The organism is Rhizobium sp. BK176, from assembly GCF_024808055.1.
Genome location: NZ_JANUBV010000031.1, coordinates 1 through 50,388 on the forward strand (window position 1 = coordinate 1; position 50,388 = coordinate 50,388).

Here is a 50,388-nt window from a genome sequence, read left to right on the forward strand (position 1 = left end):
CTCGGATCAATCTGCAACCTCTTCAATAGCCAAGAATGTCGAAACTATTTTACAGCCGCAGGCTATGGGTTCGATTAAACGTACGGCGCTCTAGCGCTAGTTGAGCGGTCAGCCTCGACAAGCACGAGGCTCAAGGCGTCGGGCTGCACCAAGGGCGAGCGGTGCAAGGGGAAAGGTCGCAGTGGCCACCAGCTAGCAGCCAGCTCCCAAGGCGGCAGTTTGCAATGAATCGTAGAAGACCAAGTAGCCGATGTCTTCTTCCAGTGCCTTGCAGGTCTCATCGTATTCGGCGAACCGGCCAGCCTCGTCTTATCGCGAAAGGTACGGCCTCGCTGTACACTTCACACAGGTCTTGAACCCAATGTTGTTTTCCTTCGAACGCTCGAAGCCGAGGACATTTCATGGCCCAGCCTGCGTAAAGGTGGCTGAACTTGCGAGCTGCATCGTCGGACTGTTCAATCTTTTATGATCATCACAATGGATCTGTAGCACGCGATGTTGCTGCCAGGAAGGTCTCAGGGCGTTGTCTGTCAGGCTGCCTTCCATATCCTTTCGAATGGACGGAAGCAGGTTTTAGAACCACCAATCGGCTGCCAGGAAGAAGCTGGATAACCTTGTTGTGCGCCAGCTTGATCAACCCGCCCATGATTTCAGCTTCGGAAAAGCCAAGACCTTTCATTCGGTCTCCTATCCTATAAAGAGGAACGGTTTGATGCCATTTTGGTAGTAGGGACAGGAGCGCCAACTGGATATCAGAGCTTCTACTCAAAGAATGCTGCCTCCATATCAAAATGATCCCGCCGTGTAACGATTGGAACGTTTCTTTGTTCCTGGCTTCCTTTGATATGCCGGGGCGTGACAATGGCTCGTGTGTGGTGCGCTCGGACAGAAGCGGCCGGTTCACTAGCAACGACGGCTGATTGCGAACCGGCCCGACGCTGGCGTCTGGAGGGCAGGGCCAGCGCTCGACAAATATTAGCACGGAACTCCGCGATATCCGATTCAACAATGGCGGATGTAAAGTCGTGGTTCTGGAAGAGGCTGGCCCACTGAAGCGCCGAGCTCAGCAGCCGCCTCAACGCGTCAATCCCTTGCGGCTTGTGATGTATTGGCGTTGAGAAGGTCAACCATATCGTCGGCCTCCTCCAGACGGCAATGCGTGAGCGTCTCCCGGTTCACCTCTTCGTGTGGGTGCAGCCGACGCTGATGGCCGATCGAATACCGCGCATTGACGCACGATGGAAAACTGCGCCATGCCTCTTACAAGGACCCGCGGGAGGTGCAGCACAACGCTGCAGTCTGTGAAATCTCATGATCGCGGAAGACGGTGTTTGCTACGAGAAGAAGCCCAGACACTGGTTTCTGCAGATGCAGCCGTTTGAGGGAGCGTGTCCGACGCTTCTTCTCTATCCGTCTAACTTCAGCGTGGTCCGAATGTTCCAGCGTGATTGAAGGTTGGGCTCATGCGGCTCACGATAATTCGGGCGAAGGAACGCAACCCTAAGCCAAGGATCTCTCGACCCTGCGTCGCGGTTAACAAAACCCGTTCTCGACGCCCAGCCACGATGACGTCTGCGGGTCAGAAATGATATCCGTAAAATGTCGCATTTTTCGCGGCAATGAAGCCTTATCCTCCGAACATCCAAGGCGAGGTCAACCAAAAGCCTCTCCCAACGAAAGCTATCGCGGTGAGGACAAGGAGCAGGGCCAAGATGATGCCCGGAATGTCGAAGCAGTTCATTCGTGTTCCTCGCTGGTGCTCGCTCATTCTCTCAAGGGCCGACAACGAGCAGGTCCCGGGGCTGAGAGGGGTCCATCCGCGGTATCCGGCCTTCACTATGTCCTCGGTTACGAGGACGTTTGGAAGGCTACACCTTGGATGGTTCGTCGCCGCCTTTCGAAAGTCGAACGATTTAACGGACTTAGGTCCAAGCGGAAGGTGTCTGTCATCGGACAAGGCGAACGCAGCGAGGAGCCGGTGTTGCCAGCTCGACCCGCCACGCGCACCACCGTCGCCGAGAAGAGGTGCGGCGCCAGGTGATGGCGATTTATTGGCTGAGCGGCCGGCTCGCCTCGCGCGACAGGATCGCTCTAGGGAGCCGACCTGCGTCGGTCGTCGGGAACGGCTCCGGCGCTGAACGTCATGTAGCGACCAAAGCCTCTGGTTTCACGCGGCATTTCGACCGGTCCTAATAGTACTTTCCACCAAACAAGTGCTGGTTTTCCTCATTTGGATAGGCTGGAGGCCGGCTCGAGGATCGAGCTAAGCCGGACCTGGGAAACGCCGCGCATTCGCAATGCGCTAAGGCCCTGGAAGTGTCTCTCGCTCGCAATCGCCGATTGTGAAAATGCTCCGCGTCTATTTGTTCTTAAGTAGCCAAACCTTCCCGGCCATCGTAATGCCGTAGACGTCTTTCGACCTGTCATCGTCGAGATGCCGCCGCTCCAGAAAGCCAAGTCCATTTAGCTCATCCAAAGCTTTGGCTGTCACGGACTTCACTTTCTGGGGCCGTTCCTTCCAGCGGTCGGACTTCGCGTAGGTCACCGTTGCGTTCTGGTGCGTCCATTTATTCGACGGCTGCGGATATAGATCTCCGTCTTTGGCCAGTTTCAATGCTGCAATTAGCGATGGGGAAAGCTCAATCATGTTTAGGACGCCTGTATCGTTGAAGACGCGTTCCTAACACAATCCACAGACTTTGCACGTTCAGCTTTCCTGACGAGTAATCAGGTGTGGCACAGCATGATCAGGTGGAAGGAAGGCTCGGGGGGCAAGGGGTCGAGCCTTCCTCCTCATGCCGTGCGCTTGTGTGCAAGCGTTGCGGAGCTTACCCCCGGACGGAGTCTGGTTAGATAGACGAAATGCGTAGGGTATTATTTCAGCACAACGCCCCTACTTGCACTGTGCACAATCCCCCTGTAGCAATCTGCCCAAAGCAACTCGGGAGATGGCATGCGAGACCTCGTCTGCTTCTTCTGATGTGCGGTGTAATCTATCTGTTCACGCTAGTCTCTTCCGGTTTCTTTTCATGACAAGACTTGCGGCTCTAAGGGGCGCTATTTCAGCTAGGCTGACCGCCTTTTGCATTTTTCTTTGCCTCTTCCCGCTAATCGCTATGCTGCTCACTTGTCTTGTCCTGATAGCTGGCTTCGAGCTTAGACGGCGGATCATTTCTTCGGCGTCTCCAGCCCCCGACGATCCGGAGCTCTTCCCCCCACTCCCAAACCGATCGTCTGATACAGCGTGGAAATCCTAAAGACGACGCGGCTGCGTCAACTTGTGTCGGTGGAACAAGTCTTCAGCATGAATCAAATCCGCCATCTCAAGTGCGTCGTCCAGCGTCATGCCTTCGAGCGGGTGAGCTTCATCTTTCGCGGGCCACCCGGAGAAGACATCACAATCAACCACAAGCCTTCGAACGTGAGGCTCGACCGCAGGAGGCAGCGTCTATGGCCACATCCTTCTCATTTCCCAAGTGTAGGCTAAAGGGCGGGAACTGGAACCGTGGTACCCGTTCAGGGAATGGGGCAGGTCCTGAAGCCTAGTGACGTGCGAACCAGGTGGAATCAATACCATTGGAGTTTGGTGACGCAAGGATAATAGGCCGTCGATGCGACGGGAAGGTAGTGGTTGTTTATGCCATGCCGGCATCTGTCTGCTACCGTACGCAAAGGCTAGTAATATACAAGGCATTTACCTTTCGCTTCCATTTTGCTCCTCATGGACGGCAGAAGAGATCATCGAAAACGGACGTTTATTGGCGCCAAGATCCTGCTTAATGGCGGCGCCTGCGTGCTGGATTGCGTTGTCAAGGATTTATCTGAGGGTGGGGGCACGCGTGAGCGTTAATGGAGCATTTGCTGTGCCTGCGCAGTTCGATTTGAAGTTATCAGATAGCCGATCTTTTCACTGCCGTTCGAAATGGCGTCGGTTGGAGTCCCTCGGGGCGAGTTTTCAAGTCCTATGATTGAAGGTAGCGCCAAAGCAAGGGTTTCCATCGATCTCTATCGGCACGGATGGACATCACTCAAACTTCGGTGCCCAAGCCTTCGCGTCTGGGAGGGCCAACAAGGTCAGGTTCGAGAATTGTGCGAAATCTACAGTGAAGTAACCATGCTGCACGACCTGACGTCCAAGGCCGGAGATGAAGAGGCGGTGACCAAGTACGAGGAGCTCCGTCTTGCACTGGAAGATGATGTCCATCATTACCTGGCCTTCTACAACGATATGGAAGGTGATCTTCCCCTAGCTACCATTCGGGCTTGGGTCTCTATCCATGAATGACAGTGCCTCATCGTATGGCCAAGGACTGATTTAACGCAGCCCTTGGCCAAGGATCTCTCAACCCTACAGCCCTACAGCAGCGAAAGGGCAATCCGCGATTTCAGCGGATCGGTCAATAAGCCTCGATGACTGACGGTGAAAAGCGCTTGCCATCCGGTCGCATGTTGTTTCGAGCCGCAAGGCCAGCCTCTAGACATGCCGCAAGAAAGAGTTCCTTGCAGACCGCGGGTGGCGTCTGGTGGTTCAGGGCCTTTCGACAGCTAATGACAGCTGCATCGTGATAGGCTCCGCGTGGGGAGGGCCATTCATTCTCGAGGAAGTCCAAGGTGTCGTGGACACTCTGAAAAGACACCTCGGTGCCATTCTGTAGTCGAACGTTAACAGGGACATTCCAGAGGACATCTGACGTCGTCATTTTTTCCTCCTTTTCTCTCAACGACAACGTAACGAGAATCTAATATTAGGTGCCCTGCAGCTCAAGAGGCGGCACGCGAAAAGTTAACGGTCGCCACCGGCGACAACCGCGACAAAGACCCCACCATTAGACAAAACGTGCCCCGCCTGGGCAGACCCAAGCGGGGCTGTCGTACAGGAAAGCGGAGAAGGTCGTTCATTTCCTTCTCTGCCGCTCAAACACAAAGATTTCGATTTTGTTCCGAGGGCGTCGATAACTGGTCTCGAATTGAGCAAGACATAGGAAAGCAATGATCAGTGAGCGGCGGCATGCGCATCGAGCGCGTCGATGACCGATTCCCACAGGGCGCCAATCTCGGCTGTCGCATCAAGTGGCGCAACACCGCCGCGAGGCGCCTTCGACACCGCCTCTGCCATCGTGCCCACGCCTGCATCCGTTGCCACCAGCCGCACCGCTCCGCGCTCAATCAGCTTGCGAAACAGACTGTGGTGAGCAAGCGCATTGCGTTGTCGCGGCGCATTGACGACGATCGGCTTTCCCGCGAAGCTTGCGGCCAGCACGCTTGCCCGGCGAGCCGTCAACCCTTCCGAGAACAGGTAGCAAAACACGTCAACATGGTTGAGGATCCCGTAAATATCTTCGGCATCCGCAACATAGCCTGTTACCGTCACACGGTCGGCAATGCCTAGCCTGTCGGCAAGAGCATAGAAATCGCGCTCCACATTGTCGAGGCCGCGGATGAATGAGCCAACGAAGACGACGCCGACGTCATGGCCATGCGCCAAAAGGTGCGCGGCAACCTCAAGGACTGCGGTCGACTGTTTCCTCGGGTAGATTGAACCGAATTGTCCGAGGATAAGGCGACCGGCTTTGCGCTGTTCCTTGAGGGCCTGGGCAACCGAACCTGATCTGAGCGATAACGGCAGGGCGAGGTTCGGCGGAATGGGGACGACATCCCGCTTGCGGGTTGCAAGGGCCGACAGGGGACTTATCGAAAATTCATCGGCCACTTCGGGCGCCGAAAACAGGATATGGGTTGCAAGGAGCACGACAGGGACAAGGACAAGCCTGCGCTTCCAGTCCAGCGCATCCCACTCGTGCAGCACGACGACGAGATCCTTCCGCCGAAGGCGGGTTGTCAACGCGACGGAAACAGGTTCCGCAAGTTTCCGTTTCCAGGCCACCACAGGGAAATTGAGGATCGCCGCATCGGCGTCGTCAAGGGCTGAGACGAGCGTGCGGATCTTGCCGTCGAGAAGGTGCGTACGGCCCCTAATTCCCAGTCTTGACGCTGTCTGGCGGGCAAACTCCTCGACGCCGCACGTCTGAACAGCGTCAGAGACAAGTGCAAGATAGCGACGCTTGGACATTTCGGACTTTCTGCGCGGTGGTCGACGGGGAAACACGTTGATACCGCTTTTTCGTAAAGGCCAACTTACGATTTTGGCTTCGAAAACATGAGTGTGTACGCCAGTCCCGTCACCAGTAACGGCGGTTAACTATAGCGCGAGGTTTTGCTGCGGTTGCTCGGTAAAAGCGCTAATTGAGAGGCTTGTTCTTGACCGTTGCCGGTTTTCGAAGGTGCTTGAATGGCTAGGCATGGCGGTGCGTCGGCGCCTCTCAGTTACTCGATGGTGGATTGGCCGACAAATCGGCTCGGAGCCCTTCCGATCGTGCGGGCAGGGATGGACGACTCCGCGGACGCGTTCATCAGGCTGGCTCTGGAACGGCGAGGTATTGGCGGGCGTCCTTTTTATTCGACATCCGCCAATGGTCAGGTGATCGCCCTTTGCGAGCAGGATGCCGATTTTCGCTCGTTGACCCGCCAGGCCGACCAGATCCACGCCGACGGGATGTCGGTTGTGCTGTTTTCAAAGCTGTCCTCGACTGAGCCGCTGCCGGAGCGCGTCGCGACCACCGATCTCATCCATGCGGTAGCGGCACGCGCCGCCAAGACGGATGTCAGTTTCTATTTTCTGGGCGCCACCGAAGAGGTGAATGCGCGGGCGGTCGAAAATCTGACGAGGGCCTATCCGGGACTTCGGTTTGCCGGACGGCGCAATGGCTACTTTGATCGCGCCGAGGAAGACGCCGTCATCGAAGCGATCAACGCAGCCGCGCCCGACATTCTTTGGATAGGCTTTGGCGTTCCACTTGAGCAGCAGTTCGTCGTCCGCAACATCGAGCGGCTGCACAATGTCGGACTGATCAAGACGGCAGGCGGTCTTTTCGACTTTCTGGCCGGGAGCAAGAGCCGTGCGCCGCATTGGATGCAGGCGCTCGGCCTCGAATGGCTCTATCGCATGATCCTTGAACCCCGGCGCCTCGCGGTGCGCTACCTCACCAGCAATCCGGTTGCCATCTATGCCATGCTGCGAGCCGTTGCCAGGCGCAGCCATTGACGGAAGATCCGATCATGAAACCCTCGATATCGCTCATCACGCCGAGCCATCGTGGCGATCGCGACAGATGCCGGCTGCTGTGTGACTCGATCGACCGCTATGTCACCGGTTACGACACCCACTACATCGTAGTGGGGGACGAGGATGCCGACGCGTTCGCCGGGTTCGAAGGCGAAAAGCGCCACGTTGTTGTTTCGTCCAGCCTGTTGCCGCCTCTGTGGTCCCTTCCGAAATGGCGTGGCCGGCACTACTGGTGGGCCCCATACATGCGCCTTCCGGTTTATGGCTGGCATTTGCAACAGTTGCGCAAGATCGCCATGACCCTCGCGCAGCGAAGCGATCGGGTCATGTGCATCGATTCCGACAACTGTTTCTGCAAACCCTTCGACGTTGGGGCCTTGGCGCAGCAGCCGAAAGTCGCTCATTTCGTGGCGTCCGGTGACGTCAATTCATCACGACCAAGGCATGTCCGCTGGTGGCACAATGCCCATCGGCTGCTCGGCCTGACGCCACCCGCCCTGCCAGGCGACGATTTCATCAGCCAGATGGTGCTCTGGGAGCGGCGAACCGTCGATATCATGACGAAACGCGTCGAAGCGGCGAGCGGCCTTCCCTGGTGGCAGGCGCTCGCTCGCGTCAGGCATTTTTCGGAGTACCTGCTCTATGGTGTTGCCGTCGCAAACGACGAAGAGCTGGCCAACCGGCACATGCGTGTTTCGCAGAGCCCGTGTCTGACCTACTGGGAAGGACCGGCGCTCGACCAGGCGGGCCTCTCCGCGCTCATCCGGCAAATGACGCCCGAACAGACGACGATTGCCGTCCAATCGCATACGCGAACACCGATCGACGTGATCCGCCAAATTGCGCTTGGCACGGCGGCCTAATTGCTGGCGCGATAGGGCGTCGGAAGGAAGCCGAGAGTGGCGAGCGTTCGACCGATCGACACCAAAAGCGGATGGCTTGCCGGTAGCAGCCGTCGGGTCCTGACGAGCAGCGCCAGCGAGCGCATCGCACCTGCTCCGAGACTGAGCGCATTCTTTGCGATCACTCTTCCGGCTGATCCGCTATGCATCCGATCGATGACGTAGTTGATGCTACCCGTTCGCAAGGATCGGGTCATCAGGAAGCGGGCCGAAACCCGTTCCTCGGGAACGAATTCCCGGATCACCGCCTCCGCGCACCACCAGCTCTTGTAGCCTGCCCGTCGGCACCTCGTGAAAAACTCCATGTCTCCGCCGCCGAGAAAGTTGAAGCGCACGTCAAACAGCGGCGAGGGGAGACCTTCGAATACATGCCGGCGGATGAGGCAGTTTCCTGAGCCGTGGATCTGGTCGATCTGGCGCGTCGTGCCCTCGATCGAACCGAAAAGAAGATGCCGTTTGACGGCGTCGGTCACGGGCACCTCGAACTGCCGCACCACCGGTCCGCCAACGATATCGGCCTTCTCGCGCCTTGCCGTGCCGACGATCGCCGCAAGCCAGCCTTCGAGGGCGATCTCGTCGTCGTCGATCATCAGCAGGAACTCGGCGCCGGGAAATGCGTCCATGGCTTCGCCGAACGCGCGGTTGATGGCATGACAGTTGCCTTGCCGCTCCTCCGTCAGCACCAGGGATGGTTGGCACTGGCTGGCGAGGAATTCGCGTGCGTAGCGGGCACCCACCGGGTTCGCCGCGTCATTGTCAACGACCACGACGGCAAATGGAAAATCGGTTTCCTGGGCACAGACAGATTGCAGCGTCCGAGCGAGCCAGGCGGGTCGTCGAAATGTTGGGATGCAGACCACGGCCTCTACGGACATCTTGCTTTCCTACATGTTCCAAATCCCCGTCGTATTAAGGACCGTCCAGTCGGCCAGTTCGGGGGAGGTTTCACCTCGCGACGGCGAAGCTTTAGCCGGCTGCGGGATAATCTACAATCAGGGCCTGATCATGAGGTTAACAGGCTCTGTCGAAGCCGCTCTGCCGCCGGCGCCGCGGGAATTGCCGGCAGCGTCGGTATGGGCGCCGCCGTGCTCACGAGACCGGCATTTGCCTGCAGGCGCAGCCCGAAGACGGCAACAAGCATCGTAAACCAGATCGGTCCGCTATTGCCGAAGAACGGGCTTTCGAGGCAGGCGAGAAACAGGGAAAACAACCAGATCCGCAGGAAAAGCCGGGTCAATGCCCGGTCGTTTCTTCCCTTCAAGGCGCGTGTGGCGTGTCCGATCGGCAGGATGACAAGCCAGACAAACACCATCGCCAGTGCCGGTATTCCGCCATTGATCAGCTGTTCGACATAGCCGTTATGAGAATTGGCCGCGGTCACGGCCCATGTCGCCATCGCCTGGCCGCTGTTGAACAAGGCTTCGGTCTGCCAGAACGACTGGAAACCATAGCCGATGATGGGCCGCGCGGCGATTGCCGACAACGCCAGGCGCCAGATCGAACCACGATCCGTAAACGTCGGATCGATCCCGGCAGAGGCGAGCAAAGTGCTGAACGACGTCGATACGGCTGCCGTCAACAGCATGAGGTTCAGGCCAATGAGGCCAGCAAGCAGCATGGCGGCGCCGGCCTTCGGCCAACGTTCGAATGTCCAGGCAAGAACAAGGATTGCCGGCAGCATTGCTGCAGAGGTCTTTCCGCCGGCGTGGAGCACGAAGAACGCCGCCGAAAGGGTCATCAGCAGACCAAGCCTGATGTGCCCGGCCTTTCTCGCATAGAGACCGAAGAAAACGGCATAGACCATGGCGGCAGCAGCAACGTTCTTGTGGCCGAAGTGACCGCGCCAGTCGCCCGCAAGCGATTGCTCGAGGGCGTCGGTGGCCTGGTGGATCGCAAGGTGCGGCAGGGCGATGACGCCGAGATAGGAAAGAGCGATCGCGAAACCCAGGCCGATCGACATCAGTCCTGCGAACTGCTGGCCATCGCGCGGAATGAGAAGCATGGCATTGGCGCACAGGCAGACCAGTATCGCAAAGATAATGCGGCGGTAGGCTGCGGCCGGATCACCGGCAAACAGGCCCGTAAACAGCATCCAGACAAGCAGACAGGCCAGCAGGCCATGTGGGCGCAACAACAGTTGGCGGGCCGGGTTTCGCAGGACCGTAACCAGTACCACACCCGACATGGCGACGACGATCAACTGGTTGAAGACGTTCGAACTCGCGCCATAGGGCGTGGAGAGGCTGGTGGCATTCGGGTCGGGAAAGGGGTTCAGGCCGATCCAGAAGTAGCCGAGGATCAGGAGAAACAGGAAGGCGGTGAAGCCGCGGCCGTCTCGGCTCGACACGGCCCCGACGACCTTAGTCATGGGTCTTGGCCTCGCTGTCAATCAGCCGTCGATAGTCGCGCCAAAAACCGGAGAGAAGGGCTGCGAAAATCCCAAGTCCGAGGCCGAGGATGCCGCCCGCACCTGACAGCACGTAGCCACGCGGCGGAAAGCTTCGCGCTGTCGGCACAACGGCGGGGGAGACGATCCGGACGTTGGTCGTGTCGATCTGCTGGCGCTCGGCGGCTTCGCCGGCCCTTGCCATGAAAGCCTCGTAGACCGTTGCCTTGGCGCGTGCCTCGCGTTCGAGTTCGCGCAGATGAATTTGCGCTGCCGTATCCTGGAAGACGGATGTCTTCATCTGGTTGGCTTCCGAATTGAGTGCGTCAAGGGCCGACTTCGCCTGATCAAGCTCTGCCTTCGCCGATTGCACGATCCGTGCGGTCTCCGCATCGATCTGGCCCTCCAGCGCGCGAAGCTGCGGCTGAAGCGTGACGATCATCGGATGCTTTGGTCCAAGGATCGCCGATTGCGACGTCGCCCGTTGGCGCAACGTCGAATATTGGGTTCGCAGCATCGTCATCGTTTCCGATTGCAGGGCAGATGCGTTCAGGCGGTTCTTCGGATTGGTCGATACGAGCTCGTTGTAGCGTGATTGCGCCTGGATGAGACGCGCCTTGGCATCGATGAGCTGGGTGTTCGTCTGGTTCGACATGAGGGTGCTGACCAGTTCGCCGGAGCTCGACTGCAAGCCCTGTTCCCGCTTGAACACCTCGACGGCAGCCTCTGCCTTGGCAACCTCCGCCTTCAGGTCGCCGAGGCGCGCAAACAGCGAACTGGCTGCCCGTCCAGCGCCTTCCGACTCCGCCCTGGCAAGTTCTTCCTGGAACGCCGACGCGATCGCGTTGGTGATTGTGACCGACTTGGCAGCATCCTGCGTCCACACGGCGACGTTAACGATGAAGGATCGTTCGTCGCGGCGGGCCGTGACGCGCTTGGCGAGCGTGCGAAGCGCGTCGGAGCCCGGATCCTTCGATGTCTGAGACGCGAATTCCGGATCCGAGGTGAGCTTCAGGTCACCAACCACGCGGTTCAACACGTTGCCAGAGGTCAGGACGCGCAATTTGCTCTCGACATCCAGGAGCTGGGTGTCCCTCTGGATGCTCTCGGAAAAGATGTCGTCGGCAACGACGCGAAGGTTCGACGGGTCGACCAGGAGGTCGATGCCGGCGGTATAGCGCGGCTTGACGACGAAGACGACGGCATACCCTGCAACCGCCCCGAGGAGCGCACAAGAGATGATGAGAATGACGCCTTTCCTGAGCCAGGTTAGGATACGCGTCAGATCGAACTGAAGGAGTTCCTGGACCACGGCCAGACGGCCCTGCAGCGGCGCCGGTTCGACCAGGGTCAGGCCTGGACGGGCTTGTCCGACACGCCCCTCCTGGCGTGTCGTCCAGCCGCGCGTGCTGATGACCGGAGTCTGATGTCTGGTAGCGGCTTCGTACATGGCGGCGAGATCTGAGTGACACGGCGCGAAATAACGCGAAATATACGGTCAAAAGACCTGATTTTCCTTAACTATCCATTAATGGCGATTTCATTTGTTGCGTGCGCGCGACACAGGCGTTCGATAAAAGCCGGACTCTCAAGGCTTGGCTGGCGCGCCCGGCCGAACCCTGTCTCATTTGAAGACAAATCGAAGGATGTTGATCAATGCGCAGGCGGGATTTCGTTCTCGGTGCCCTGGGTGCTGGCCTGGCGTCAACGGGCGCCTTCGATAGCCTCGTTCGAAACGACATCACCGCGCAGGCGGCATTCGCCAGAGGCGGCATTCCCTACGGCGCGGCGGTGCGCACGGACCTCCTCGACACGGAGTTCGACTACAAGGAAGCCATTATCGATCACTGTCAGATCGTGGTCGGTGAAGGCGGCCTCAAATGGATCGATCTGCGTCCGAGCCAGGAGCAGTTCGTTTTCGAGCAGCCCGATCGCCTGATCGACTTCGCCAACCGCAACGGGATGCAGATGCGGGGGCATACGCTTGCTTGGTATGGCGCCATGCCGGACTGGACGAAAACCATTGCCAGTGCGGCAGAAGCCGAACGCGAGCTCGTCCATCACATCACGACCGTCGTCGGACGCTATCGGGGACGGATCCCCAGCTGGGACGTCGTAAACGAGGCGATTGCCGAAACGCCGATGCGCGGCTCTGTCATACGCAATTCAATCTGGCAGGAACGTCTTGGCCCACGCTATATCGAGATTGCCCTTCGGACCGCGGCCGCGGTCGACCCCTCGGCCCAGCTCGTCATCAACGACTACAACGTCGAAAACCCGACACCCCAGTGCCGCGACCGGCGCAAGGCCTTGCTCGATCTCCTGCGCAGCCTGAAGGATCGTGATGTTCCGTTCCATGCTGTCGGAATACAGGGGCACCTGCCCGGAGACCTGGAGATCGACAGGGAAGGACTGTCGAGGTTCGTGGAAGACGTGAAGGGAATGCAGCTCGATGTTCTCGTCACCGAGCTCGACGTCATCGACGACAAGCTGCCCCCCAACGAGTACGACCGCGACCGGATCGTGGCCAGGCGTGCGGGTGATTTCCTCGCTGCAATCGACGAGGCTGCGCGTCCGAGCGCCGTCCTCACCTGGGGGATTACGGATCGCTATACCTGGGTGCCGATGTGGTTCAAGCGATCGGACGGCAAGCCGAACCGGCCGCTGCCGCTTGATGCCTCGTGCCGACCGAAGGCGTTGATGAAAGTGATCGACGAGTTCACGCGCGCGGCTGAATGATGTTTCGCCAGATTTCGACCTATATGATCGCGAATGCCGTATCCGCAGCCTTCGGCTTCGTTTCGGTCGTGCTGTTCACGCGTATGCTCAGCCCGCATGAATATGGGATCTATGTCGTCGGAACGGGCGTCGCCGGTGTAATCTCGACGCTGCTCTTCGGCTGGATAAAATTCTCGGTACTGCGTTTCGAATCCGAAGGCGGAAGGAAGGATGTCCGCACAACCGCGCTCTATGCCTATGGCGGGCTCATGCTGGTCAGCCCGCTGGTCGTTGCCGTGACGTGGCTGATCGCCGAGAATTCATCGACCTATGTCGTGCCCGCCGTGTTCGTCGCGTTCATGGTGGGGCTTTTCGAATTCGTCCAGGAGATCTTCAGATCACGCCAGCAGACGGGAGCCTACATGTGGTCCGTCATTCTGCGCGCGGTGCTGACCGTCATATTCTCGGCTGGTCTTGTGATGCTGTTTGGCATGGGAGGGCAGGGCCTGCTCGTCAGCGTCGCCTGCTCCTACCTCGCAACACTCCTCGTCTACGCGCCGGGCGTCTGGCGTCGGCCTCGCCATCCCTTCGATGTCGATCTGCTGAAGGATATGCTGCGCTTCGGGATTCCGATGACGGCGTCGTCCTTCGTCTTCGTCCTCCACACCGTCCTCGACCGCATGATCATCGTGACCTACATGGGCGAGACGGCCGCCGGTGTCTATGGCGCTGCTGCCGATCTGGTGCGTCAGATCATCCTGTTTCCAGGCGTCGCGATCGGATCTGCCACGATCCCTGTGGCGATCCGGCTGTTGACGCAGGACGGCCGCGAGGCCACCAACCGGCATCTGACGGAAACAGCCGAGATGCTTCTGGCCGTGCTGATGCCGATGGTCGTCGGGCTGGCGCTGGTGGCGCCAGGGTTCGCCTCCTTGATCCTTGGGCCAGAGTTTCGGGACGCTGCCGCGATGCTGATGCCAATCCTGGTCTTTGCCTGGCTGTTCCGATCGATCTCCTATCAGTTCGTTCACGTCAGTTTCCAGCTGGCAAAGAAGCCGGGGCTGATGGGTGTCCAGGGCTTGATCATCCTGGCGATCAACGTTGCCGCCATGTTTGTCCTTGTCCCGCGGTTCCAATTGGTCGGGGCGGCTTACGCGCTGTTGATTGCCGAGATAGGCGGCGCGATCGCGGGCTATTTCCTGTCCTATCGGGCTCACCGCTTGCCATTCGAGCTCAGACCGATCCTCAAGGTCAGCCTCGCGACCGCAACGATGGCCGTGCCGACCGTCATCGTCGGGCGGCACCCGACCGGTAATGTGGTGCTTGACCTCGCAGCGCCAATCATCACCGGCGTCGTCGTCTATACGCTTGCCGGCATTGCACTCAATCTCGCCGGCGTCCGCGTCGCATTGACGAAGCGGCTGCGACTTGCCTGAGGACGAACACGTTTGCGTGATTGGCGGCAATGCAAGGGAAGAGGCGCACTCCGTACAGATTCCGCTAATCCTTACCACCTAAGGAAGAAGCCAGGGAAGGACGCACGGCGGGGGCCGGGTTGGGGCATGGGATGACAACAACGATAGAGAATGGCGCGAATTCGGTCACAGGCGCGTGCTGCGCCTCGCGGCCGGTCGCTTTCGGATCAAGCACCGGCCTGTATGCCGAAGCGGATCAGGGCACGCGGCCAAGCGGCGTGGCCGTGCTTTTTCTCAATCCCTGGGGGATGGAGGAGATGTGCACGCGCAGGTTCTACCGGATTCTGGCCGAGCGCCTCTCGGGCATCGGCGTGGCCAGCCTTCGGTTCGATTTTTCGGGCACGGTGAATTCGCTCGACGAAACCGCCGGCGAACGCGGTCTCTCGGTCTGGCAGCAGCAGGTTGCAACGGCCGCGGAAACCCTCCGGGAGCTTTCTGGAGCGCGCAGTCTCGTTTTCCTCGGACAGGGGATCGGTGCGAGCCTCGCCCTTCTATCTGCCGATAAGCGGCCCTCGCCGGACGCCCTTGCCCTCCTGGCGCCTGTGCTGAAGGGGCGGGCCTATCTCCGCGAGCTGTCGCTCTATTCCAGGCTCATCGACGACGGGCTCGGTATCAAGCCCGAGTTGCGGGACAACGCGGCCGGATCGATTGCCGGGATACGCATGCCGCGGGCCGTTGCTGATGACCTCCGGCGCCTGGACCTCACGAAGGTGGAGATCGATGCACCCCCTGATCTGTTCCTTGCCGTTCGCCCCGGTCTCGAAAGTGACGTCACCCTCTGTCATCAGCTGGAAGCGGCTGGATGCCGGCTGCGTGCGACTGATTTTGCCGGTTATGATGCGTTTGTGTCCAATCCCCTCAATCAGGAAATTCCTGACGCCGTGGCCCGGGATCTGATCGATTGGGTCCAGTCTCTTCCCGGCTACCAAAGCGGGCGCCTTTCGGCGAGGACAATGCCGATGCCCGTCGCATCGGTTCGATCAAGGTGCATTCGCGAAACCGCGGTTCGGTTCGGTCCGGACGAGCGGCTCCATGGCATCCTGTGCGAGCCGACAGATTCGTTCGCCGGTGTAACGGCTGTCATTCTGACGACGGCTTATGATCATGCGGCGGGCTGGGGACGGTTCTCGGTCGAGCTTGCGCGCGCGCTCGCAACCGCCGGGGTGGCATCGTTCAGATTTGACAGCGCCGGCGTCGGGGATAGTCCGCCGGTGCCGGGTCGGCGCAGGCAGGTTCTCTATGACGAGGCGCAGGTGGACGATGTCATAATCGCGCGAGACTTTCTCGAGCAGCATGGCCCAGGTGGCAGCACGATCCTGATCGGGCGATGCAGTGGTGCCTACGTCGCGTTTCGTAGCGTCCTTGCCGATCCTCGCTGGGACGCCTGCATCCTCGTCAACCCGGTTGCGTTCCGGTGGCGGTTCAGAGGGCTTCCAAAGACCCTGAAGTCTTACCTCAAGAATGCGCTCGATCGGGAAAGCCTGCTTCGTCTGTGGGCGGGCGATCTCGACCTTCGCGCGGTGACCAGGAACATTTCCGTGCGTCTTGTTGACCGAATGGCGAGCCGGCTGTCGTCGGTTTTTGCGCCAGCCAAGCCACTGACGCAACTGACCCGGCAGGTGCACCGTGATTTCCAGGTTCTTGCCGATCGCAGCATGCCGCTCGCAATCGTCTACACCGAAGGGGACGAGGGCCAGGATATGTTCAGGGTCAATTTTGGCGATGCGGGCGAAAGATTGTCGGCCTATCCCAACGTGGCACTGCACCTCTTTCCCGATGCCGACCATAATCTGACACCGATGCCAGCCCGCGAAAGACTGATCGAGCTGGCCAAGGTTGAGGCGCTCGCGATTAGTGCCGCTTCCCTGAAAAAAAGTATGGCACGAGGCTGAAGGCCTTGGGTATCGATTTGGGATGAGCCGCGCAAGACATCCTGTCCGCGGGAAGCGTTACCTCAGGTTTCAAATATCAGCAGGAAATAGGCCACGAAAAGGACAAGGTGCACGGCCCCCTGCATCAGATGCGTGCGCCCGCTTGCGAAGGTGATGATGCTGAGTGCGAGCGTCAGGATGAGCATGACGGAATCCGTACGGTCCAGACCAAGCACGACAGGGTGCCCGGTCACGTGGCTGATCACCAGCATTGCCGGGACGGTCAATCCTATCGTCGAGAGCACGGACCCCAGGAAAATGTTGACGGATCGCTGCAGGTGATTGGCGACCGATGCCCTGACCGCGCTGATTGCCTCGGGTGTAGCGACGAGGATTGCCATGATCACCCCGCCCAATGCTGCGGGGGCATGCAGCGTCTCGATGAAGTAATCGATCGGCGCGGCAAGTTCCTCGACTAGGAAGACGACGAGTGCCATGTAGGCCACCAGCAGGATGACGGGAAGAAGCAGGCCTCGTTCTTCCGTTTCGACGCGCTCGGGGCGGGCTTCGCCGGTATCGTCGACAAAGAATTCTCTATGGCGTCCGGTCTGCAAGCTCAAAAACACGCTGTAGAGACCGACCGAAATAAAGGCGAGGACTGTCTGCTGGACGAAGGAGTAGGGCGGTCCGCTCGCCGAATGGGTGAAATTCGGCATGATCATGCTGAGCGTGGCCAGTGGCACGATGACACCGAGATAGGCATTGGCGCCCTGGAGGTTGTGATGCTGGTCATGGCGCCGCCAGCCGCCAACCAGCAGTGACAGTCCGACCATGCCGTTGAGGATGATCATCACGACGGCAAAAAGCGTGTCGCGCACCAGGGTCGGGTTGTTTTCGCCATGTTGCATCACCGCCGTGATCGCCATGACTTCGATGGATGTGATCGCAAGCGTCAGGATGAGGGTCCCGTAGGGCTCACCCAGGCGTTCTGCGAGATCGTCGGCATGGCGAACGACCGACAATGCGCAGCCGAGGACGACTGAAAACAGCCATGCAAAAATGATGAACAGCCACACGGGATTGGAAAGCAGAGCGAAGATCGATTGACCTGAAATCAGGAACACGACGCTCGTCAGAAGACCGAACGCAAGGAGCCGTTCACGGCGTATCGACGCCAGCCCTCTGCGTTGCTGCATGGCTGCTTCCCGATTCATCCTTCCGCCCTCGTTATGCCGGCAAGTATACGCCACAAGCCGACGGCTCCGTCCACTCCCATCGTTAGTGGAAATGGCGTAGCCGTGACCTTAAAGCCATGCGATCTCTCGACCGTCATCGTGGCTCGCGAGCGATTTTGCCAACGGGGAGGCTCAGTCGCTATCCCGTCTGGACAAATTTTTGCACTGCACTATGATCCGCGGACCAGCTGCAAACGCTTAGAGGTCCGGAATGGATGCCGCCAATGCGCTTGATGCCAGGACGCCCAATATTTCCGACAACCATTTACAGACGCTCTTCGCGGCGATGGAACGCGACGGTTTTTGCTGCATTCCAGATTTCGTGGACGCAGCAAGCCTCTCGACCATGCAGGCTTTTGTGGCTTCGTCAGTAACCGGGTCAAAGCACGAATATGTCGCATTTCAAGGAAGCGAAGCAGTCAGGGGATCGGGACTGGATGAACTGGCACAGTCAGGCCGGTTTCAGTCGATCTTCAGACGTCTTTACGAGGCGAGCCGAGGAAGGCCGGCCCCTCCGGTCGAATTCCATCAGGTGTTGCGGTGCCTCACGGGAAAAGGCATGGCCGAGCACTCCCTCAATTTCCACTATGATTCCTATCTGATAACGGCGTTGATCCCGATCGTAATACCGACGGCAGGCAGGCCCGGCGATCTTTACATGGTCCCGAACAGGCGGCCCGCTCGCGCCAGCTATGTCGGCAACCTCCTCGACAAGATCCTGGTGGACAAGGTCCGCCAGAAGTCCCTGAGAGACCGTGCCGAGAAGGATCCGACGTCCTTCACGCGGATAAGGATGGTCCCCGGATCCCTTTATTTCTTCTGGGGCTATCGCAGCATCCATGCGAACGAGCCTTGCGATCCCGGAACAGTCAGGGCAACCGCGCTCTACCATTATTTCGATCCACATGCCGAAAGCGCGTTGAAGGCACGGCTCAGACATTGACCGCAATGATCAGCGCGTGGCGACCGCCGACAGTGACAGCGCTGTCACCGTACCCCGAGAGCTTGCGAGCCACGCCCCACGACGGTTCGACCAACACCGGCGGTGACCGGCGAGCGTTGTTTTTCGCTTCCGCCAGGGGCCGCATTGTGACGTCAAAATCGCTTGCCGGCGATCTTGTGAGCTTGTTGCGCTCGGCTGGCCTCCTATGTGCTTGATGAGAAGAGACATGTAGAGGTCACCGGGTTGCGCGGGCGGCCCTGGCCGAAACGGGAGGAACCATGCAGGAGCAGACAGTCGTTCACCGCGAGGCCCACATCCCGGCGCCGCCATCTGCCGTTTTTGCCTTGCTGACCGATCCTGAAAAAATCCTGCGATGGATGGGAACTGAGGCCAAGGTCGAACCACAACCGGGCGGGCTTTACCTCGTCAACGTCACCGGCTCTCGTTTCGCCAGGGGATCGTTTCGGGAGGTGATACCTGTACACCGGCTCGCCTACAGTTTCGGCTGGGATGGAAGCGAGATCGTGCCACCCGGCTCAAGTCTGGTGGAGATCGATCTGATCGAAAAGCCGGACGGGACGCTTTTGAAGTTGACCCATTCAGGGCTGCCCAACGCAGAGCAATGCGCCGGCCATTCGGAAGGCTGGGAGCACTATCTGGGACGGCTTGCAGAATGTGCAGCTGGGCGCACACTGGATCCGGATCCCTGGAGAGGCCGGGTTTGATGGCCGCAAACAGGAGGGCCGTCTACGCTAAATGTGGACCTTACCTCGGAGCGAACGATGGTCTCGCCATGACGGCATGAAGATATGGAGCTTTCACCCTCCCTCACATGGCTTCTCGATGAGGCTGGCTCTGCGCCAAGTCCCGAGTGGTTCCTCGCGGAACTGGGTCGCAGGCTTCTTCTCGATGGCATGCCGATTGCGGGTGGCGCACTGACCCTTGCTGCGCCACACCCGATCATCACGCGTCGCACCTGGCTCTGGCGTGCCGAAACGGGAGAGGTCATCGAGGCTCTCAGCTTTTCCAACACCTTGTTGGGGGAGGCCGACGGTCAGTGGCTTTTGGGACTGGGACCAGTTGAGGAAAGCATTGTCGGCAAACCTCCAGGCAACGCTACCCTTGGATGGGCGGGAGCCCGGCCGTTTGCCGACAGCGAGGGCCTCTGCCTGAAGGACGTGGCCCGGTTCGCCGCACCGTCCGTCGCTGCGTTGTCAGCGAGGGCAGGGCTGACGGCCCTTCTCGAAGCTTATCTTGGCCGCAGAAGTGCTGCGCGCGTACAGGCCGGAGCGATGACCCGTGGCGTCGGCGAAACGATACAGGCTGCCTTGCTGTGTGCGGATCTGCGCGACTTCACCGCTCTTTCCGAGGCAACAGAGCCTGCCGTGATGATCGCGATGCTCGACGCGTGGTTCGACCGGATTGCCGGTGCGGTGCATGCGTTTGGCGGCGAGGTGCTGAAATTCATGGGCGATGGTGTGCTCGCAATCTTTCCCGTTACCAGCACGCCGCGATCCGCGTGCGAAGCGGCACTGCGCGCTGTCTCCTCGGCCCGCGCCGGCATGGCTCACCTCGATTCCTTGCGTCAGGATAAGGGGGCACCAGCGCTTCCATTCGGAATTGCCGTGCATTTCGGGGAGATCCTTTGGGGCAATGTCGGCGCTGCGGATAGGCTCGATTTTACGGCGATCGGGCCAGCAGTGAACCTTGTCAGTCGACTTGAAGGACTATGCAAACCCTTGGGACACAGTGTCCTGGTTTCAGGAGCTGTGGCCGCCGAGGTGGTGATGCCCCTCGTCGCTGCCGGAGAGCACCAGCTACGGGGGATAGCCAAGCCCTGTGCGGTCTTCACGCTGGTCTAGGAATGAAGGGTCGGTGCGGGGCAAGGCACGACCGCGCCACGGGCTCAAGCGCAGAGCGGCCTTGGTCCTTCGCACGACCGGAAATCAGAACCAGACGTCGGCGACGGTACGGGCGTCCGGTGGGAGATCCTCGAAGCTGTGGAGCCCGTCGAACCTTTGCAGCCGGATTCCGGCAACATCATCGGGCTCGGCCAGGCGAAGGTTGACAGCGATCCTGGTGCGTCCATCGCCACCAGGCTGCAGCGCGCGCCAGCTCACGAGATTTCCGCAGCGACTGCAGAAGTTGAATGAGAGCGAGCGTGAACCGCAGGTATAGGCCGTCAGCGCTCCGGAAGTGTCTGCGACTGTAATTCCCTCACCGTCATAGTCGTATGCCCAAAGCACGCCATAGCGACGGCAGAGCGTGCAGTTGCAAATCGTGGCGTCAGGAATTGCACCACGGAATTCCCAGTGGACCGCTCCGCAGTGACACGACCCGCGGGTAGTCGGGCCCGATGCGAGGTTATCGGTGGGCGTTGCCATAGACGTTCTCCCGAGGGCTTGCCTCGAGATCTAACGCAGGTCGTTCAAAAAAATAGGGGCGCAAGCCTCGCTTGCACGTCGTCGGCTGCCTGTCGCTACGGCATCAACGCCTTCACTTGACGGCAGCGTCACCAGTTCCCCGGCCGAGAAGCGTGCCGACAACAAGAACGATGTCCTGCCAGAACCCGGCCTTCCTGATATAGCGGGCGTCGGCCTGCGCGAGTGCCTCTGGCGTCGACATGTCTATCCCTTGGAGCTGGGCGAGGCCGGTTATGCCGGGGCGCACGGAAAAGACGCGGTATTTGCGGCGCGCAGCAATGACCTCACCTTGGGTCGGCAGGCAAGGCCTCGGACCGACGAGGCTCATTTCGCCCTTGAGCACATTGATGAGCTGCGGCAATTCGTCAAGCTTGTAGGCCCTCAACCTTCTGCCGAGCGGCGTGATCCACGAAACCGGCGCGTCGTGGGAGCCGACATTAGGCGTCCCCGCCGCCATGGTCCGGAACTTGATGCATATAAATGGCATCTCATAGCGCCCCACGCGCTCCTGGCGAAAAAGCGCCCCGCCCGGAGATGATCGGCGCACAAGGATTACAAGAACCAGGAAGACCGGTGACAGGAGGATCAGTCCGAACGATGCCGCGCAAATATCGAACAGCCGCTTCAAGAGTCGGTTAAAGCCGTGGAGCATGAAAAATTGCATTCCCGTCAAAGTTGCTGACCCGAAACGCTTAGAAACAGCGCTTCAGCGCTTGCCCCATATCAAAAGGGGGCGTCCAATCCAAGAGCGTGCGCGTCGGCGTAATGTCAACTTCCAGCCAGTCGGTCAGGCGCGACAAGAGTTCCGTCTTGCCGGCAATCGCTGCCAGGCTCCGCAAGGCGAGCGTAGGACAAGGCAGCAGGCGTGCCGGGCATCCCGTTGCGGCAGCAAGGCGCCTGACAAGTTCCGGCGTCGAGACTGCCTCGTCGTCACCCGCCAGCAGGGTCTGTCCTGCGGCGGCCGGATGCAGCGCCGCTGTCAGGATGAGGTCGGACAGGTTTTCCACATAGACCATCGATCGGCGATTGCGGATCGACCCAAGGGGCAGGGGTATCCCGCTTTTGACGAGCTTGGTCAGGGCGCGAAAACTGCCACCAACGTCGCGGCCATAGACCAAAGGCGCACGGATGATGACGATCTCCATGCCCGACGAACCGGACAGCTCGATCAGGCTTCTTTCGGCCTCGAGCTTGGAGACCGCGTAGCCGCTCACCGGGTTCGGTACGTCATCCTGCCTGAAGGGATGGCCTTCAGCGGTTCGTTCGCCGTGGACCTTGATCGTGCTCAGAAAGACGAAGCGCCTGACGCCGGACGCGGCAGCCTGTCGGGCAAAATTGACGGTTCCCTCGACATTGACGGTCCGAAGGAGCGCGCGATCCTCCCCGGATCCGGCCACGACATTCTGGTTGGTGGAGGCAAGATGAATGACGATCTCGATGCCTGAGAGCGCTGCGCTCCAGTCGGTGGCGCCGTTGATATCGCCGACGGGGCTGTACCCATGCCGATTGGAACGGCTTGCCGCCCTGAAGGCAGTGCCGCGCGTGCACAATTCCTGTTGCAGATCCTGACCGACGAAACCGGTCGCACCGGTGACGAGCAGCATCGTCAGCTCCTGGCCGGGGGTCGGGTGGCGCCGAGATCGGCGCAGGATAGCGTCATGATGCCAATCCCTGGCGGAGCGACACCAGGTCGACGACGACATCGAACGGACGGTAGTCCTGGACGAGTTCGCTTAAGACCCGCCGCAAGCCGTCGGCATCTCCCTCCTCGGCGACCGAGCTCAATTGCTCCAGCTTCGGTGTCAGCGTCTTCCATGCGATGAAGCGCTCCCGCGCCCGCATGATCTTGGCGTGTGCCGTCGGCTGGGGATCGTCACCGATCAGCAGTTCCTCGTAGAGCTTTTCGCCCGGGCGCAGGCCGGTCGTCACAATGCTGATGTCGCCTGACGGATTCCGCTCATCCTGGAGGGTCAGGCCTGACAGTTCGACCATGCGCCTTGCGAGATCGATGATTTTGACCGGCTCGCCCATGTCGAGGACGAAGACATCGCCTCCCTTGGCCATTGTACCGGCCTGGATCACGAGTTCGGTCGCTTCCGGAATAGTCATGAAGAAGCGCGTGATCTCGGGATGCGTCAGGGTAATCGGCCCGCCTTGCCTGATCTGCTGGCGAAACAGCGGAACGACCGAACCGGATGATCCGAGCACATTGCCAAAGCGGACCATCGTCAGGATGGTCGACGCGCCCTCGGCTGCCAGTCCCTGGAGAGCCATCTCCGCAAGCCGTTTGGTGGCGCCCATGATGTTTGTCGGCCTGACAGCCTTGTCCGTGCTGATCAGGATAAATCGTTCGACACCTGCGTCGATCGCTGCCCTGGCAACCGTGACCGTGCCGAACACATTCGTCTTCACGCCCTCGACCGGGTTCTTCTCGACCAGCGGCACATGCTTGTAGGCTGCGGCGTGATAGACGATATCGGGCTTCCAGGTCGCCATGATCCTGCGAATGCGCTGTTCATCGGACACGCTGGCAAGAAGAGGCACGATCTGGACAGCGCCATCCGGATTCTCGTCCAGCAACTCGTTTTCGAGGGCGTAGAGACCATATTCGTTCTGGTCGAGAACGAGGAGCGTGGCTGGCTTCAGCCTAGCGAGACCCCGGCACAGCTCGCTGCCGATCGAACCTGCCGCACCCGTCACCAGAACCACCCGGCCGCGAATGTTTCGCTCCAGGAGAGCCGCATCCGGCTTGACCGGTGTTCGGCCGAGCAGATCCTCGATATCCAGTTCCTGCAGGTCGGTGAATTCCGCTTGGCCGCCCGCAAGCGCGTTCAGATCCGGAACTGTGCGCACGGCAACGCGGGCTCCGCGAAGTTTCTCGAGAATTTCATTGCGGCGTGAGCGATCGATCTTCGGAAGAGCAAGCAGGATCGTGCGGACGTTCAGCCGCGAGCTGAGCTCCACGATCTTCTCGGGATCATAGACCATCGCACCGCCGATCAGGCTGCCGTGCAGGCTCCTGTCGTCGTCGAGATAGCCGACGACCTTGAAATCGGCGCTGCCGCTGAGCGCGCCGGCAACTTGCCTGCCGCCGGATCCGGCACCATAGATCAGCATGTTCGTCTGCTTGTTCTGCCGCAGGATCCGCTTGTAGGCCTCGCTGAAGAAATAGCGTGCCATGAACCGGGTCAGGCCAATAGCCAGCAACAGCAGCAGTGGCTGCATGATCCCGATCGTGCGCGGTATCCCGGGAAAGCTGATGGCCGTGAACACGGCCATGAAGGCCAGGCCATAAATCGTGATCGCCTTGATGACAGTAATAAAGGCCGACCAGCCGAGAAAACGGAAGATCGCCCGGTAGAGACCCATTGTAATGAAGATCGGCAGGGCGATCACAAGCGATACGGGGATCGTCAGCAGTTGCAGGCCAGTAAGGGTCACCCAGTCGTTGAGACGAAAGCAGAAGGCAAGCCAGATCGTCAGGATGCACAGGCAGCAATCGACCAACACCGCCAATGCGCGCTTTGTTGGCCTGGGTAAGTCGAGAATGCTCTGGACGTATTTGTCGGAAACCGCCCGCATCCGATCTAGCCCCCGACCGGCTGCGGCATCGACGAGCCGCCAGAAAGCGAGGCCCCGTTACGTCGATCGGCAATGGAGGCCGAACGAAGCTTCATCGAGCAGGCAAAACATATGGCCCCGAAAAGCAGCGCGTAGGATTCTCCGATCGCAAGTCGGTTGTTGGAATTGCTGAGAATCGTGGTGGCAAAGTAGATCGCGAACGTCAGATGGCAGGCAAACGCGCTCCTGCTGACGATGCCGGCCGCGCAAGCCCGATAGACACGGTAAAGGCCTGAAAGGACGATCACCGCCAGAATGGCAAGACCAACGAAACCATAGCGGATGAGGATCTCGAGATATCCATTGTGCATTAGCGTGTAGGTGACACCGCGGTACGGCGTGGTCTGCCAGATCGCCAGCCAACCATTGCCGCTGCCGAAGACCGGTGCGACAGATATGACGTCGATCGCGTTGGCCCAGAGCTGCAGTCGCTCATCCAGGGATGGCGGCGTATCCGGGGAAGCGATCGCGTCCTGCATGACGTGTTCGACGGAAACGCCGCTTTCTACCCGACTGGCGATACCCATGACGGACTCGAACGTGGCGGCTCCGAAATGCGCGACATTGCCACGAACCTCATAGGCGCCCCATGATAATACCAGGAGCCCGGCGATCGCGGCCAGCAAGACGGTCTTGCGCCTGAGGTAGAACAATGTTGTACCAAGCATAAGCCCAAGGGCTGGAAGCAGGGCAACCCACACTCCCTTGGACTTGGCGCCATAGACGTTGAGGATCGCAAGTCCGATCACGGCCACGGCAATCGCCAAGACGATCGACTTGGTCCGCGCCGAGCTTCCGATTTCCCATTGGTGCAGGGCCCAGTAGAAGGCTCCGATGAAGAGAAAGCCACATCCGACCGCGCCGTGGATCGAATTATGGTGGAAGGCGGGTGAGATCCGCTCTCCGGAAAGCAGCATGGAGAAGGGTGTCGATATGATCAGCACGACCAGTACGGTGCAGAAGAATGCTAGGAGGATCGGCCTGACCAAGTGCCAGCTTGCATTGAGCGCCATGCCCATCGCGGGAAAGAAGATCGCGAAGGCGTAGAGCCACTCGGACGCGCCCTTTTCATGGTCAACGATCAACCCGAAGAGAAACCTTACCAACGCGAAAGCGCCCCAGGCGACGCAGAGGATCGCCAGCCAGTCGCCTGAATTGGCGCGGATGGGCGCCCTGCGATAGGCGAGGGTCAAGCCCAGGAGGAGAAGGGCAGCGTAGCGATAGAAATCACTTTCTATCACGGTCACCGACATCATTCCGAGCCAGAGAATGGCGAGAACGACGTCAAGGCCTGTCGACTTCACCTGGGTGACGGATATGGGCATTGTCATGATAGTGCATACCGTATTCGGCGCGCATACTCGAGCATACGAAGCAAATGCGTTCCGATCTTGCGGACGCCTCGCAACTTGACGGCACGGTATTCAGCCCTGTTGGCGATCTGGCTCACGGTGGAGCGCTCGGAGAGTTCAACGATATTGCGCCGGACGGTGTAGATGCTGACGCCTGTCTTCCATCCGCGCTCGAGGGTCATGTCGTAGGGAAATTCGATGTCGTTGGCGCTTCGGAGCAGCTTTCGGGCGCCTTCGCGCGTGACAAGATAGCAGGCGGCGGAGCCCTGCGGGCCGTGCAGGCAACGCCCGATTTCGTCTCCGTACTCGGAGACAGCGACGGTGCGGCACCATTTTGACCTGTGATTGAGCAACTTGACCACCTCGGCGGACGGAACAGCCTGCAGGATCGCCGCCGCCCTCTGTGTGAAATCCTGCCGCAGTTCCACGTCATCTTCCATGATGATGGCGTTTTCGTAGTCACTCGAAAGAAAAGCCTGCAGTGCCCTCATGTGGGCACGATAACAGCCATATTCGCCGGGAAGCATCTGCCGCCCGTTCCGGCGCAGGAACTTCTTCTCGTTGAAGCCGGATCTCTCCACGACAGGAATGGAGCGTCCATCGACGCCGGGGACGCGATCGATCTGAATGCCGGCCAAGGTTGCCTGCGACGACACTTCCGCCCACCGATCGGAGGAGCCGTCCATGTTAATCACGTACGCACCGATCGACCGTTGCAAACGCCTCTGTCCTGTTGCCGTAGTCAGTTCCAGCATCTATTCCGCGTCTTTTTTGGCATGATGCACGATTGACGTATTCCGCGTTTCCGGGAAACCGAGACTCATCATCGTGTCGTCTGCCGTTGATGGCGCCGATCCATAGTATTTCCGACCATTCTTATCTACAACACCTTCTGCGTGTGTGTCCACAATTGTGACGGATCGTGCTCTGGCCGGCGTGGCAGGGATCGAGGATACGTCGGCACCCGCGGCTGCAAGGCGCGCCGCAGTCTCTATCCTCGGATTGGCATGCCATTGCAAGCCCCGATACCATCGCCCTGTAAAGTTTTAGGGCCGCGCGATTAAACTGGCTTTTGTCCACATTGTCGGACCAGACATTTGCTGCTGTCTGTTTATCATCATCTGTCTTGCGCGCGTCTTCGCCTCTGCTAAGCATTCCATGTGAACCGAAAACGGAAACGAAAGAGACCGCACGCATGTTCCTGAGCGATCGACAAACGGAAATAGTCGGGATGGCAAGGTCGGATGGACGCGTGTTCGTGGAGGAGCTCGCGGCACATTTCTCGGTAACCCCGCAAACGATTCGAAAGGATCTCAACGATCTCTGTGACGCACAGATCCTAACCCGTGTCCACGGCGGCGCGACGTTTCCGAGTGGCACCGAGAACGTGAAGTACGAAGCGAGGCGCCAGATTGCAGCGTCGGAAAAACAAGCCATCGGTATTGCCGCGGCCGGGCTCATTCCCAACAACGCCTCGCTTTTCATCAACATCGGGACGACAACAGAGGCGGTTGGCGAAGCGCTGACCAACCACCAGGAACTGATGGTGATCACCAACAACATCAATGTTGCCAATCGGCTGCGACTGTTTCCGACCATCGAGGTCGTGATCGCTGGCGGTGTGGTGCGAGGGTCGGATGGCGGTATCGTTGGAGAGGCGGCGGTCGATTTCATCCGGCAATTCAAGGTTGACTATGCAGTCATCGGGACCTCGGCGATCGATGAGGACGGTGCCCTGCTTGACTACGACTTTCGCGAAGTGAAGGTCGCGCAGGCAATCATCGCCAATGCCCGCCACGTCATTCTTGTGGCTGATTCGACGAAATTCGAGCGCACGGCGCCGGTTCGAATCGCTCAGCTACCGCAGGTGCATACCTTCATCACCGATCGTTGCGTCACCCCCTCTATTCGGCGTCTCTGTCAGGAAAATAGCGTGAAATTGATCGAGACATCGGCAGCTGGTGCATAGAGACTGTCAAATCGGGGTTCATTTGCCGCAGATCCTGGGCTAGCCTCCCGTCATGAGTCTAGAAACCGTCCGCGCGTTTTTCAGCGCCCACGCTCCCGATATAGAAATCATCGAAACGGCCGAGAGTTCATCAACCGTGGCGCTGGCGGCCGAGGCGCATGGGGTCGATCCGGCGCAGATTGCCAAGACGATCTGCCTGCGGGTGGGTGAAGAGACGATGCTCGTTGTGGCCGGCGGCCTGTCGAGGCTTGACAACAGAAAGGTCAAGGACCGGTTCGGCGCCAAGGGCCGGATGCTCGGCCCGGATGAAGTCATGGATGTGACGAGCCATCCGGTCGGTGGGGTCTGCCCGTTCGGGCTCCCGACGAGATTGCCGGTCTACTGCGACATTTCACTCAGGCGATTTGACGTGGTCGTGCCGGCTGCAGGCTCAACCAATTCGGCCGTTCGAATTTCCACCGAACGCCTGGCAGACCTCACCGGCGCGACATGGGTGGATGTCTGCCAATAGACATTGAACCGGCCAAAAGCTTCAAACCGGCCGAGCAATCCCTATATATCCCCCTGACATCAGTTGGTCGTCACGACAGGAGAAGATTTGATGCCCGGTGCCGTTTCGCGTTTTGCCAAGTTCGCGGCGATTGCCGTCCTGACAGGCACTACCGTTTTTGCCTCAATCGGGGATGCTGATGCGCGTCGCGCCGGCGGCTCCGGCTTTGGCAGCCGTGGCACCAGGACGTTCCAGGCGCCGCCGGTGACGAGGACTGCGCCGGCCCCGGCTGCTCCGATCGAGCGGTCGATGACGCCGCGCCCCCAGAACACTGCTCCCTATGCAGGCCAATCGGCCGTCAATACGCAGCGCCCTGGCCTGTTTAACGGCTTCGGCCGGTCGATGATCGGTGGCCTTGTCGCCGGCGGCCTTCTCGGCATGCTGCTCGGCCATGGCTTTGGCGGCGGCTTCGGCTTCCTCGGCATGTTGCTGCAGATCGTGCTGATCGGGATCGCGATTTCCTTTGCCATGCGCTTCTTTGCCAACCGGCGCCAGCCTGCCTATGGCCCGGCCGCGGGTCCGGCCCCTCATAGCCCCATCGCGGCTGGTGGCAACACCTCTTCGTTCCGCATTCCTTCGATCGGCACAGGCGCGGGCGACGGTGGCGGACAGACGAATTCGAAGTCTGGCGACGAGGTCGGTCTTGGGCAGGGCGACCTTGATCGCTTCGAACAATTGCTGACGGAAATTCAGACGGCCTATGGGGCTGAAGACTATGCCACGTTGCGTCGACTGACGACGCCCGAGGCGATGTCCTACCTTGCCGAGGAGCTTGGCGAGAACGCCACGAATGGCGTGCGCAACAAGGTCTCGAGTGTCAAGCTGCTGCAGGGTGATGTCGCCGAAGCCTGGCGCGAGGATGGCGCCGATTACGCAACGCTTGCGATGCGCTACTCCTCGATTGATTCGCTCGTCGAGCGGGGCAGCGGCAAGCTCGTCAGCGGCGATGACAGCCGCCCGACGGAGACGACCGAAATCTGGACATTCCTTCGCAAGGGCGCGGGAGAGTGGAAGCTCGCCGCGATCCAGGGCACGGAGCAGCGTGCCGCCTGAGGGACGAAGCCTCCCTGATCTTGTCTTGTTGGCCAGGGCGGCCCGCCCTGGTCTGGCCCTCAACCCTCCTGGGCTGCGGAGGGTACGACCCAGAGCGGCCGGTCCTCACGTTTGCGAATGGCTGGCGGTGACTGGTCCTCGACGGCAAGGCCATCCTCGAGCTCCTGGACGTCCACTTCGTAGCTGTAGTCGTAGATCATTTCGCAGGCGCGTTCATTGGCCTTGATCTTGGCGTCCGTTTCGCTGATCGCGATCGCTATGGTTTTGATGCGGGCCCGGAGCATCGAGCCCAAAATGTCCGTTGACGGCCGCTTTTCCAACCGCTCAAGATGATGCTCGATGCGTTGGGAGTGACGTTCGAGTTCGCGCTTGCTGAAGCGCGCCTTGCGCATTTCCTCGGAAAGATCCGTGCGCATGCGTGTGAGCGGATCGAATGTCCCCGGCTCGCGCTCGTCGAGGGTCAGCTGGTTGACGAGTTTCTCGATGACCATCAGGGCCTGGAGGTCTACCGGGTCCGCAAGTTCCACGTCATAGCCGGTGTCGTCGAAGACCTTCCTGCGCACCGGGTCCTGCAGAAGCTCGTAGGCCTTCCGTACGCGGCTGAAAGCATCCGGGTCGCCGCCCGAGTCCGGATGGGTCGCTTTGGCGCGCCGGCGGTACGCAGCCTTCACCTGGTCGTCGGTCGCGTCGCGCCGTACACCAAGAATCTCATAAGGATTGGTCACTATCCCTCCGTTGTTGCTCGGACATTGCCGTGACATCCATGAAGGGCATTCATCCCTTGAGGCCTTCTTCTATCATCAGTGGGGCGGAGTTTGGACAAAAAGAATAAACAAAATCGCTTATCCCGATAAAGCAGGCCCGACCGACGCGCATCTGGTGAATAGCCCCCAGGCCGATGGCCGCCTCGCGAAAACATAGGCAGCGGGACCATTTGCGGTCGGACGGCGAATTAAAGCATGCTCGAGCCCGGTGTTAATCGTTATAATGGCGCGGTCCGCGTTGACGCTGTCTGTCAAATCGAGTTTTATCCGCCACCGTTTGCCGGACCGCTCTCGCGACAGGCAAATCTGGAGGAGGTTACATGCGCACTATCCGCACGATCGCAGAGCTGCGGCAATTCCTGCACGGGCATCGACGTGAGGGGCGTTCGATCGGTCTTGTTCCCACGATGGGCTACCTCCATGTCGGGCACATGGAACTGGTCGCGCGTGCGCGCGGTGACAATGCGGTGAGCGTCGTTTCGATATTCGTGAACCCCTTGCAGTTTGGCGCGAACGAGGACCTTGCCAAGTATCCCCGCGATCTGGCGCGTGATTCCAACATGCTCGAAAAAGCCGGTGTCGACGTCCTTTTCGCCCCGGAGGTCAGCGACATGTATCCGCGGGAGATGCTTGCCGTCGTCGATGTTCCGCGGCTTGGAAGCGTGTTGGAGGGAGAGGTCAGGCCGGGACACTTTGCCGGTGTGGCGACTGTCGTGACCAAGCTTCTCAACATCGTACAGCCCGATCGAGCCTATTTCGGGGAGAAGGATTACCAGCAGGTGGCGCTGATCAGGCGCATGGTCGAGGATCTTGCCCAGCCGGTTGAGGTCGTTGCCGTTCCGACCGTGCGGGAAGCCGATGGTCTCGCCTGCTCGTCGCGCAATGTCTATCTCGACGAGAAGCAACGGGCCGCGGCCGTGATCGTGCCGAGGGCGCTTCAGGAAGCCGAAAGGCTTTACGCGGGCGGCTGTGACAGTGCCGACGAGATGGAGAGGCTTTTGAAAGCATTCATCGCCGCCGAACCGCTTGCTACGCCGGAGGTGGTCGCCGTTCGCCACCCCGAGACGCTCGAACCATTGCCGTCTTTGCAGTCTGCGCCTGCGCTCGTCGCACTCTTCGTGCGCGTTGGAACGACGCGTCTGCTTGATAACCGCGTCATCGGGGTTAGCCCGACCCAGCATTCGAGGGCAGCATAGTGAGCGCTCACGGCAAAGAGAAGCGCCAGACGACGGCATCCATCCGAGCAATGAAGGGCAAGGACCGCGTCGTCTGCCTGACGGCATACACGACACCGATTGCACGGCTGCTTGATCCCCATTGCGACCTTCTGCTGGTCGGGGATTCCCTCGGCATGGTCCTTTATGGCATGGAGACGACCGTTGGCGTGACCCTCGACATGATGGCCGCGCATGGCCGCGCGGTCATGCGTGGCGTCTCGCATGCCTGCGTCATTGTCGACCTGCCGTTCGGCAGCTACCAGGAATCGAAGGAGCAGGCCTTTCGCAGCGCCGTCAGGCTGATGCAGGAGACCGGCTGCGATGGCGTCAAGCTCGAGGGCGGCGAGGAGATGGCCGAAACGGTTGCCTTCCTCACGGCGAGGGGCGTGCCGGTCTTCGGTCATGTCGGGCTCATGCCGCAACTGGTCAATACAGCCGGCGGATTCCGCTCGCTCGGTCATTCGGACGAAGAGGCTGCAAAGATCCACCGCGATGCCGAGGCGGTCGCGAAGGCCGGCGCCTTCGCTGTTGTCGTGGAGGGCACCGTCGAGCCCGTTGCCCGGCAGATTACCGCCAGCCTGATGGTACCGACCATCGGTATTGGTGCGTCGCCAGCCTGCGACGGCCAGGTTCTGGTGTCGGATGACATGCTGGGGCTGTTCAATGATTTCAAGCCACGGTTCGTCAAGCGCTTCGCCGATCTGAGCCCGCTTGTCTCACAGGCCGTCCGGGATTATGCCGAGGAGGTCCGTAACGGGCAGTTCCCCGCCAAGGAACATACATTCCAGCCCAGGCAGCGCTAGCATCGGCGCTCTCCGGTTGCGGTTGACAGGCCGCAGTTGAGGGCGCTTTGGACCGTCCGAGTGCCCGAGGGCAAAGCCGGCCGTCCCATGCGTTACGGTGCGTCCGGACGCTGTGATCGGGCGAGCCAGTCGGTGATGCCGCGCGCTGCGGCGCGGCCGGTGGCAAAACAGGCTGTCAGCAGGTAACCACCTGTCGGCGCCTCCCAGTCGATCATTTCTCCTGCCACAAAGAGCCCGGGAATGGCCCGCAGCATGTAGTTCGGGTCGATGCCGGCCCAGTCGATGCCACCTGCCGATGAGATCGCCTCGGCTATGGGACGCGGCCTCAAAACGGGAATGGGCAAGGCCTTGATCAGTCTTGCCAGTCGATCCGGATCGTTGAGTTCTCCGCTGAGGGCAAGCTCACGAACCAGGGCGGCCTTCACTCCGTCGATACCCGCGCCTTTGCGCAGGCGATTGGAAAGGCTCGCCTTGGCATCCTGCTTTCTGAGGTCCCGTGCAATCCGGTCGCCGGAACGGCCCGGCACCAGATCGATGACGAGCGAAGCCGGTTCGCCGCGTGACAACCTGTCCCGCAATGCTGCTGCATGGGCGTAAACGAGGCTCCCCTCGATGCCACGCTGGCTGATGACGAATTCGCCGGGTAGGGTGCCTGCCTGCGAGGTTGCCGTGACGGATTTGACGGGCGCGCCGGAAAAGCGTTGGCGCAAGATGTCGCTCCAGTCGACGTCGAAGCCGCAGTTGGCAGGACGGAAGCCATTGACGGTGATGCCTTGCTCGCGCAGCCACGGAGCCCATGTTCCGTCCGACCCGAGCCGCGGCCAGCTCATGCCGCCGAGTGCGAGCAGCGCGGCATCGGGACGAACGACCCTGGTGTCGTCAGGCGATGCGATCAGATAGCCACCGTCGGAAAAACCCATCCAGCGATGCCGCGTCCGGATACGAACGCCTGCTGCCTCAAGCTGCCGCAGCCAGGCCCGCAGGAGCGGTGAGGCCTTCATGACGACAGGGAAGACACGTCCGGAGGATCCGATAAAGGTTTCGGTCCCAAGCGCCGCCGCCCAGGCCCTCACGTCGGATGGCATGAAGGCGTCAAGCGCGTCCCGCAACCGGAAATTCGACGGGCCGAAGCGCCGGGTAAAATCAGTATAGTCTTCGGAATGCGTGATGTTTAGCCCGGATTTCCCGGCGAGCAGGAATTTCCTCGCTACCGTCGGCATGGCTTCATAAACCGTAACGGCGTGACCGTTTGCCGCCAGGCTTTCCGCGGCCATCAGTCCTGCCGGGCCGCCGCCAAGTATTGCAATGTCCTTTTTGACCATGAAACGGTGCTTAGGCTTTCGAGCGAAAGTCCTCAATACCGGGCTGAATGGAAACTGCAAGGTTTCCTGTGTTGGGCAGGGGGGAAGCGGTCGGGGTCATGCGCAATAGCGTGCCGATCGCCCGTGTGCGACAGCCGACGGGCGATTGGCCGTCGTCTCTAGTATCAGTCCACGATGCGCGGTTTGGATTTCGGTGGGCATGGCTTTTCAGCTTCCTTCATTGCCTCGTCGTGGTACCAGCAGCTGTCATAGACGGAAGGCTCTATCTGGCTCTCAAGATCAATAGACTTGCGCGGCTCCGCCGTGAAACGCTTTCCCGGGAAGGCGTAGATCGTCGCTGTCTCGTGATGCACACCAATGGCCATTTCCTGCCTCCTTGCTCATCCACTTCCGTCGTCTCAAGATCGATATAGCATAGATGCACAGGAAATGCGCGATATGATTGAAAATAAGGCAATATTTGTTGGAATAATGTGCATTGAGATCTGCTGGTCTTTGTATCAGTTTTTCGTCGAGTAAATTAAATGGGCAATTGCCTAATTGTTGTGCGGTGCCGGTGTGTTGCCAAATATCCGCCCTGACGAAGGATTTTCCAACGACGCCACCGATCGACAGGGGTAGGGATGTCTTTCTCCCACTAACTGATTGAGTCCGCTATCAGTTCCGTGGGGATCTACCGCCAAGACGAAAAATTGGGCGCCGATCCCCGCGGGACGAACTCAAACTGGCACGCTACGTGCATGATAGGTGGCATCCCTTCGCGGGCGGCCTTTCTGCGGCCGTTTGCTTGAGGATTTGCTCACGGTTCATGTTTGAGAGACTCGCAAATGACAAAGTATAAGCTCGAGTACATCTGGCTCGATGGGTACACCCCGGTACCAAACCTGCGCGGCAAGACGCAGATCAAGGAATTCGACGCTTTCCCGACGCTCGAGCAGCTTCCGCTCTGGGGCTTTGACGGTTCCTCCACGATGCAGGCCGAAGGCCGCAGCTCTGACTGCGTGTTGAAGCCTGTCGCGCTGTATCCGGATCCGGCCCGTGCGAACGGTGTGCTCGTCATGTGCGAAGTCATGATGCCCGATGGCCTTACGCCACATCCGTCCAACAGCCGCGCAACCATTCTTGACGACGAAGACGCCTGGTTCGGCTTCGAGCAGGAATACTTCTTCTACGAGAGTGGCCGTCCGCTCGGCTTCCCGGAAACCGGATATCCGGCTCCGCAGGGTCCGTACTACACGGGTGTTGGCTACAAAAACGTCGGCTCGATCGCCCGCGAAATCGTTGAAGAACATCTCGACCTCTGCCTCGCCGCAGGCATCAACCACGAAGGCATCAACGCCGAGGTGGCAAAGGGCCAGTGGGAGTTCCAGATTTTTGGCAAGGGTTCGAAGAAAGCCGCCGACCAGATCTGGATGGCGCGCTATCTGCTTCTGCGCCTCTGCGAAAAGTATGGCATCGACATCGAGTTCCATTGCAAGCCGCTCGGCGATACCGACTGGAACGGCTCGGGCATGCACTGCAACTTCTCGACCAAGTTCATGCGCGAAGTTGGCGGCAAGGCCTATTTCGAAGCACTCATGGCTCAGTTCGATAAGAACCTCCAGGATCACATTGATGTCTACGGTCCGGACAACCACCTGCGCCTGACCGGCAAGCACGAGACTGCCCCGTGGAACAAGTTCTCCTACGGCGTTGCTGATCGTGGCGCGTCAATCCGTGTTCCGCACTCCTTTGTCAAGAACGACTACCGCGGTTACCTCGAAGATCGTCGCCCCAACTCCCAGGGCTGCCCTTACCAGATCGCCTCGCAGGTTCTGAAGACGATCTCGGAAGTTCCGACCACCGGTTACGCGGCCGCGGCTGCCTGATCGGGCCGTCATTATTCGATATCAGTGGCGCCGATCTCGACTGGCGCCACGTTCTTCTGGAGCGTACGTTCGACAACGGATTCGTTCTCTGGAAGGCGGCTTTTTGACGTGGTCGCTTGCTTGCATCATCCACCGGTTGAAATATTCAACCTGACACGCATAATCCTTTGCGTTGGCAGTGATTACCCTTATAGTTGAGGTAGATCCCCCAATCGCGAGTTGCCCGTGACAGGCAAAAAGAGCCGATTTCTCCGTCTACTTGGTACGCCCGCGTTATTCGCAGATGGCAATGAGATCGTCTTGCCTGAAAAGGCCTATGCGCTTCTCGTCTTTCTCGTGACTGCTCCCCAGTTTGCGATGGATCGTGAGGTTCTGCGCTCCATTCTCTGGCAGTCGGACCAGTCGAAGCAGCGCGCCGGCAGCTTGCGCCAGCTTCTTGCCCGCATTGATCGCGGGGTTCCTGAGGAAGTGCCGCGGCTTTTGAAGGCGACCAACACCCATGTGTTCTTCAATCACGAGGATTGGGCAGCCGACGTCCTGATGCTCAGCAACATGGCCGCGCCCTTGCCTCGGCCTGCGTGGGACCTGTTTCGCGGTGACTTGCTTGAAGGATTCAAGGCGCCGACGATGGAGGCCGAAGAGAGGGTTGTCGTCGAGCGACAACGCGTGGAGCAGCGCCGTGAAGCCCATATCGTCGCCCTTCTCGACGCGCCGGAAAAACTGACGTCCGACGATATCCTTCTGCTCGCCGGTCTGCTCATCGATGCTGATCCCGCAAACGAGATCGCTTGCCGGGCGTTGATGCAAATGCATTCGCAGGCCGGAGACGTGGCCGCCGCGCGCCAGGCTTACTCGCGTTGCCGCAGTGAACTCAAAAGCGAATACGGTGCAGAGCCGGATGCCGCGACCCAGGTCCTGGCTCATGAACTCGGGATCATCGTTCCGGCCGGGCTTGCCGGGCAGGCCGCCCCGACTGCGGCAAGTATCACTTTGGATCCCCTTGGTCAGCCGCGAGTCCTGATATTGCCGCCGGATACGATCCTGTCAGATCCGGTGCTGCAGCGTGTCGGTCGCGCGCTTCTTGAAGAGGTGACGATCGGATTGAGCCAGCAGCGTGGCTTCAAGGTGATCGCTGCCCATACCAGTCTCGAAATCGTCAACCGCAGCGTGACCGGAGCGCTGTCAGCTCCGACGCCACCCGAACTCAGGTTCGACTACACGGTCTACGTCACCATTCATGGCCGCGAGGACGACATCTATGCAACCTGCCGGCTGACGAAAACCTCGACCGCCGAGGTGCTGTGGGCGATCGACCTGCCGCTTGCCATCCAGAAGGTCAACCAATCGTTCGGCCAGCTCGCCCGGCGTATCGTGATGACGCTGGCCGATACGATCGAGCGGCGCGAGCTGCTGGACATGACCCATGACGTCAATCCGTCGGCCTATCGCCTTTATCTCGAAGGAAAGCGGCTGGTCTCGAAGACCGACCTGCAGCATCTGCGCCAGGCGAGAAAATGGTTCAAGTCGGCGCTTGCGCGTCACGACAGGTTCTCCTCTGCAAATGCCGGCATGGCGCGCGTGCTGGGAATGGAGTGGCTCGTCCGGGGAATGAAGGACACGCAGTTGCTGGAGGAGGCGGATCGTTTTGCGTGGCTTGCCCGTGACAACGATCCGAACAGCGGGCGGGCGATGCGTGAGCTCGGCTTTGTCGCCCTCTATCGCCGGCGCTTCGGCGACAGCCTGGATTTCTTTGCCGAAGCACAGATGCTCAACCCCAACGATGCCGATATCCTGGCTGACCACGCGGACGCGCTCTTGCATGACGGGCAGAGCGACCGGGCGCTCGAACTCAGCCTGGCAGCGCTCAAGCTCAATCCTCTGCCGCCCGATTACTACTACTGGAACCTCGGCGGGATCCATTTCGTGCAGGAAAACTACGCCAAGGCCATCGAGGTTCTGGATCGCGTCAAGGATCGTCCGGCAACCTCTCGCCTCCTTGCCGCGGCCCATGCAAAGAACGGTGACCGCAGGGCTGCGTCGCGATACGCCTCGATCGTGCTCGAGAATTTTCCCGATTTCCGCACCGACGACGTGTGGCAATTCGTGCCTGACCGCAATCCTGACGACACGCGCCAGCTGATTGACGGCCTGCGCATGGCCGGATTGTCCTGAAGCGTTACACGTTCCGCCTTTTGGGCTGGTTTCTTGTGCTGAGTGCGGTCACGCCGAAATAACGCCTGTCGAGGCATGTTCTCTCCTGTCTGCAGCACCCAGCTGCCCAACCAGGAGAAACCCGATGACGACGACCCAGATTAAGCCCGTTGCAGTCCGCCTGTCCGCAGCCGCCCAGGCCGTTCTCAAGCAGGAATGCGTCCAGCTCGACACGAACGCCACGGCGAACATCGTTCACGCCCTGAAGTTTCGTTGAGGAACATGCGAATGTCTGTTCAGACGGAACTGGAGCGTTTGGCTCGCGATCTCAGCCTGTCGTCGACCGGCATCAACAGCTATCACGACCGCTTAATGACGCCTGGACAGACATTCGCGGCGATCAAGCCGTATTTCAAGGAGCTCGGCATCACACGCGTCGGGCTGCTGACGGCTCTCGATCTGCTCGAAATTCCCGTGGCTTTCGCCACGCGGCCGAACAGCTACACGCTTTCGGTTTTTCAGGGCAAGGGGATCGATGAAGAGGCTGCCATGACTTCCGCCGCTATGGAGGCAGTCGAGACCCGCGTTGCGGAAATTCCGCCAGGCGCGCCTGTCATCGCGACGCTCGAGGGCATGAAGGCCGAACGCGCGCCGATGATCGATCTCGATTCTGTTGCCCGGTGTGTGCCTTCCGAAATCGGTGACCAGCCGCTCGCATGGAGTGAGGGTCTCGACATCATGTCCGATCGCCCGGTCTTCGTTCCCTGGCCCCTGGTCGGCCTCGACCACAGGGGAGCGAGGCCCTCTGGCTTCGAACAGTCGAGCGATGGTCTTGCCTCCGGCAACCGGCCCGCCGAAGCCGTCCTGCACGGCCTTTGTGAACTGGTCGAACGCGACGCGTGGGCGCTGACGCAGCTGCGGCCCTACGATCAGCTGCGCGGTGCCCGGATCGATCCTGCCGCCTTCGGCGACACCGTTTTGAATATCATCGTCGACCGCATCGAGCGCGCTGGCATGCGCCTGCTGCTGCTGAACATGACGACCGATATCGGGGTTCCAAGCTTTCTTGCGGTGATCATCCCGGGAAATCTCGGGGAACGGGTTGACGCCCGCTGGACCCATGTATGTGGGGGATGTGGATGTCACCCCGATCCCATACGGGCAGCGTTGCGTGCCATCACCGAAGCCGCGCAAAGCCGCTTGACGGCGATTGCGGGAAGCCGAGACGACTTTTCTCCGCGCATCTACCAAAGAATGGAGGATGGCGGCCCGATGCAGGATCTGGTCAATCTCTGCAATGAAAAGCCGGTCGCCGCCACATTCGGATCCGAGCAGCGGACAATCCAGGAAAACATCAGTCACATTCTCGACCGACTGAAGGCAAGGGGCATCCAGCAGGTGGTGGCTGTCCCACTCGAGCATCGGCATTTGCCGGTCTCGGTCGTACGAGTCATCGTCCCGGGGCTAGAGGTCGATGTCAGCGGAGAGTATATCCAGCTGGGGCTTCGCGCCGTCAGCGCCATGCAGGGAACTTTGCAATGAGAATCATTTTCGCGGGGCCCAGTTTCGGCGCTGACATCGACAGGCTGCGTGCGGAGAATCCCTCAGTGGTTTTCCGTGGACCGGCAGCGCGCGGCGACATCCTGCAAGCCGTCCAGGACGGCGCAAAAGCAATCGGGATTGTTGATGGCTTCTTCGGCGAGGTGCCGTCCGTATGGCACAAGGAAATCCTCTATGCCCTGCAGCACAATGTGATCGTGGTTGGCGGCGCCAGCATGGGCGCGCTTCGCGCGGCCGAATGTGCCGACTTCGGGATGGTCGGCATCGGGTCGATCTACGACGATTATGAAAGCGGCACCTTGGTTGATGATGAGGCCGTCGCCCTCGTGCATGCACCCGCCGAGCTCGGCTGGCTGCCCCTTTCCATTCCCTGGGTGGACTTCGAACCGACGATCACCCGGCTCTACCGGAATGGCGCGCTATCGCTTGCGGAGCAGAAGATGCTGTTTCTGGCCGGTCGCTCGCTGCATTTTTCCGAGCGAACCTATCCGAAGGCCGTCGAGGGTTGCAATTTTTCGACCGAGGGCCGGGCTAAGGAAATCCTGCGGGCGATTCGCGCAGGCAAGGTCGAGCGCAAGCGAAAGGATGCCGATCTCGTGCTGCAATATCTGCAGGACGTGGAATTTGTTGCGCAGAACCGTGACTGGGGCTTTGCTGCCACCTCTCACTGGGAGCATTTGCGTGCCGAAGTCACGGGTGCTGTCACGCCTGTAACGCCCGAGTAACGCCGCCTGTAAATGATGGGTCGTGTTGAAGCCCCGGAGGGCTCATCTATGGAGAAGGCGGTGGCAATGAACATTCTGACAAGGGACGAAGGAACGGGGAAGGAGTACGCCAGAATTTTCCGGTTGCTGTCGGCCGCAAAAGATGAGGCCCATAAGCTCAAGCTGCAAAATTTGATGCACTTGACGAACATGGCTCTTCTTCAGGTTGTCATTGACTGGGACGGGATTGATCCGGAGCGGGAGCTCGACGTCAATCTTGAGAAGCTGATCGGCACAAAAACGCAGGTCGCGATGAAAGACGCAGCCGAAAACCTGGTGCTTCTCGACTGCCACTGACGTTCAGGACCGGGAGGACGTTGACGTTTATTCGTCGTCCGTGTGATCCATGCCGGCAATTGCCTGCACAAGCTTTACGATCTTCTTGCGAACCGATTCGCTTTTGATCGACAGGAAGGCGGCATTGAGGAGGACGCCGTCGCGCGAAACGACAAATTCCTCGCTTGGCGACGGGTTGTCATTCGCCATGTTGGCGTTGACTTCCTCGAAAAAGGACCGGACATCGACGTCGAGGGCGCCGGCGATTTCGACAAGCATGCTTGCCGAAACACGATTCGAGCCCTTTTCGTATTTTTGGATTTGCTGAAACGTGACGCCGACCCTGTCACCGAGCTCTGTCTGCGATACTTTCCTCATCAATCGCTTGATGCGGATCGTCTTCCCGACGTGAACATCGACTGCGTGCGGTCCATCTTTCATCGGTGTCTCCTTCGAACGCCGGTTGCTGCGCGACTATAATGCCAGTTATCAACCTAACGGAGATAATTGAACGGATCAATTGTGTTGATACGTTTTTTATCCCGCATAGAGCGGTGAATCCGAACATGGTGAAAACGTCGGCCGGCCCGAAATTCTGACACTACGCGAGCCCCGGTGGCGTTCAGAACCCCTCAAGATCCCCACTACGCGATGCTCCATTGTAATCCGCTTTGAGGCTTTCTCAATGTCGGTTTATTTTCCGGCAAAACAGGCCACTCGGCGGCTCGCACCATGCCCGACCGAGCCACGGACGCGACGCGTCGTGGTGTTTGCGGGGACCTCGACAATTCTCTTCGCGATCGTGAACGCGGCAAAGATAGTCCCTTATTGGCAACTGAGACAGTTTGCCCAGTTCGACGTCAACTTGGCAAGTTGCATCGTTCCGGCCGCGATCATTGGAAGCTTCGTTGGACGCAAGTTGACGAAAGTGATTCCCGACAAGCTCTTTTTCCGCCTGGTCGAGATTGCCTTGCTCGGATTGTCGATAAAGCTCATTTTGGACTATGTGTCCGCTGCCGGCTGAGCACCGGGGGGGGGGGCGCCCGGACCGGGGCTGACCGAACGATTACTCATCCCATGGAATGCGTTCGTGGCCCAAGCAGATTTCATTATTAATGTCGGCCTGGTCGGTCGAGAGAGGGCGACGGATCTTTTATCGCGTCGAGAGGTCCTTCGAGTGCCGTGCGTGGAGGCACGAGTTGCGGCTCAATCATGATGATCTGCGGCTCCGCATCGTCGTCCTCGAGCAAGTCAAACCCCCGATCGAGCATCTCGGAAACGTTTGGCTTGATCATGTAGACGGGGAAGGGAAGGAACGATCCAAAAGGATCGTAATCGAAGCAGCCGACGACGATGTCCCCGAAGGCTTCTCCGTCGTGACGTCCCATGAATCGCAACAGGCCCTCGAAGTTGATTGAGGAATTCACAAAGAAGCAGCGCGGCAGTCGGCCATGTTTTTCGTAAAAGCGCTCGAAAGCGAGGGCGGTCATTCCCGGAGAATATCCGGTTGTCTCTATGTCGTCCTTCGGGACGTCACCGCCGAAAATGGAGTGCTTTACCGCATGGAAGCCGATCACGCGGTCACGGCTTGCGTGGTCGTCGCGCCCGCCGAACAGGAACACGTCCTCGGGCGCGAGCGGCCCCATTCCCTCCGCGTGTCGAATGATAGCTGTCGTCAGGGCCTCCGCGCCCTGCCGGTTGTCCGAAATAATCGATGGTGCGTACTTGCCGGGCAGGTCGATGTTTACGTGCGGCACGCCCGCCCGCAAACAGGCCTGATGAACGCCGTCGGGATCGGTCGCGCCGGCAACGAAGAGAGAATCGATGGAGTATGCGATCAGCGACTCGACGGTGCGTCGTTCCTCCTCAGGATCCCGTCGTCCTGAAACAACCATGGGGACCAACCCCCGCTGACGCGCCTTCGCTTCGAAGGTCTGAGCCATTGAGGAGAAGAACCGGGTATCATAGACGGGCAGGAGCAGTCCGGTAAGGCCGGATCGCGAGCTTCTCAGCGCACGGGCCTGGAGATTTGCCGTGTAGCGGTGTGCTTTAGCGAGCGTCATGATCTTGTCCGCTGTTTCCTCCGAGATCCGCCGCTTGCGCCAGGTGCCGTTCAGAACCGCGCTGACGGTCGAAGGCGACGCGCCGGATACGACAGACAGATCGTAAATCGTTGCTTTCTTTTGCTCTTTTTCCGACATCCGCGAATCTCCTCGCCTCTCGTCACTATTTAGAACAATCGCACCTCTTGACGAAAGGCTTTTTGATGTTATGGTTATTGCACCATCGATTGTGCAAGAAAGCAATAACGATTGTGCAAAAAGATGGGCGCTTTGAGGAAGGCGACGAGGGAGGAGGTTCTGTCATGGAGCCGAAAACGCTTGGCACACCAGCATGGGGCTCGTGTGGGCGCATCTCCTTTGCCCGCTGTTTGGAGGAGAGAAACCCATGAAGAGAATGCTCGCAATCACGCTCGGCCTCTCGCTGACGCTTCTTGCATCGACTGCATTTGCCGGGCCAAAGATTGGTGTGGTCGTTAAGATTGGCGGCATCCCGTGGTTCAATGCCATGGAGGCCGGCATCAAGGAGCAGAGCGCCAAGCTCGGCGTCGAGGGCTTCATGGTCGGCCCGACCAGCGCCGATCCGGCTCTCCAGGTTCGCGCTATCGAAGACCTGATTGCGCAAAAGGTCGATTACATTGGTGTCGTTCCCAACGACGCCAAGGTTCTTGAGCCGGTGCTGAAGAAGGCCCAGGATGCTGGCATTAAGGTCATTACGCATGAATCACCCAAGCAGGTCGGTGCGAACTGGGACTTCGAACTGGCTTCCGCCAAGGGCTTCGGTGAGGCGCATGGCAAGCTCCTCGCCGAGAAGATGGGTGGCAAGGGCTCGTACGCGGTCTTCGTTGGGTCGTTGACCGTTCCTCTGCACAACGCCTGGGCCGATGCTGCGATTGCTTATATCAAGGCCAACTATCCCGACATGAAGCTGGTAGGCGACCGCTACGGTGTAGCTGAAGATGTCGACAAGAGCCGTTCGACCGCTCTCGACCTGATGGCAGCGAACGCCGATCTCAAGGGCTTCCTCGCATTCGGCTCGCAAGGTCCGATTGGTGCGGGCCGCGCTGTTGAAGAGCGCCGCAAGGACGGAAAGGTCTTTGTGATCGGGCCGTTCTCGCCAGGACAGGGTGCGAAGCTCATCAAGTCGGGTGCTCTGACCGGCGGGTTCATGTGGAATCCCAAGCAGGCCGGTGAGGTCTTCGTGACGCTCGCTGATCGCATTTCCAAGGGGCAGGAGCCGAAAGCCGGCGATGACATAGAGGGTCTCGGCAAGATCACTCCAGAAGGAAATACAATCATCGTTGATCAGCTCTTGGCCATCAACAAGGAAAGCATCGACAAGTTGGTTGGCATGGGCCTCTAACCTCCCGAGGCCTCAGCCTGGGGTCGCGAGGAGCTCGCTCCACGCGACCCACTCCTTAAGATTTACTGGTACCTGCGGACCCCGCCGAGCGGGCGGCTGATCAGGGAGATATGCCATGAGCGCTATACCGCTCCTTTCACTCAAGAATATCAAAGTCACGTTTGGCGGTGTGCGGGCTCTGAAAGGGGTCTCGTTCGAGGTCAATCCCGGCGAGGTCCACTGCCTTGCAGGAGAAAACGGGTGCGGCAAGAGCACGCTGATCAAGGTCATAACCGGCGTCTATAAACCGCAGGATGGTGCGGAGTTCTTCTTCGACGGCCAGCCGGTCACAGCGATGACACCGACGCTGGCGCAGTCACTTGGCATTCAGGTCATCTGGCAGGACCTGGCGCTCTTCCCGGAGATGACGGTCGCCGAAAACATCGGGTTTCAGTACGCGGTCAATGGCAAATACGGCCTCGTCGACAAGCGGAAGATTGAAGACGCGGCCGAAAGGGCGCTTGCCCGGCTCGGCGTTACGATCGACCCCGACCTGCCACTCAAGGAGCTGCCAATTGCGCAACGCCAGATCGTCGCCATTGCGCGAGCACTTGTCGGCGAAGCTCGCCTTGTGTTCATGGATGAGCCGACTGCGTCGCTGACGCAATCCGAAACCGACTATCTGATCGACATCGTTCGCAACCTGTCGGCATCCGGCGTCGCGGTCGTGTTCGTCTCGCATCGCCTCGCCGAAGTCCTGGAGATTTCCGATCGGATGACGGTGCTCCGCGATGGTGCGCTGGTTGGCGTTTACCCCGTCGAAGGCATGACCCAGTCGCGCGTGACGGAACTCATGACGGGTCGCAACTTCGACAACATCGTCATCGCCAACGATCACGATGAAGATCCAGTCGTGCTCTCCGTGCGTGGACTTACACGAGCGAAAGAGTTCGAGAACATCTCATTTGACCTGCGGCGCGGTGAAACGCTCGGAATTACAGGCCTCCTTGGGGCGGGTCGCACAGAGCTGGCGCTTACGATCTTCGGAATGCATCGGCCGCAAGCCGGTGAGATCAGCATCGAGGGCGAGCGCGTCAGTTTCGGGTCTAATCGGGACGCCATTCGTGCTGGTGTTGCTTACCTGTCCGAAGACCGGCTGTCACTCGGCCTAAACCAGCCGCAATCGATTGCCGACAACCTTGTCATGGCATCCCTCGACAAGCTTATGTCGGGCGGGATGATCTCTCCGACGAAGAAGGCAAGCGTCGTCGACCATTGGATCAACGCGCTCGGCGTCAAGATCGGTACGCCTGATGATCCCATACGGACGCTTTCAGGTGGCAACCAGCAGCGCGTTGCGATTGCCAAGTGGCTGGCCATCGATCCCAAAATCCTGATCCTCGACGCCCCGACGGTGGGCGTCGACGTCGGGGCCAGGGCAGGCATCTTCGAGATCGTACACAAGCTGGCGGCCCAGGGTCTAGCCATCATCCTGATCTCCGACGAACCACCGGAGGTCTATTTCAACGCCGACCGCATCATTCACATGGTGGAAGGCAAGATTCACGCGACCTACGACCCGCGAAGCGTATCGCTCGCCGAACTGGAGGCTTCCGTCTATGCGTAGGCTGATCCTTGGACACACAACCGAGTTCACGCTTCTTGCGGTCATGATCGTGCTTTGCTTCGGTCTGTCCTTTGCGACGGACCGGTTTCTGACGATCTCCAACGCGTTTGATGTGCTGAACGTTTCGGCCGTCAACATTATCTTCGCCGTCGGACTTCTCGTCGTCCTGATCTCAGGCGGGATCGACATTTCTTTCGCCGTCGCTGCATCCGTCGTGCAGTATGTCACCGCTCTCGCGCTCGGCGCGTTGGGCGGCGGCAACTGGGCCGAAGGGTTCATCATCGCCGGAGCGATCGGGATCGGCCTCGGCCTGATCAACGCGGCACTCGTCTACCGCCTCCATATCATCTCGATTGTTGCGACAATCTCGACCTTCAACATCTTCTTCGGTCTCCTGATGTTCTTCACCAAGGGCGTCTCGATCTACGACCTGCCCGAATGGCTGACGACGCGCGTGGTGTTTTTCGAACGCGAGATGGCCGACGGGTCTTGGGTGGAGCTTACCCTGCCTGTCGTCGTCATGGTCCTCTGCTGTGTAGCGACCTGGTTTATGATTTCGCGCACCACCGTTGGGCGGCAGCTCTACGCATTTGGCGACAATCCGGAGGGAGCGCGCCGCTTCGGCATTAATATCGGAACCATGCATTACATTTCGTTCGGCTGGCTCGGTCTGATGGCCGGTATCGGTGGATTGATGCAGGCCCACTACGCCGAGGAGGTCGTTCCGAACGCGCTTTACGGTCGTGAACTCGACGTCCTTGCCGCAACGGTTCTCGGCGGCGCGCGGCTCGGGGGCGGCAAGGGGTCGGTCATCGGATGCGTTCTCGGGGTGCTGATGGTGTCCGTTACCCAGAACGGGTTGAACCTGATGGGCGTCTCGCCATTCGCATTCAAGATGATCGTCGGCGCGATCATTCTTGCCGCCATAACGCTTTCTTCCGCACGGATCGACAAGCTTCTGCCATTCCTTGCCAAGGGCGGCACCAGAAGGGGGAGCACCCACTCATGAAAGCCATAGCTCAAAGGTTCAATGCCACCTTCGGCGCGGATATGACAGGTCCGGCCATCGCCTTCCTGGCGGTGATGGTCATCTTCGGTCTTGCAGCAAACAATTTTATCTCCGCTGCAACGTTTGGCTCGGTTGCTTTCCAGTTACCGGAACTCGGCCTGCTGACGCTTGCGATGCTGCTGCCGCTTTTGACCGGCGGCATCAATCTGTCCGTGACATTCACCGCCAATCTGTCGGGTCTTGCCGCAGCGTGGGTGATGCAAACGTACGGTGGTGTCGATGCGTCGCCGTCTGCCTTTCTTCTTGGCGTCATCGCGGCTCTTGTCACTGGCGCTGCAGCGGGTCTGATGACGGGTGCTGCTATTGCCTACACACGTGCGCATCCAATCCTCGTGACGCTGTCGATGATGATCTTCCTGCGCGGCCTGGGCGAATTCCTCACGCGTGGCGGCGACGTGTCCGGCTTTCCGACCTTCATTGCTCCGATCGGGCACGGACAGATATTCGGGTTCCCGATTCCCCTCCTGATCTTCATCGTGTGCGTCGGTCTGTGGCAGCTCCTGCTCACACGTTTCAAGCTCGGTTTTGGCCTCCTGATGATCGGTTCGAACATCGACGCGGCGCGCTACTCCGGTCTCAATACCCGTCGCATTCTGGTGCTGGTCTATACCTTGTCCGGAGTGATGTGTGCTGTCGCCGGCGTAATCATGCTTGCCCGGTTCAATTCGGTTCGCGTCGGTCACGGTGAATCCTACCTGCTAATTACCGTTCTTGCGGCGTTCCTGGGTGGGATCAACCCCTTTGGTGGGTTCGGGCGGGTCTTGCCGGTCTTCGTCGCACTCATCGTGCTTCAGCTTCTGTCCTCGGGTCTCAATTTGATGGGGGCCAACCAACATCTCGCAACGGCTTTATGGGGCGTTTTGATGATCGTCGTCATGGCTGCGCGAACCATAGCTTCGGCCTACATGGCCGCACGTAGAAGGAAGGGTTGAACGGTGCAGGGTTTTGGAATTCACGCAAGCATGTGGACAATGAATTGGGACCGCGCAGGTGCGGAGCGGGCCATTGCCGGGGCGAAGAAGTACCAGCTCGGATTTATCGAAATCCCGCTGGTTGATGCATCCTCGTTAGACGCCGCGCACACTCGTGCGCTCCTCGAGACAAACAGGATCAAAGCCGCATGCTCACTCGTGCTGCCCGAGGCGGCGTGGGCATCACGACAACCCGATGCGGCGATCCGCCACTTGGAAACAGCAATCGACAAGACCGCCGAAATGGGCGCCGAGGCGCTCACCGGCGTAACCTTTGGCGGCACCAATGAACGAACGGGCTCGCTGCCAACCCAGGCCGAATACGACAACCTTACCCGTGCCCTCGAGGCGGCTGCGAGACGGGCCAGGTCCAAGGGTATTGAGCTCGGCGTCGAGGCCGTAAATCGATACGAAAACCATCTCGTCAATACCGCCGAGCAAGCCGTAGCGCTGGTCGAGCGGATCGGCATGGACAACGTCTTCGTCCACCTGGACACGTTCCACATGAATATCGAGGAGAAGGGGGCCGCCAACGGCATTCTCGCAGCTCGTGATCACCTCAAGTACATGCACATGTCGGAGAGCGATCGTGGAACGCCGGGCGCAGGCAACGTCCCCTGGGATTCGATCTTCGTCGCCCTTTCGGCAATCGGCTTCAAAGGGGCACTGGTGCTGGAGAGCTTTGTCAGCATGCCGACGGAGATGGCCGGCGACATATCGACATGGCGTCCGGTGGCCCGCGACGTGGAGGAAGTCATGGGGAGCGGTCTCTCGTTCCTGCGTGGCAAGGCCGCTCAATACGGGTGGCGGGATTTCGGGGCCTAGGCCGTGGTCTGTCTGGCGGATGGCAAAGGAGGAACTCCTTGAGCAAGATTGATGCAAACGCGCGTGAGATCGCGAAAGTCGCCGTTCAGCGCCTATCTGAAAATGGTGGCAGAAGAGTCCTGATTGCCATTGCAGGTGCACCCGGGTCGGGAAAATCCACTCTCGCGGAAAAGGTCGTTCACGATCTCAAGACCGAGTACGCTGTCAGGCCCGCTTTGTTTCCGATGGATGGCTATCACTATGATGACGCCGTGCTGGAGCAGATGGGCCGGCGGCCCTACAAGGGAGCCATCGACACATTCGACACGCATGGGTTCCGTCGGATGCTCGAGCGGATCAAGGCAAACGAAGATGACGTCATTGCCGTCCCGGTTTTCGATCGCATGATCGAAATCGCCCGTGCTGGGGGAAGCCTGATCCCGCAATCGGTGGACATCATCGTCTGCGAAGGGAACTACCTCCTCTCCCGCCAGGCCCCCTGGGACAGGTTGAAACCGATTTTCGACTTCACTGTCTTTGTGGACGTCAGCGAGGACAATCTGCGAAAAAGGCTCCAGGATCGCTGGCGGTCCTTCGGGCTCGATCCAAGGGAAATCGATCGCAAGGTCGAAGAGAACGATTTGCCGAATGGCCTTGCCATCATCTCGGGAAGCGCTGAGCCCGACCGACGCATCGACAACAATTAATTCTCCAAGTCGGAACGAAGCCTTTCGCTTCGCCGCCTTTCGCCACCGGGTCGCTTTACCGTCTTCGTCGGTTCCGTCGCCCTGTCAGGCACCATCGTTCGTATCTGTCCGACAAAGCGTCGGCAGGAAATGCAAGTTGAAACCTCAAGGAGGCTCCTATGAAACATGGCATCTACTACTCTTACTGGGAACATGAGTGGAGCGCAAAGTTTGGCCCGTACATTGAAAAGGTCGCGAAACTTGGTTTCGACGTTATCGAAGTCGCGGCGCATCATATCAATGAATACAGTGATGCTGACCTCGCGATCATCAGGCAGAGCGCGATAGATAACAACATCATCCTGACTGCAGGTATTGGTCCTTCCAAGAGCAAAAACCTGTCGTCGCCCGACAGTGCAGTCAGGGAAGCCGGCAAGGCATTTTTCAAGCAGACGCTCGCCAATGTGGCCAAGCTTGATATCAAGACGATCGGCGGTGCACTGCATTCGTACTGGCCGGTCGATTATACGCAACCGGTCGACAAGGTCGGCGATCGGGCTCGCGGTGTCGAAGGCATACACAGCATTGCAGACTTTGCGAACGACCTCGGCATAAACCTTTGCATCGAGGTGTTGAACCGGTTCGAGAACCACGTTCTGAACACCGCCACTGAAGGCGTTGCCTTCGTGAAGGACGTCGGCAAGTCGAACGTCAAGGTGATGCTTGACACCTTCCACATGAACATCGAGGAAGACAGTTTCGGCGACGCCATCCGCAACGCCGGTCCGCTGCTAGGTCATTTCCACACTGGGGAAAGTAATCGCCGTGTACCTGGGAAGGGCAGAATACCCTGGCACGAGATCGGCCTCGCGCTCCGTGAGATCAACTACACCGGTGCGGTCGTGATGGAACCGTTCGTCAAGACCGGCGGCACGATTGGCTCTGACATTCGTGTTTGGCGTGATCTGACAGATGGCGCAGACGAAGCCAGGATGGATGACGATGCGCGTAATTCTCTGGCATTTTCCCGGTTTGTGCTCGGGGGGTGATCCAGGGCCACTTCGGCCAGTGTTCATTGCCCCAGTTGCATGAAGAACATTGGTCGCGGTCGACACATGGCACGAAATGCGCTGATACCGCCGCGACCGTAAACGGGTCGATGCAGTGATCAAGAGCGTTGCTCGAAGTGCTCTGGTGCGGTTCTGAGGTATGCCGCCCGTGCGCGTCCCTGATAGGCTTTGAAAAGCAGGAGATCGCCAGTTGGAGCGCACGGTCAATTGCGCGCTCCCCTTTGCGCGGACCGGGGAAAACGGTGTTGACCCGTCTTCTGTCATGTTACGGTATCTGGGATCCTCGCCGCTCCCGCGACTGCGTGCCGCTGTGTGCTGGGCCGTAAACTCATAAATTCTCTTGGCGTATTGCGTTCGGCGTGATTCAAGGCTTCCGAATTAGGAGCTATGATGACACGCCGCCGCTACGAACT

Annotated in this window: 47 protein-coding genes and 1 pseudogene; 28 read left to right on the plus strand and 20 right to left on the minus strand. The window is 59.5% G+C overall.

Going from position 1 to position 50,388, the window contains the following annotated elements; genetic code table 11:
* Nucleotides 1-472: 472 nt before the first annotated feature.
* Complete coding sequence (locus tag FHT76_RS37630) at nucleotides 473-679, minus strand: hypothetical protein (RefSeq protein WP_183759047.1); 207 nt, start codon at nucleotides 677-679, stop codon at nucleotides 473-475.
* Nucleotides 680-1,185: 506 nt separating this feature from the next.
* Here FHT76_RS37630 and FHT76_RS37635 point away from each other — a divergent pair.
* Nucleotides 1,186-1,315: pseudogene (locus tag FHT76_RS37635) on the plus strand (ATP-dependent DNA ligase); the annotation flags it as partial.
* Nucleotides 1,316-2,359: 1,044 nt separating this feature from the next.
* Here FHT76_RS37635 and FHT76_RS37640 read toward each other — a convergent pair.
* The 4 genes from FHT76_RS37640 to FHT76_RS37655 form a co-directional block, all read right to left on the minus strand.
* Nucleotides 2,360-2,647: a hypothetical protein gene (locus FHT76_RS37640; protein WP_183759048.1), complete on the minus strand. Its 288-nt coding sequence runs from the start codon at nucleotides 2,645-2,647 to the stop codon at nucleotides 2,360-2,362.
* A gap of 1,377 nt (nucleotides 2,648-4,024) precedes the next feature.
* Nucleotides 4,025-4,207: a hypothetical protein gene (locus FHT76_RS37645; protein WP_183759050.1), complete on the minus strand. Its 183-nt coding sequence runs from the start codon at nucleotides 4,205-4,207 to the stop codon at nucleotides 4,025-4,027.
* Between the two features lie 190 nt (nucleotides 4,208-4,397).
* Nucleotides 4,398-4,700 carry a DUF982 domain-containing protein gene (locus FHT76_RS37650; protein ID WP_183759053.1) on the minus strand — a complete coding sequence of 101 codons (303 nt, stop codon included), beginning with the start codon at nucleotides 4,698-4,700 and terminating at the stop codon, nucleotides 4,398-4,400.
* A 293-nt stretch (nucleotides 4,701-4,993) separates the two neighbouring features.
* Nucleotides 4,994-6,070 (minus strand): glycosyltransferase, encoded by a 1,077-nt coding sequence (locus FHT76_RS37655; RefSeq protein ID WP_183759055.1) that lies wholly within the window; start codon nucleotides 6,068-6,070, stop codon nucleotides 4,994-4,996.
* A 261-nt stretch (nucleotides 6,071-6,331) separates the two neighbouring features.
* On the opposite strand from FHT76_RS37655, the gene FHT76_RS37660 reads away from it, so the two are divergent.
* A complete protein-coding gene (locus tag FHT76_RS37660) occupies nucleotides 6,332-7,102 on the plus strand; it encodes a WecB/TagA/CpsF family glycosyltransferase (protein ID WP_183759095.1) in 771 nt (256 codons plus the stop codon).
* 14 nt (nucleotides 7,103-7,116) lie between these two features.
* Nucleotides 7,117-7,986 (plus strand): DUF6492 family protein, encoded by an 870-nt coding sequence (locus FHT76_RS37665; protein ID WP_183759057.1) that lies wholly within the window; start codon nucleotides 7,117-7,119, stop codon nucleotides 7,984-7,986.
* Here FHT76_RS37665 and FHT76_RS37670 read toward each other — a convergent pair.
* The 3 genes from FHT76_RS37670 to FHT76_RS37680 form a co-directional block, all read right to left on the minus strand.
* Nucleotides 7,983-8,900, minus strand: coding sequence for a glycosyltransferase family 2 protein (locus FHT76_RS37670; protein WP_183759058.1), 918 nt, complete (start codon nucleotides 8,898-8,900; stop codon nucleotides 7,983-7,985). The two genes, FHT76_RS37665 and FHT76_RS37670, sit on opposite strands and share 4 nt — an antisense overlap.
* Before the next feature lie 128 nt (nucleotides 8,901-9,028).
* A complete protein-coding gene (locus tag FHT76_RS37675; protein ID WP_183759059.1) occupies nucleotides 9,029-10,393 on the minus strand; it encodes an O-antigen ligase in 1,365 nt (454 codons plus the stop codon).
* Nucleotides 10,386-11,861: a GumC family protein gene (locus tag FHT76_RS37680; protein WP_183759060.1), complete on the minus strand. Its 1,476-nt coding sequence runs from the start codon at nucleotides 11,859-11,861 to the stop codon at nucleotides 10,386-10,388. Before FHT76_RS37680 ends, FHT76_RS37675 begins: the two co-directional genes overlap by 8 nt.
* 206 nt (nucleotides 11,862-12,067) lie before the next feature.
* Between FHT76_RS37680 and FHT76_RS37685 the strand changes: the two genes are divergently transcribed.
* The 3 genes from FHT76_RS37685 (at nucleotide 12,068) to FHT76_RS37695 (ending at nucleotide 16,496) form a co-directional block, all read left to right on the plus strand.
* Nucleotides 12,068-13,150, plus strand: coding sequence for an endo-1,4-beta-xylanase (locus FHT76_RS37685; RefSeq protein ID WP_183759061.1), 1,083 nt, complete (start codon nucleotides 12,068-12,070; stop codon nucleotides 13,148-13,150).
* Entirely contained in the window at nucleotides 13,147-14,565 is a 1,419-nt protein-coding gene (locus tag FHT76_RS37690; RefSeq protein WP_183759062.1) for an oligosaccharide flippase family protein, read from the plus strand. The genes FHT76_RS37685 and FHT76_RS37690 overlap by 4 nt, the downstream gene beginning before the upstream one ends.
* A 131-nt stretch (nucleotides 14,566-14,696) precedes the next feature.
* Nucleotides 14,697-16,496, plus strand: a complete 1,800-nt coding sequence (locus tag FHT76_RS37695) for a serine aminopeptidase domain-containing protein (RefSeq protein WP_183759063.1) — start codon at nucleotides 14,697-14,699, stop codon at nucleotides 16,494-16,496.
* 62 nt (nucleotides 16,497-16,558) lie between these two features.
* Here the strand turns inward: FHT76_RS37695 and FHT76_RS37700 are convergent, their stop codons facing one another.
* Nucleotides 16,559-17,689, minus strand: coding sequence for a calcium:proton antiporter (locus tag FHT76_RS37700; RefSeq protein WP_183864079.1), 1,131 nt, complete (start codon nucleotides 17,687-17,689; stop codon nucleotides 16,559-16,561).
* A gap of 232 nt (nucleotides 17,690-17,921) precedes the next feature.
* Here FHT76_RS37700 and FHT76_RS37705 point away from each other — a divergent pair, with 232 nt between their 5' ends.
* From FHT76_RS37705 to FHT76_RS37715, 3 genes are all read left to right on the plus strand, one after another.
* Nucleotides 17,922-18,653 (plus strand): hypothetical protein, encoded by a 732-nt coding sequence (locus FHT76_RS37705; RefSeq protein ID WP_183759065.1) that lies wholly within the window; start codon nucleotides 17,922-17,924, stop codon nucleotides 18,651-18,653.
* A gap of 278 nt (nucleotides 18,654-18,931) precedes the next feature.
* Nucleotides 18,932-19,378: an SRPBCC domain-containing protein gene (locus FHT76_RS37710; protein WP_183759066.1), complete on the plus strand. Its 447-nt coding sequence runs from the start codon at nucleotides 18,932-18,934 to the stop codon at nucleotides 19,376-19,378.
* An 84-nt stretch (nucleotides 19,379-19,462) separates the two neighbouring features.
* A complete protein-coding gene (locus tag FHT76_RS37715) occupies nucleotides 19,463-20,515 on the plus strand; it encodes an adenylate/guanylate cyclase domain-containing protein (protein ID WP_183759067.1) in 1,053 nt (350 codons plus the stop codon).
* 84 nt (nucleotides 20,516-20,599) lie between these two features.
* Here the strand turns inward: FHT76_RS37715 and FHT76_RS37720 are convergent, their stop codons facing one another.
* From FHT76_RS37720 to FHT76_RS37745, 6 genes are all read right to left on the minus strand, one after another.
* Nucleotides 20,600-21,037, minus strand: a complete 438-nt coding sequence (locus FHT76_RS37720) for a GFA family protein (protein WP_183759068.1) — start codon at nucleotides 21,035-21,037, stop codon at nucleotides 20,600-20,602.
* Nucleotides 21,038-21,149: 112 nt separating this feature from the next.
* Entirely contained in the window at nucleotides 21,150-21,728 is a 579-nt protein-coding gene (locus tag FHT76_RS37725; RefSeq protein WP_183759069.1) for a sugar transferase, read from the minus strand.
* A gap of 40 nt (nucleotides 21,729-21,768) precedes the next feature.
* Nucleotides 21,769-22,680, minus strand: a complete 912-nt coding sequence (locus FHT76_RS37730; protein ID WP_183759070.1) for an NAD-dependent epimerase/dehydratase family protein — start codon at nucleotides 22,678-22,680, stop codon at nucleotides 21,769-21,771.
* 52 nt (nucleotides 22,681-22,732) lie between these two features.
* Nucleotides 22,733-24,658, minus strand: coding sequence for a nucleoside-diphosphate sugar epimerase/dehydratase (locus tag FHT76_RS37735; RefSeq protein ID WP_183759071.1), 1,926 nt, complete (start codon nucleotides 24,656-24,658; stop codon nucleotides 22,733-22,735).
* A 5-nt stretch (nucleotides 24,659-24,663) separates the two neighbouring features.
* Nucleotides 24,664-26,028, minus strand: coding sequence for an O-antigen ligase (locus FHT76_RS37740; RefSeq protein WP_183759072.1), 1,365 nt, complete (start codon nucleotides 26,026-26,028; stop codon nucleotides 24,664-24,666).
* On the minus strand, nucleotides 26,025-26,804 hold the full coding sequence (locus FHT76_RS37745; RefSeq protein ID WP_183759073.1) for a glycosyltransferase family 25 protein: 780 nt from the start codon (nucleotides 26,802-26,804) through the stop codon (nucleotides 26,025-26,027). The genes FHT76_RS37740 and FHT76_RS37745 overlap by 4 nt, the downstream gene beginning before the upstream one ends.
* 440 nt (nucleotides 26,805-27,244) lie before the next feature.
* Here FHT76_RS37745 and FHT76_RS37750 point away from each other — a divergent pair, with 440 nt between their 5' ends.
* The 3 genes from FHT76_RS37750 (at nucleotide 27,245) to FHT76_RS37760 (ending at nucleotide 29,621) form a co-directional block, all read left to right on the plus strand.
* On the plus strand, nucleotides 27,245-28,018 hold the full coding sequence (locus FHT76_RS37750) for a DeoR/GlpR family DNA-binding transcription regulator (protein ID WP_183759074.1): 774 nt from the start codon (nucleotides 27,245-27,247) through the stop codon (nucleotides 28,016-28,018).
* 52 nt (nucleotides 28,019-28,070) lie between these two features.
* A complete protein-coding gene (locus tag FHT76_RS37755; protein WP_183759075.1) occupies nucleotides 28,071-28,529 on the plus strand; it encodes a YbaK/EbsC family protein in 459 nt (152 codons plus the stop codon).
* A gap of 90 nt (nucleotides 28,530-28,619) precedes the next feature.
* Nucleotides 28,620-29,621, plus strand: coding sequence for a Tim44 domain-containing protein (locus tag FHT76_RS37760; RefSeq protein ID WP_183759076.1), 1,002 nt, complete (start codon nucleotides 28,620-28,622; stop codon nucleotides 29,619-29,621).
* Between the two features lie 59 nt (nucleotides 29,622-29,680).
* On the opposite strand, the gene FHT76_RS37765 is transcribed toward FHT76_RS37760, so the two are convergent.
* On the minus strand, nucleotides 29,681-30,346 hold the full coding sequence (locus FHT76_RS37765; RefSeq protein WP_183759077.1) for a J domain-containing protein: 666 nt from the start codon (nucleotides 30,344-30,346) through the stop codon (nucleotides 29,681-29,683).
* A 359-nt stretch (nucleotides 30,347-30,705) separates the two neighbouring features.
* On the opposite strand from FHT76_RS37765, the gene panC reads away from it, so the two are divergent.
* Nucleotides 30,706-31,581 (plus strand): pantoate--beta-alanine ligase, encoded by an 876-nt coding sequence (gene panC, locus FHT76_RS37770; protein ID WP_183759078.1) that lies wholly within the window; start codon nucleotides 30,706-30,708, stop codon nucleotides 31,579-31,581.
* Nucleotides 31,581-32,405, plus strand: coding sequence for a 3-methyl-2-oxobutanoate hydroxymethyltransferase (gene panB / locus FHT76_RS37775; RefSeq protein WP_183759079.1), 825 nt, complete (start codon nucleotides 31,581-31,583; stop codon nucleotides 32,403-32,405). Before panC ends, panB begins: the two co-directional genes overlap by 1 nt.
* A gap of 92 nt (nucleotides 32,406-32,497) precedes the next feature.
* Here the strand turns inward: panB and FHT76_RS37780 are convergent, their stop codons facing one another.
* On the minus strand, nucleotides 32,498-33,727 hold the full coding sequence (locus tag FHT76_RS37780; RefSeq protein WP_183759080.1) for a TIGR03862 family flavoprotein: 1,230 nt from the start codon (nucleotides 33,725-33,727) through the stop codon (nucleotides 32,498-32,500).
* 164 nt (nucleotides 33,728-33,891) lie between these two features.
* A complete protein-coding gene (locus tag FHT76_RS37785) occupies nucleotides 33,892-34,092 on the minus strand; it encodes a DUF2735 domain-containing protein (protein ID WP_183759081.1) in 201 nt (66 codons plus the stop codon).
* A 462-nt stretch (nucleotides 34,093-34,554) separates the two neighbouring features.
* On the opposite strand from FHT76_RS37785, the gene FHT76_RS37790 reads away from it, so the two are divergent.
* From FHT76_RS37790 to FHT76_RS37815, 6 genes are all read left to right on the plus strand, one after another.
* Complete coding sequence (locus tag FHT76_RS37790) at nucleotides 34,555-35,595, plus strand: glutamine synthetase beta-grasp domain-containing protein (RefSeq protein ID WP_259186617.1); 1,041 nt, start codon at nucleotides 34,555-34,557, stop codon at nucleotides 35,593-35,595.
* A 225-nt stretch (nucleotides 35,596-35,820) separates the two neighbouring features.
* Nucleotides 35,821-37,767: a BTAD domain-containing putative transcriptional regulator gene (locus FHT76_RS37795; RefSeq protein WP_183759083.1), complete on the plus strand. Its 1,947-nt coding sequence runs from the start codon at nucleotides 35,821-35,823 to the stop codon at nucleotides 37,765-37,767.
* A gap of 124 nt (nucleotides 37,768-37,891) precedes the next feature.
* Nucleotides 37,892-38,023 (plus strand): hypothetical protein, encoded by a 132-nt coding sequence (locus FHT76_RS37800; RefSeq protein WP_259130587.1) that lies wholly within the window; start codon nucleotides 37,892-37,894, stop codon nucleotides 38,021-38,023.
* A gap of 11 nt (nucleotides 38,024-38,034) precedes the next feature.
* Nucleotides 38,035-39,288, plus strand: coding sequence for a YcaO-like family protein (locus tag FHT76_RS37805; protein ID WP_183759084.1), 1,254 nt, complete (start codon nucleotides 38,035-38,037; stop codon nucleotides 39,286-39,288).
* Nucleotides 39,285-40,031: a TfuA-like protein gene (locus FHT76_RS37810; RefSeq protein ID WP_183759085.1), complete on the plus strand. Its 747-nt coding sequence runs from the start codon at nucleotides 39,285-39,287 to the stop codon at nucleotides 40,029-40,031. The genes FHT76_RS37805 and FHT76_RS37810 overlap by 4 nt, the downstream gene beginning before the upstream one ends.
* A gap of 66 nt (nucleotides 40,032-40,097) precedes the next feature.
* Complete coding sequence (locus tag FHT76_RS37815; protein WP_183759096.1) at nucleotides 40,098-40,367, plus strand: hypothetical protein; 270 nt, start codon at nucleotides 40,098-40,100, stop codon at nucleotides 40,365-40,367.
* Between the two features lie 27 nt (nucleotides 40,368-40,394).
* Here the strand turns inward: FHT76_RS37815 and FHT76_RS37820 are convergent, their stop codons facing one another.
* Nucleotides 40,395-40,787: a helix-turn-helix domain-containing protein gene (locus FHT76_RS37820; RefSeq protein ID WP_183759086.1), complete on the minus strand. Its 393-nt coding sequence runs from the start codon at nucleotides 40,785-40,787 to the stop codon at nucleotides 40,395-40,397.
* Between the two features lie 244 nt (nucleotides 40,788-41,031).
* Here FHT76_RS37820 and FHT76_RS37825 point away from each other — a divergent pair, with 244 nt between their 5' ends.
* Nucleotides 41,032-41,370, plus strand: a complete 339-nt coding sequence (locus tag FHT76_RS37825) for a sulfite exporter TauE/SafE family protein (RefSeq protein WP_183759087.1) — start codon at nucleotides 41,032-41,034, stop codon at nucleotides 41,368-41,370.
* Nucleotides 41,371-41,458: 88 nt separating this feature from the next.
* Here the strand turns inward: FHT76_RS37825 and FHT76_RS37830 are convergent, their stop codons facing one another.
* Complete coding sequence (locus FHT76_RS37830; RefSeq protein ID WP_183759088.1) at nucleotides 41,459-42,547, minus strand: LacI family DNA-binding transcriptional regulator; 1,089 nt, start codon at nucleotides 42,545-42,547, stop codon at nucleotides 41,459-41,461.
* 247 nt (nucleotides 42,548-42,794) lie between these two features.
* Between FHT76_RS37830 and FHT76_RS37835 the strand changes: the two genes are divergently transcribed.
* From FHT76_RS37835 to FHT76_RS37865, 7 genes are all read left to right on the plus strand, one after another.
* The gene (locus tag FHT76_RS37835; protein ID WP_028827899.1) at nucleotides 42,795-43,769 is read left to right on the plus strand and encodes a substrate-binding domain-containing protein; all 975 of its coding nucleotides are present in this window, start codon (nucleotides 42,795-42,797) and stop codon (nucleotides 43,767-43,769) included.
* A gap of 115 nt (nucleotides 43,770-43,884) precedes the next feature.
* On the plus strand, nucleotides 43,885-45,375 hold the full coding sequence (locus tag FHT76_RS37840; protein WP_183759089.1) for a sugar ABC transporter ATP-binding protein: 1,491 nt from the start codon (nucleotides 43,885-43,887) through the stop codon (nucleotides 45,373-45,375).
* The gene (locus tag FHT76_RS37845; RefSeq protein ID WP_183759090.1) at nucleotides 45,368-46,384 is read left to right on the plus strand and encodes an ABC transporter permease; all 1,017 of its coding nucleotides are present in this window, start codon (nucleotides 45,368-45,370) and stop codon (nucleotides 46,382-46,384) included. Before FHT76_RS37840 ends, FHT76_RS37845 begins: the two co-directional genes overlap by 8 nt.
* Nucleotides 46,381-47,376: an ABC transporter permease gene (locus FHT76_RS37850; RefSeq protein ID WP_183759091.1), complete on the plus strand. Its 996-nt coding sequence runs from the start codon at nucleotides 46,381-46,383 to the stop codon at nucleotides 47,374-47,376. The genes FHT76_RS37845 and FHT76_RS37850 overlap by 4 nt, the downstream gene beginning before the upstream one ends.
* 3 nt (nucleotides 47,377-47,379) lie before the next feature.
* The gene (locus tag FHT76_RS37855; protein WP_183759092.1) at nucleotides 47,380-48,240 is read left to right on the plus strand and encodes a sugar phosphate isomerase/epimerase; all 861 of its coding nucleotides are present in this window, start codon (nucleotides 47,380-47,382) and stop codon (nucleotides 48,238-48,240) included.
* 38 nt (nucleotides 48,241-48,278) lie between these two features.
* Complete coding sequence (locus tag FHT76_RS37860) at nucleotides 48,279-48,926, plus strand: nucleoside/nucleotide kinase family protein (protein ID WP_183759093.1); 648 nt, start codon at nucleotides 48,279-48,281, stop codon at nucleotides 48,924-48,926.
* Between the two features lie 158 nt (nucleotides 48,927-49,084).
* Entirely contained in the window at nucleotides 49,085-49,954 is an 870-nt protein-coding gene (locus FHT76_RS37865; RefSeq protein WP_183759094.1) for a sugar phosphate isomerase/epimerase family protein, read from the plus strand.
* The last annotated feature ends 434 nt before the right edge of the window (nucleotides 49,955-50,388 follow it).

Coding starts and splice junctions, on each gene's coding strand:
- FHT76_RS37800 (WP_259130587.1), top strand. CDS start 37,892: ATGACGACGACCCAGATTAAGCCCGTTGCAGTCCGCCTGTCCGCAGCC.
- FHT76_RS37840 (WP_183759089.1), top strand. CDS start 43,885: ATGAGCGCTATACCGCTCCTTTCACTCAAGAATATCAAAGTCACGTTT.
- FHT76_RS37630 (WP_183759047.1), bottom strand. CDS start 679: ATGAAAGGTCTTGGCTTTTCCGAAGCTGAAATCATGGGCGGGTTGATC.
- FHT76_RS37835 (WP_028827899.1), top strand. CDS start 42,795: ATGAAGAGAATGCTCGCAATCACGCTCGGCCTCTCGCTGACGCTTCTT.
- FHT76_RS37720 (WP_183759068.1), bottom strand. CDS start 21,037: ATGGCAACGCCCACCGATAACCTCGCATCGGGCCCGACTACCCGCGGG.
- FHT76_RS37815 (WP_183759096.1), top strand. CDS start 40,098: ATGAACATTCTGACAAGGGACGAAGGAACGGGGAAGGAGTACGCCAGA.
- FHT76_RS37700 (WP_183864079.1), bottom strand. CDS start 17,689: ATGAATCGGGAAGCAGCCATGCAGCAACGCAGAGGGCTGGCGTCGATA.
- FHT76_RS37675 (WP_183759059.1), bottom strand. CDS start 10,393: ATGACTAAGGTCGTCGGGGCCGTGTCGAGCCGAGACGGCCGCGGCTTC.
- FHT76_RS37670 (WP_183759058.1), bottom strand. CDS start 8,900: ATGTCCGTAGAGGCCGTGGTCTGCATCCCAACATTTCGACGACCCGCC.
- FHT76_RS37830 (WP_183759088.1), bottom strand. CDS start 42,547: ATGTCGGAAAAAGAGCAAAAGAAAGCAACGATTTACGATCTGTCTGTC.
- FHT76_RS37805 (WP_183759084.1), top strand. CDS start 38,035: ATGTCTGTTCAGACGGAACTGGAGCGTTTGGCTCGCGATCTCAGCCTG.
- FHT76_RS37845 (WP_183759090.1), top strand. CDS start 45,368: ATGCGTAGGCTGATCCTTGGACACACAACCGAGTTCACGCTTCTTGCG.
- FHT76_RS37655 (WP_183759055.1), bottom strand. CDS start 6,070: ATGTCCAAGCGTCGCTATCTTGCACTTGTCTCTGACGCTGTTCAGACG.
- FHT76_RS37755 (WP_183759075.1), top strand. CDS start 28,071: ATGAGTCTAGAAACCGTCCGCGCGTTTTTCAGCGCCCACGCTCCCGAT.
- FHT76_RS37850 (WP_183759091.1), top strand. CDS start 46,381: ATGAAAGCCATAGCTCAAAGGTTCAATGCCACCTTCGGCGCGGATATG.
- FHT76_RS37780 (WP_183759080.1), bottom strand. CDS start 33,727: ATGGTCAAAAAGGACATTGCAATACTTGGCGGCGGCCCGGCAGGACTG.
- FHT76_RS37740 (WP_183759072.1), bottom strand. CDS start 26,028: ATGACAATGCCCATATCCGTCACCCAGGTGAAGTCGACAGGCCTTGAC.
- FHT76_RS37785 (WP_183759081.1), bottom strand. CDS start 34,092: ATGGCCATTGGTGTGCATCACGAGACAGCGACGATCTACGCCTTCCCG.
- FHT76_RS37820 (WP_183759086.1), bottom strand. CDS start 40,787: ATGAAAGATGGACCGCACGCAGTCGATGTTCACGTCGGGAAGACGATC.
- FHT76_RS37680 (WP_183759060.1), bottom strand. CDS start 11,861: ATGTACGAAGCCGCTACCAGACATCAGACTCCGGTCATCAGCACGCGC.
- FHT76_RS37710 (WP_183759066.1), top strand. CDS start 18,932: ATGCAGGAGCAGACAGTCGTTCACCGCGAGGCCCACATCCCGGCGCCG.
- FHT76_RS37645 (WP_183759050.1), bottom strand. CDS start 4,207: ATGATGGACATCATCTTCCAGTGCAAGACGGAGCTCCTCGTACTTGGT.
- FHT76_RS37685 (WP_183759061.1), top strand. CDS start 12,068: ATGCGCAGGCGGGATTTCGTTCTCGGTGCCCTGGGTGCTGGCCTGGCG.
- FHT76_RS37735 (WP_183759071.1), bottom strand. CDS start 24,658: ATGCGGGCGGTTTCCGACAAATACGTCCAGAGCATTCTCGACTTACCC.
- FHT76_RS37665 (WP_183759057.1), top strand. CDS start 7,117: ATGAAACCCTCGATATCGCTCATCACGCCGAGCCATCGTGGCGATCGC.
- FHT76_RS37715 (WP_183759067.1), top strand. CDS start 19,463: ATGGAGCTTTCACCCTCCCTCACATGGCTTCTCGATGAGGCTGGCTCT.
- FHT76_RS37650 (WP_183759053.1), bottom strand. CDS start 4,700: ATGACGACGTCAGATGTCCTCTGGAATGTCCCTGTTAACGTTCGACTA.
- FHT76_RS37690 (WP_183759062.1), top strand. CDS start 13,147: ATGATGTTTCGCCAGATTTCGACCTATATGATCGCGAATGCCGTATCC.
- FHT76_RS37810 (WP_183759085.1), top strand. CDS start 39,285: ATGAGAATCATTTTCGCGGGGCCCAGTTTCGGCGCTGACATCGACAGG.
- FHT76_RS37750 (WP_183759074.1), top strand. CDS start 27,245: ATGTTCCTGAGCGATCGACAAACGGAAATAGTCGGGATGGCAAGGTCG.
- FHT76_RS37695 (WP_183759063.1), top strand. CDS start 14,697: ATGACAACAACGATAGAGAATGGCGCGAATTCGGTCACAGGCGCGTGC.
- FHT76_RS37825 (WP_183759087.1), top strand. CDS start 41,032: ATGTCGGTTTATTTTCCGGCAAAACAGGCCACTCGGCGGCTCGCACCA.
- panC (WP_183759078.1), top strand. CDS start 30,706: ATGCGCACTATCCGCACGATCGCAGAGCTGCGGCAATTCCTGCACGGG.
- FHT76_RS37865 (WP_183759094.1), top strand. CDS start 49,085: ATGAAACATGGCATCTACTACTCTTACTGGGAACATGAGTGGAGCGCA.
- FHT76_RS37790 (WP_259186617.1), top strand. CDS start 34,555: ATGACAAAGTATAAGCTCGAGTACATCTGGCTCGATGGGTACACCCCG.
- FHT76_RS37705 (WP_183759065.1), top strand. CDS start 17,922: ATGGATGCCGCCAATGCGCTTGATGCCAGGACGCCCAATATTTCCGAC.
- FHT76_RS37760 (WP_183759076.1), top strand. CDS start 28,620: ATGCCCGGTGCCGTTTCGCGTTTTGCCAAGTTCGCGGCGATTGCCGTC.
- FHT76_RS37640 (WP_183759048.1), bottom strand. CDS start 2,647: ATGATTGAGCTTTCCCCATCGCTAATTGCAGCATTGAAACTGGCCAAA.
- FHT76_RS37745 (WP_183759073.1), bottom strand. CDS start 26,804: ATGCTGGAACTGACTACGGCAACAGGACAGAGGCGTTTGCAACGGTCG.
- FHT76_RS37725 (WP_183759069.1), bottom strand. CDS start 21,728: ATGCTCCACGGCTTTAACCGACTCTTGAAGCGGCTGTTCGATATTTGC.
- FHT76_RS37660 (WP_183759095.1), top strand. CDS start 6,332: ATGGTGGATTGGCCGACAAATCGGCTCGGAGCCCTTCCGATCGTGCGG.
- FHT76_RS37730 (WP_183759070.1), bottom strand. CDS start 22,680: ATGCTGCTCGTCACCGGTGCGACCGGTTTCGTCGGTCAGGATCTGCAA.